Origin of the sequence: Ruegeria profundi, from assembly GCF_001507545.1 — a bacterium.
Taxonomy (GTDB): domain Bacteria; phylum Pseudomonadota; class Alphaproteobacteria; order Rhodobacterales; family Rhodobacteraceae; genus Ruegeria; species Ruegeria profundi.
The window spans coordinates 461,372-511,024 of record NZ_LQBP01000003.1; the positions used below are offsets into that span (position 1 = coordinate 461,372).

The 49,653-nt window shown below is 56.2% G+C and carries 50 protein-coding genes; 24 read left to right on the forward strand and 26 right to left on the reverse strand.

Going from position 1 to position 49,653, the window contains the following annotated elements:
- Window positions 1-35 precede the first annotated feature (35 nt).
- From ppk2 to guaA, 8 genes are all read right to left on the reverse strand, one after another.
- Window positions 36-905 (reverse strand): polyphosphate kinase 2, encoded by an 870-nt coding sequence (ppk2, locus tag AVO44_RS08065; RefSeq protein WP_068335099.1) that lies wholly within the window; start codon window positions 903-905, stop codon window positions 36-38.
- Window positions 906-954: 49 nt separating this feature from the next.
- A complete protein-coding gene (locus AVO44_RS08070) occupies window positions 955-1,905 on the reverse strand; it encodes an alpha/beta fold hydrolase (RefSeq protein WP_068335101.1) in 951 nt (316 codons plus the stop codon).
- A 4-nt stretch (window positions 1,906-1,909) separates the two neighbouring features.
- Window positions 1,910-2,848, reverse strand: coding sequence for a homoserine O-acetyltransferase MetA (gene metA / locus AVO44_RS08075; protein ID WP_068335104.1), 939 nt, complete (start codon window positions 2,846-2,848; stop codon window positions 1,910-1,912).
- Window positions 2,849-2,888: 40 nt separating this feature from the next.
- Window positions 2,889-3,761 (reverse strand): ATPase, encoded by an 873-nt coding sequence (locus AVO44_RS08080; RefSeq protein WP_068335107.1) that lies wholly within the window; start codon window positions 3,759-3,761, stop codon window positions 2,889-2,891.
- Window positions 3,762-3,810: 49 nt separating this feature from the next.
- The gene (locus AVO44_RS08085) at window positions 3,811-4,707 is read right to left on the reverse strand and encodes a DMT family transporter (protein ID WP_068335110.1); all 897 of its coding nucleotides are present in this window, start codon (window positions 4,705-4,707) and stop codon (window positions 3,811-3,813) included.
- Window positions 4,708-4,807: 100 nt separating this feature from the next.
- A complete protein-coding gene (locus tag AVO44_RS08090) occupies window positions 4,808-5,935 on the reverse strand; it encodes an OmpP1/FadL family transporter (RefSeq protein ID WP_068335113.1) in 1,128 nt (375 codons plus the stop codon).
- 125 nt (window positions 5,936-6,060) lie between these two features.
- The gene (locus tag AVO44_RS08095; protein ID WP_068335115.1) at window positions 6,061-6,963 is read right to left on the reverse strand and encodes a DMT family transporter; all 903 of its coding nucleotides are present in this window, start codon (window positions 6,961-6,963) and stop codon (window positions 6,061-6,063) included.
- Window positions 6,964-7,058: 95 nt separating this feature from the next.
- Window positions 7,059-8,618 (reverse strand): glutamine-hydrolyzing GMP synthase, encoded by a 1,560-nt coding sequence (gene guaA, locus AVO44_RS08100; RefSeq protein WP_068335118.1) that lies wholly within the window; start codon window positions 8,616-8,618, stop codon window positions 7,059-7,061.
- A gap of 80 nt (window positions 8,619-8,698) precedes the next feature.
- On the opposite strand from guaA, the gene AVO44_RS08105 reads away from it, so the two are divergent.
- Window positions 8,699-9,136: a GNAT family N-acetyltransferase gene (locus AVO44_RS08105; protein WP_068335121.1), complete on the forward strand. Its 438-nt coding sequence runs from the start codon at window positions 8,699-8,701 to the stop codon at window positions 9,134-9,136.
- A 6-nt stretch (window positions 9,137-9,142) separates the two neighbouring features.
- Here the strand turns inward: AVO44_RS08105 and AVO44_RS08110 are convergent, their stop codons facing one another.
- The gene (locus tag AVO44_RS08110) at window positions 9,143-9,844 is read right to left on the reverse strand and encodes a DUF2270 domain-containing protein (RefSeq protein ID WP_068335124.1); all 702 of its coding nucleotides are present in this window, start codon (window positions 9,842-9,844) and stop codon (window positions 9,143-9,145) included.
- A 155-nt stretch (window positions 9,845-9,999) separates the two neighbouring features.
- Between AVO44_RS08110 and AVO44_RS08115 the strand changes: the two genes are divergently transcribed.
- Complete coding sequence (locus AVO44_RS08115) at window positions 10,000-11,544, forward strand: trimethylamine methyltransferase family protein (protein WP_068335127.1); 1,545 nt, start codon at window positions 10,000-10,002, stop codon at window positions 11,542-11,544.
- Here the strand turns inward: AVO44_RS08115 and AVO44_RS08120 are convergent, their stop codons facing one another.
- A complete protein-coding gene (locus AVO44_RS08120) occupies window positions 11,545-11,844 on the reverse strand; it encodes a DUF6477 family protein (RefSeq protein WP_068335129.1) in 300 nt (99 codons plus the stop codon).
- A 241-nt stretch (window positions 11,845-12,085) separates the two neighbouring features.
- Between AVO44_RS08120 and AVO44_RS08125 the strand changes: the two genes are divergently transcribed.
- Window positions 12,086-13,195 (forward strand): DUF6456 domain-containing protein, encoded by a 1,110-nt coding sequence (locus tag AVO44_RS08125; protein ID WP_068335132.1) that lies wholly within the window; start codon window positions 12,086-12,088, stop codon window positions 13,193-13,195.
- A gap of 146 nt (window positions 13,196-13,341) precedes the next feature.
- Here the strand turns inward: AVO44_RS08125 and AVO44_RS08130 are convergent, their stop codons facing one another.
- Entirely contained in the window at window positions 13,342-13,890 is a 549-nt protein-coding gene (locus tag AVO44_RS08130; RefSeq protein WP_068335137.1) for a peroxiredoxin, read from the reverse strand.
- Between the two features lie 262 nt (window positions 13,891-14,152).
- Here AVO44_RS08130 and lipA point away from each other — a divergent pair, with 262 nt between their 5' ends.
- Window positions 14,153-15,103: a lipoyl synthase gene (gene lipA, locus AVO44_RS08135; RefSeq protein WP_068335147.1), complete on the forward strand. Its 951-nt coding sequence runs from the start codon at window positions 14,153-14,155 to the stop codon at window positions 15,101-15,103.
- Window positions 15,100-16,257 (forward strand): amidohydrolase, encoded by a 1,158-nt coding sequence (locus tag AVO44_RS08140; RefSeq protein WP_068335156.1) that lies wholly within the window; start codon window positions 15,100-15,102, stop codon window positions 16,255-16,257. The genes lipA and AVO44_RS08140 overlap by 4 nt, the downstream gene beginning before the upstream one ends.
- Here the strand turns inward: AVO44_RS08140 and hpt are convergent.
- On the reverse strand, window positions 16,244-16,786 hold the full coding sequence (hpt, locus tag AVO44_RS08145) for a hypoxanthine phosphoribosyltransferase (RefSeq protein WP_068335162.1): 543 nt from the start codon (window positions 16,784-16,786) through the stop codon (window positions 16,244-16,246). The genes AVO44_RS08140 and hpt overlap by 14 nt on opposite strands.
- Window positions 16,787-16,858: 72 nt before the next feature.
- Here hpt and AVO44_RS08150 point away from each other — a divergent pair, with 72 nt between their 5' ends.
- Both AVO44_RS08150 and AVO44_RS08155 read left to right on the forward strand, forming a co-directional pair.
- Complete coding sequence (locus AVO44_RS08150; RefSeq protein WP_068335328.1) at window positions 16,859-17,305, forward strand: type II toxin-antitoxin system RatA family toxin; 447 nt, start codon at window positions 16,859-16,861, stop codon at window positions 17,303-17,305.
- 37 nt (window positions 17,306-17,342) lie between these two features.
- Complete coding sequence (locus AVO44_RS08155; RefSeq protein WP_068335164.1) at window positions 17,343-18,638, forward strand: MmgE/PrpD family protein; 1,296 nt, start codon at window positions 17,343-17,345, stop codon at window positions 18,636-18,638.
- Here AVO44_RS08155 and pyrC read toward each other — a convergent pair.
- Window positions 18,635-19,672: a dihydroorotase gene (gene pyrC / locus AVO44_RS08160; RefSeq protein ID WP_068335167.1), complete on the reverse strand. Its 1,038-nt coding sequence runs from the start codon at window positions 19,670-19,672 to the stop codon at window positions 18,635-18,637. The genes AVO44_RS08155 and pyrC overlap by 4 nt on opposite strands.
- Before the next feature lie 135 nt (window positions 19,673-19,807).
- On the opposite strand from pyrC, the gene AVO44_RS08165 reads away from it, so the two are divergent.
- Both AVO44_RS08165 and AVO44_RS08170 read left to right on the forward strand, forming a co-directional pair.
- Entirely contained in the window at window positions 19,808-20,716 is a 909-nt protein-coding gene (locus AVO44_RS08165; protein ID WP_068335169.1) for an AAA family ATPase, read from the forward strand.
- A complete protein-coding gene (locus AVO44_RS08170) occupies window positions 20,716-21,984 on the forward strand; it encodes a vWA domain-containing protein (protein WP_068335172.1) in 1,269 nt (422 codons plus the stop codon). Before AVO44_RS08165 ends, AVO44_RS08170 begins: the two co-directional genes overlap by 1 nt.
- Here the strand turns inward: AVO44_RS08170 and AVO44_RS08175 are convergent.
- Complete coding sequence (locus AVO44_RS08175) at window positions 21,976-22,467, reverse strand: hypothetical protein (protein WP_233421953.1); 492 nt, start codon at window positions 22,465-22,467, stop codon at window positions 21,976-21,978. The two genes, AVO44_RS08170 and AVO44_RS08175, sit on opposite strands and share 9 nt — an antisense overlap.
- A gap of 243 nt (window positions 22,468-22,710) precedes the next feature.
- Here AVO44_RS08175 and AVO44_RS08180 point away from each other — a divergent pair, with 243 nt between their 5' ends.
- From AVO44_RS08180 to AVO44_RS08200, 5 genes are all read left to right on the forward strand, one after another.
- Window positions 22,711-23,679: an XdhC family protein gene (locus AVO44_RS08180; RefSeq protein WP_068335180.1), complete on the forward strand. Its 969-nt coding sequence runs from the start codon at window positions 22,711-22,713 to the stop codon at window positions 23,677-23,679.
- Entirely contained in the window at window positions 23,676-24,674 is a 999-nt protein-coding gene (locus AVO44_RS08185; RefSeq protein WP_068335183.1) for a molybdopterin-binding protein, read from the forward strand. Before AVO44_RS08180 ends, AVO44_RS08185 begins: the two co-directional genes overlap by 4 nt.
- Before the next feature lie 139 nt (window positions 24,675-24,813).
- Window positions 24,814-25,299, forward strand: a complete 486-nt coding sequence (locus AVO44_RS08190) for a (2Fe-2S)-binding protein (protein WP_068335186.1) — start codon at window positions 24,814-24,816, stop codon at window positions 25,297-25,299.
- An 80-nt stretch (window positions 25,300-25,379) separates the two neighbouring features.
- Window positions 25,380-27,740 carry a xanthine dehydrogenase family protein molybdopterin-binding subunit gene (locus tag AVO44_RS08195; RefSeq protein WP_068335189.1) on the forward strand — a complete coding sequence of 787 codons (2,361 nt, stop codon included), beginning with the start codon at window positions 25,380-25,382 and terminating at the stop codon, window positions 27,738-27,740.
- 96 nt (window positions 27,741-27,836) lie between these two features.
- Entirely contained in the window at window positions 27,837-28,628 is a 792-nt protein-coding gene (locus tag AVO44_RS08200) for an FAD binding domain-containing protein (protein ID WP_068335192.1), read from the forward strand.
- A 25-nt stretch (window positions 28,629-28,653) separates the two neighbouring features.
- Here AVO44_RS08200 and AVO44_RS08205 read toward each other — a convergent pair whose 3' ends face one another.
- Window positions 28,654-29,571 (reverse strand): MurR/RpiR family transcriptional regulator, encoded by a 918-nt coding sequence (locus tag AVO44_RS08205; RefSeq protein WP_068335195.1) that lies wholly within the window; start codon window positions 29,569-29,571, stop codon window positions 28,654-28,656.
- Between the two features lie 89 nt (window positions 29,572-29,660).
- Between AVO44_RS08205 and AVO44_RS08210 the strand changes: the two genes are divergently transcribed.
- Both AVO44_RS08210 and AVO44_RS08215 read left to right on the forward strand, forming a co-directional pair.
- On the forward strand, window positions 29,661-30,440 hold the full coding sequence (locus AVO44_RS08210; protein ID WP_068335197.1) for a beta-keto acid cleavage family enzyme: 780 nt from the start codon (window positions 29,661-29,663) through the stop codon (window positions 30,438-30,440).
- Window positions 30,437-31,753, forward strand: coding sequence for an aspartate aminotransferase family protein (locus AVO44_RS08215; RefSeq protein WP_068335330.1), 1,317 nt, complete (start codon window positions 30,437-30,439; stop codon window positions 31,751-31,753). Before AVO44_RS08210 ends, AVO44_RS08215 begins: the two co-directional genes overlap by 4 nt.
- 71 nt (window positions 31,754-31,824) lie before the next feature.
- Here the strand turns inward: AVO44_RS08215 and infC are convergent, their stop codons facing one another.
- From infC to cobA, 7 genes are all read right to left on the reverse strand, one after another.
- The gene (infC, locus tag AVO44_RS08220) at window positions 31,825-32,442 is read right to left on the reverse strand and encodes a translation initiation factor IF-3 (RefSeq protein ID WP_169794844.1); all 618 of its coding nucleotides are present in this window, start codon (window positions 32,440-32,442) and stop codon (window positions 31,825-31,827) included.
- A gap of 90 nt (window positions 32,443-32,532) precedes the next feature.
- Window positions 32,533-33,366: a ferredoxin--NADP reductase gene (locus tag AVO44_RS08225; protein WP_068335337.1), complete on the reverse strand. Its 834-nt coding sequence runs from the start codon at window positions 33,364-33,366 to the stop codon at window positions 32,533-32,535.
- 108 nt (window positions 33,367-33,474) lie between these two features.
- Window positions 33,475-33,882, reverse strand: coding sequence for a DUF934 domain-containing protein (locus AVO44_RS08230; protein WP_068335200.1), 408 nt, complete (start codon window positions 33,880-33,882; stop codon window positions 33,475-33,477).
- Window positions 33,879-34,640 carry a phosphoadenylyl-sulfate reductase gene (locus tag AVO44_RS08235; RefSeq protein ID WP_068335202.1) on the reverse strand — a complete coding sequence of 254 codons (762 nt, stop codon included), beginning with the start codon at window positions 34,638-34,640 and terminating at the stop codon, window positions 33,879-33,881. Before AVO44_RS08235 ends, AVO44_RS08230 begins: the two co-directional genes overlap by 4 nt.
- Window positions 34,630-36,294 carry a nitrite/sulfite reductase gene (locus AVO44_RS08240; protein ID WP_068335205.1) on the reverse strand — a complete coding sequence of 555 codons (1,665 nt, stop codon included), beginning with the start codon at window positions 36,292-36,294 and terminating at the stop codon, window positions 34,630-34,632. The genes AVO44_RS08235 and AVO44_RS08240 overlap by 11 nt, the downstream gene beginning before the upstream one ends.
- 65 nt (window positions 36,295-36,359) lie before the next feature.
- Entirely contained in the window at window positions 36,360-36,674 is a 315-nt protein-coding gene (locus tag AVO44_RS08245; protein ID WP_068335207.1) for a DUF2849 domain-containing protein, read from the reverse strand.
- Window positions 36,674-37,450: a uroporphyrinogen-III C-methyltransferase gene (cobA, locus tag AVO44_RS08250; protein WP_068335211.1), complete on the reverse strand. Its 777-nt coding sequence runs from the start codon at window positions 37,448-37,450 to the stop codon at window positions 36,674-36,676. Before cobA ends, AVO44_RS08245 begins: the two co-directional genes overlap by 1 nt.
- A gap of 141 nt (window positions 37,451-37,591) precedes the next feature.
- Here cobA and AVO44_RS08255 point away from each other — a divergent pair, with 141 nt between their 5' ends.
- Window positions 37,592-38,071, forward strand: a complete 480-nt coding sequence (locus tag AVO44_RS08255) for an Lrp/AsnC family transcriptional regulator (RefSeq protein ID WP_068335341.1) — start codon at window positions 37,592-37,594, stop codon at window positions 38,069-38,071.
- Between the two features lie 6 nt (window positions 38,072-38,077).
- Here AVO44_RS08255 and AVO44_RS08260 read toward each other — a convergent pair whose 3' ends face one another.
- Entirely contained in the window at window positions 38,078-39,250 is a 1,173-nt protein-coding gene (locus AVO44_RS08260; RefSeq protein WP_068335214.1) for a cytochrome P450, read from the reverse strand.
- A 47-nt stretch (window positions 39,251-39,297) separates the two neighbouring features.
- Here AVO44_RS08260 and AVO44_RS08265 point away from each other — a divergent pair, with 47 nt between their 5' ends.
- The 6 genes from AVO44_RS08265 to AVO44_RS08290 all read left to right on the forward strand — a co-directional run bounded on the left by AVO44_RS08265 (window position 39,298) and on the right by AVO44_RS08290 (window position 46,338).
- On the forward strand, window positions 39,298-41,031 hold the full coding sequence (locus AVO44_RS08265) for a sensor histidine kinase (protein WP_068335216.1): 1,734 nt from the start codon (window positions 39,298-39,300) through the stop codon (window positions 41,029-41,031).
- Window positions 41,028-42,257 (forward strand): sigma-54-dependent transcriptional regulator, encoded by a 1,230-nt coding sequence (locus tag AVO44_RS08270; protein WP_068335218.1) that lies wholly within the window; start codon window positions 41,028-41,030, stop codon window positions 42,255-42,257. The genes AVO44_RS08265 and AVO44_RS08270 overlap by 4 nt, the downstream gene beginning before the upstream one ends.
- Window positions 42,258-42,624: 367 nt before the next feature.
- On the forward strand, window positions 42,625-43,626 hold the full coding sequence (locus AVO44_RS08275; protein WP_068335220.1) for a DctP family TRAP transporter solute-binding subunit: 1,002 nt from the start codon (window positions 42,625-42,627) through the stop codon (window positions 43,624-43,626).
- Window positions 43,627-43,741: 115 nt separating this feature from the next.
- On the forward strand, window positions 43,742-44,419 hold the full coding sequence (locus tag AVO44_RS08280) for a TRAP transporter small permease (RefSeq protein WP_068335222.1): 678 nt from the start codon (window positions 43,742-43,744) through the stop codon (window positions 44,417-44,419).
- A complete protein-coding gene (locus AVO44_RS08285) occupies window positions 44,419-45,795 on the forward strand; it encodes a TRAP transporter large permease (protein WP_068335224.1) in 1,377 nt (458 codons plus the stop codon). The genes AVO44_RS08280 and AVO44_RS08285 overlap by 1 nt, the downstream gene beginning before the upstream one ends.
- A gap of 231 nt (window positions 45,796-46,026) precedes the next feature.
- The gene (locus AVO44_RS08290; RefSeq protein ID WP_068335227.1) at window positions 46,027-46,338 is read left to right on the forward strand and encodes a DMT family transporter; all 312 of its coding nucleotides are present in this window, start codon (window positions 46,027-46,029) and stop codon (window positions 46,336-46,338) included.
- Between the two features lie 88 nt (window positions 46,339-46,426).
- On the opposite strand, the gene tpiA is transcribed toward AVO44_RS08290, so the two are convergent.
- A complete protein-coding gene (gene tpiA / locus AVO44_RS08295) occupies window positions 46,427-47,176 on the reverse strand; it encodes a triose-phosphate isomerase (protein WP_068335229.1) in 750 nt (249 codons plus the stop codon).
- A 124-nt stretch (window positions 47,177-47,300) separates the two neighbouring features.
- Here tpiA and AVO44_RS08300 point away from each other — a divergent pair, with 124 nt between their 5' ends.
- Complete coding sequence (locus AVO44_RS08300) at window positions 47,301-48,206, forward strand: isopenicillin N synthase family dioxygenase (protein ID WP_068335231.1); 906 nt, start codon at window positions 47,301-47,303, stop codon at window positions 48,204-48,206.
- On the opposite strand, the gene AVO44_RS08305 is transcribed toward AVO44_RS08300, so the two are convergent.
- Entirely contained in the window at window positions 48,203-48,568 is a 366-nt protein-coding gene (locus tag AVO44_RS08305; RefSeq protein ID WP_068335233.1) for a HesB/IscA family protein, read from the reverse strand. The two genes, AVO44_RS08300 and AVO44_RS08305, sit on opposite strands and share 4 nt — an antisense overlap.
- Window positions 48,569-49,099: 531 nt before the next feature.
- Window positions 49,100-49,462: an SUF system Fe-S cluster assembly protein gene (locus AVO44_RS08315; RefSeq protein WP_068335235.1), complete on the reverse strand. Its 363-nt coding sequence runs from the start codon at window positions 49,460-49,462 to the stop codon at window positions 49,100-49,102.
- Window positions 49,463-49,653: the final 191 nt, after the last annotated feature.

The following is a 49,653-nucleotide window of genomic DNA, read 5'->3' on the forward strand; positions in this document are numbered from 1 at the left end:
ACATAATTCGTGCAGAGCTGATCGTCCACTCCCAGTCATGCATCCCAGATCTCTGGCCCGCCGCAGATTTTGGGGTCGACCGGGCCAATCGCGTGTTCGTCTTTTTCGTCATAATCCAAGGCATGCAAAACTGTGCGAATAGCCGCTAACCGCGCGCGTTTCTTGTCGTCAGAGCGAACAATAGTCCATGGGCAAAATGCCGAGTGGGAACGGGTAAGAGTTTCCGAAATCGACTGGCTGTACTCGTCCCATTTGTTCAATCCCTCAACATCAATTGGGCTTAGCTTCCATTGCTTCAGCGGGTCCGTTTCGCGTGCCAGAAAGCGGTTCAGCTGTTCCGCCCGACCAACATTCAGCCAGAATTTGAACAATTTTATCCCGTCATTGACGAAACCTGTTTCAAGCGGAAGGACCTGCCTGAAAAAACGCTCACGCTCTTTTTCAGTGCAAAAGCCGAATACGTTTTCAACAACACCTCGATTGTACCAACTGCGGTCGAAGAATACGATTTCGCCGGCAGCTGGCAGATGTGGGATGTATCTTTGGAAATACCATTGGCTTCGCTCAGTATCCGACGGTTTGCTAAGCGCCACGTCCGGCGCGCCACGTGGGTTAAGATTTTCACGAAAGCGTTTGATTGTGCCGCCTTTTCCGGCAGCATCCCGACCTTCGAATATTATGGCAACGCGCTGATCGGTCTCTTTGACCCAGGATTGCATCTTGACCAGTTCGATCTGAAGACGCTCCATCTGTTTTTCGTAGTCCTTGCGCTTCATTCTCTCTTTGTAAGGATATGTAGGATTCAGAATGTCGTCTTTTGACGACTTCTCAATGGCCAGGCGCACCTCTTTTGGCGCGTGTTTTTTGTAATATTTTTCGATGGAACCTTTTTCGGAACGGGCCATGTGTCACCTCGCCATAAAATCCAAGTCCTACTATGGATTAGGGGCGGGGTTAACGCAAACCCGCCCGTTGCGCGGCGCGCTCGATCGCGGCGGCAACCTCAGGTGCTGCAACGACTTGGGGCATGTGCCCGATACCTTGCAGCTCAATAAGCTCGGCGCCGGGTATCTCGTCAATCAGACGATGAGAGTGCCAGCCCAGCCCAACAGTGTCATCAGCTGTACCGTGGACGATCTCGGTCGGGACATCGATTTCTTTGTACCGAAGTTGCAAGGCGCGTACTTCTTCCAATAGATTGGCGCGCTGTTTGGCATTTGCATGCATCGAAGCGCGTCGTATGGATAGGCCCGGACCGAAATGGCTGGCATAGCCGTCAGGCGCGGTTTGTGGGGCAAATACCTGGTCCAAGGCTTTGGACACGTACCAATCGGGTACAAACGCGGTGATCAGGGGCAGGGCGGCTATACGCCCGGCCGTCGTTGATGCCAACGCGTTGAACCGATCCAGCGGTGTTTCCCACGGGATTGCTGCGGGTGCGATCAGGACAAGTCCAGAGATATTGTCCGGCCGTGTCACAGCCCACGCAAGCGCAACAGATCCGCCGTAGCTTTGCCCGGCGACGATGGGTTTTTCCGCACCTAGAAGAGCGGCAGCTTTTCGAAGAATTTCAGCTTGTTGAACAATGGTTTCCCCATCGGGGTTGAAGCTGGAGCTATAGCCCAATCCGGGTCGGTCAAATACGATCACGCGGAAGTTCTTGGCCAGTATAGGGGCCAGCGCAAACGTCATGTCGCGTGTGTTGCCGCTGGACCCGTGGATCAGCACGACATCCGGCCCTTTACCCATGACTACCGCGTGCACTGCGAGCCCGTCCACGTCAACGATCCGACCTTCGGGTGGAAAGGCCGACTCAGCGCGGGCTTCGTTCCGTGACGCGCGCCAGACTGCGACGACCCATAGCACCACTAAAAGCGTTAGTACTATGACGCCGGCGCGTATCACTGCGTCAGGCTCTCAGATCAGTTTTTTCGACGCCAATCCGGCTGATGTCATAAGGCGTGGTTTCGTAAATTTCACTGATCCAGTTACCATAGAGCAGATGGGCGTGGCTGCGCCACCGGTTCTGAGGTGTCTTGCTTGGATCATCGTCCGGGTAGTAGTTAATCGGCACGTTAATGGGCGTGCCATTTGCGATGTCGCGATCATACTCCTGTTTCAGCGTATCACTGTCATACTCGAAGTGATTGAAGATATACAGCGCACGGTGCGCCGGGTCTTCGACGAGGCAGGGCCCGACATCGTCGCTGCCCAGCAGTGTTGCCAAACCATCTGCGGCATCAATCTCGTCCTGTCGCATCTCGGTCCAGCGACTGACAGGGATTACGCAGTCATCCGAAAACCCACGCAGGAACGGTGAGGCTGGGTCCAGGTTCGCATGACGAAAGCATCCAAATGCCTTGGCATCCAGCTTGTGTTTCTTGACGCCGTGGAAGTGATTGATCATCGCCATGCCACCCCAACAGACGCCAAAGGTTGAATGGACATTGGTCTGCGTCCATTCGAACACTTCACGCATTTCGTCCCAATAGGTGACGTCGTTGAACTCCAAATGCTCAATCGGCGCGCCGGTTATAATCAGGCCGTCAAATTTCTCGGTCTTCACCTCCTGAAAGGGGCGATAGAATTCGGCCATATGCTCGGCCGCGGTGTTCTTGGTGCGGTGTTCGGTCATGCGGATCAGGGACAGATCGATCTGTAGCGGCGTCGCCCCAATCAGGCGCGCAAACTGGTTTTCAGTCTGAATTTTCTTGGGCATCAGATTCAGCAATCCGATCCGCAGCGGGCGAATATCCTGACGCATTGCCTGATCCTCAGCCATGACCATGACACCCTCTTTCGAGAGTACGTCAAATGCGGGTAGGTCGGATGGGATCTTGATTGGCATCAGGTAGCAAGCCTTTGATGTTACGATACAGAAGCGTTAGTTATGCGCGGTTATTCCGGGTCTCAAGGGTGCGTTCGATCAACTCATCGAAATCAGCGGCATCACGAACTTTGTGCATGTCATCCGCAGAAACCGTCACACCCCAATTGTCCGCCATCGCCCGATAGCGCGGCTGACGATGCGCCAGTGCTTGCGCATAGGTCCAGCGGATAAAAGCGTCAGGGTCAACATCTTCGGCCCGGCAGGCATTCTGCGTCAGGTAATCGTTCCATGCCTTGGTCAGGAACTCGGGCTGATAGGACATCGGTTTAGGTGCCTTGTCAAAGCGGCGGATTAATTCAGCCGTGTGCGCGTCATCACCCTGGATCCAGATCATCAGCGTCCGGCTGGACAGTTCAGACAAGACATGATCCGAGGGGTTTGTCGGCTCAACCCATTCGCAGATCGACCCACCCGTATCGCAGATGAAGTGCGGATACTGGTAAAGGCGTTTCGCCCGGTCAATAAAGTACTCGGTATCCAACAGGGCGTGAATTTCTGCCTGCCGGAACTGTTCTTGCCTGCGGCGATATTCCGAGATTTCAAGCCCACCCAGCGCCGGGTTTCCGGGCTTGCCCAGATAGGCTGCTACCGGTGTCAGGTTCTCGAACGAGATGTTCGAGCCGATAAAGATCGAATCCGTCAGCAAGAGGTCGCGCAGAAAGGGGACTTTCATCGCTTCGGCTTTGGCATTGTCGGCGATGTATTCACCCATGTAACGGGTGCCGATACGGTAGTCGATCGAGTAGTGAAACCAATCGCCCGAGTCGCGCAGCACGTTCGACACATAGGTTTTGCCCAGACCCGACATCCCAAAGAAAAGAACTTTCTTACGCGGCGCATCGCGCCAGTCTTTTGCCGAACTGTAGATCATCGTCCGCTATCCCTTTTTCCGACCTAGCTAAAACGGGCAGCGGGCGAGGTCAATCTCGGGCACCTGAACGGTTTAGGATCAGCAGACCAATCGCGAGGATGGCAAAACCCAGATAGGCTTGCAGGGGAAGGGTCTCATCCCTCAGAACTGCGCCCAGAACGATGGAAACGGGTGGAATAATCAGCGTGACGAGCAACAGATTGCCCGCTCCGGCCATTTTCAGAACGCGATAATACAACAGATATGCGCCAGCCGTTGCGATGAGGGCATAGTAGCCAATCGCCGACCATGTGATCAGAGGCAGGTCCAGACTGGGCACTCCATCAACAATCAGGGTGAGCGGCAGGATTAAAACAGTTGAACCGGTCAGCATTCCGGCTGCGGCCACCACAGGGGGCAGATCAGACAGGGTTACCCGCGCCCACGCTCCGGCCAGCGCATAGGATATGGTGCCAATAATTATGGCAAGCTGAGCCATGCTTTGCAGGTCGAACGAGACGAAATTGCGCAGCCCAATCGCAATCACGACCCCGAGAAACCCAAGCGCGACACCTATCGCTCGTGATCGGGTCAGTCGTTCATCCTTGAAAAAAATCGCTGCGGTCACGACTCCAAAAATAGCAGTCATCGCGTTGAGGATCGAGGTCAGGCCAACTTCGATGTAAAGCTGCCCCCATGCCATCAGGGAAAACGGAATCGCGTTATTCAGAAGCCCCATAACCAAAAAAGCCGCCCAAACGCGTGGGCTGCGTGGAATGACCAACCTTCTGGCAAATACAATCAGCCAAAGCACAAGCATGGCCCAGAAGACGCGGTGTAACACCGACGTCATCACCGGAATCGTATCCAGCGCGATCCGGATCGACACAAACGACGCGCCCCAGATCATACCCAGCAAAAGAAGTTCGACCCAAGCGTTTGGGGATAAGTGTTTTTGTGCAGCCATGCCCCGTCTTTACATTGTTGGCACAACTATTCGACCCGGAACTTGCTAAAAGAAAAACCCCGCCGGTTGGGCGGGGTCTGACGTTTATCTTGGGTTTGGTTCAGCCCAGAGAATAGGTGATCTGAAAACCAACGCTCCACGCGCTATTGCCGCTGAATTCGCCACCAGTAGTGGTGGTTGCGTCACCAACATCGGTGTAGCGTACACCGCCCGATATCTGGGCGTTTTCGATCGAGTATGTGCCGCCGACTCCAAGGCTCCAGAAACCATTGGTTGGGCCAAGGTTTGAAACAATCGAACCGGTATCTCTTTCATAGCCTACTGATACCGCACCAGAGAATTCTTCCGAGAACTGGTAACCCAAGCCCAAAGTGTAGGTGAAGGTTTCGTCTTCGTAGTCGACTAGGTTGTCACCCACAATACCCACGTAGGCATCCGGTGCCAGTACCGTTTGAGGCCAGTCCACCCAGCGGATTGAACCAAAAAGCAGTGTCTTTGGTGCGACTCCGGTTTGGAAATCAAGGTTAACTGACTGGGGTGTTTCGACCTCGGTTTCGTCATCTATTGTTACCAGGGCAGCCGGGACTGGAGGAGCCTGGTTGAAGGATTCCGTTGACGAAAACTTGTGTGTGATCTTTGAGTTATATGTCAGCGACACGCGTGCGGCGATCTCGGGCCGTTCCCAAGCGACCCCTACGACATAACCGAAATCGGTCTCAGCGTCCGCGTCAAACTCGTACCCTGCCACAATAGGTACAGTAACGTTTGCGGATGCACGTTGAGCACGAATGCCGCCGATAGCACTGAAGCCACCGTCGAATTTGTACCGCAGAAGTGCGGTAATCGCATCGACGTCTGCTGTCGCGGCCAAGACACCGGTACGACCGCCGATGGCAGGCGGAACTGGGTTGATGGACAGAGGATAGTCGGTAGGATACTCAATATCTGCGCCGAACGGTTGGTCGTAGATCAAAGCAAAGTCCACACGCTCACTGAACGAATGTTTATAAGCCAAGCCAGGTGTGAAAAAGTCGTTTGTCACATTCCCTGACGGTACGCCGTTTTGTTCACCGCTCACGTCGGGGTTTACGTAACCTAGACGCAATTGAACGACACTTCCCTCTTCAAACAGAATGTTGACGCCCTGACCACTGCGGTCCAGGCCGCCCGCATACGCTCCTGTTGCCCCAACGCTGAGCGCGCACGCCTGCAATAGCGCTTTTCTCATTATGTCCTCCCTAAACTTGTCCTGTAAGTAAGGCCCGATAATCCGAGTGGTGATGATCGACCTTGTCTTTCGTGCTCGATACTTTCTCAAGCTTTACCTTACCGTCAACTAGTGACGGTGCGTTATCAGCGGCGAGTGTGGCCCGAATCTGTTGCCAATCTGCTACGATTCTCGGCGTGGACGTTCAGAAAGATACCCGAAAAGATCACCGCGGCCCCCAAAAGCGTCCAGTGATCCAGCGGTTCTTGATACAGAATCATGCCGACAACCGCGATTGTGGGCAGGCGGGCAAAGTCGAAAGGGACAACCACGGTTGCCGGGGCGATGGCCAGAGCGTTCGCGATACAGTAATGCGCCAACAGGCCCGCGAGACCGACAAGTATAAGGAAGGGTGCTGTATTAAGTGTCGGCAGAGCAATCTGTCCGTCGATGCCCGAGGCGATCAGCCCAAGGACCGCTTGCATAACAGTTAACCAAAACATAATGCAGCCGATACTGGAAAATTGGGTCAATTTCTTCGTGGATATCGTTGTAAGGGCGAAGAAAACCGCCGAAAGTGCCGCAGCCAGAACGCCAGCATTCAAAGGAACAGCGCCGGGTCTTGCAACGATCAGAATACCGGCGAAACCGATCAGCGCGGACAGAGCCCGTACCGAGGTCAACCGTTCACCCAACAAAAGCGGCGACAGCAGAATAACCCAAATCGGCTGGGTAAACTCCAGCGCAAAAACCTGTGCCAGTGGAATCACGGACACGGCATAGAACCAGAGGTTTTGACCCGTGAAGTGAATCAGGTTTCGAATTCCGTGAAGCCCCAGCCTGTGCGTCGAGACCTGGCTCCATTTCCGTGTCAGCGTCAGAAACAAGGCCACAACGCATATGCCCACCAAGCTGCGGTAGAACATGATTTCGAACGTATCATGCGTCACGCTAAGCTCGCGACCAGCAACGGCCATCGAGGAAAAGGAGGCAATCGCCCCGGTCATCCAAAGCGCGGCCTTGCCAATCTGCGGTTTGCTACTGTCCATCTTCCTGCCTTGGGGACACTCGGGAATCCGAAGTGCAATCTATGGGTTTCTGGCGGGACTTAAACAAACAATGTCGCGACGAAGCCGCGCTAGAGTTATTCCCATTCGATCGTGCCCGGAGGTTTCGATGTGATGTCATATGTGCATCGGTTGATGCCCTTGACCTCATTGATGATGCGTGTGGCTGTTTCGCCAAGGAATTCATGGCTGAACGGGTAGTAGTCGGCGGTCATGCCATCGACGGACGTGACGGCACGTAATGCGCAGGCATAGTCATAAGTCCGCCCATCGCCCATCACACCGACGGTTCTAACCGGAAGGATCGCCACGAAAGCCTGCCAAATCTCATCATAGAGACCGTGTTTGCGAATTTGGTCGGTATAGATCGCGTCCGCCTCGCGCAGAATGTCCAGCTTTTCACGCGTGATCTCGCCTGGGCAGCGAATGGCCAGCCCCGGTCCGGGGAAGGGGTGGCGGCCGATAAAGCTGTCGGGAAGGCCAAGCTCGCGTCCCAAGGCACGCACTTCGTCCTTGAAAAGCTCGCGTAGGGGTTCGACAAGTTTCAGCCCCATCTTCTCGGGCAAGCCACCAACATTGTGGTGTGACTTGATGGTGACCGAAGGACCACCTGAGAACGACACGGACTCGATCACGTCGGGGTAGAGCGTGCCTTGAGCCAGAAACTCGGCCCCCTCGATCGTATCGGCATGTTTCTGGAACACGTCGATGAACAGCTTGCCGATGATCTTGCGCTTGGTTTCAGGGTCGGATTGGCCGTCCAGTTCGCCCAGAAACAACTCGCTTTCATCCGCGTGAATGAGCTGAATGTTGTAGTTGTCGCGGAACATGCCGACGACTTCCTGTGCTTCGTTCTTACGAAGCAGGCCGTGATCCACGAATACGCAGGTAAGCTGATCCCCGATCGCCTCGTGAATAAGGATCGCCGCGACCGAACTGTCGACGCCGCCGGACAGGCCGCAAATGACCTTTTTGTCACCGACCTGCTCGCGGATCTTGCGGATCATTTCGTCGCGATAGGCACCCATGGTCCAGTCACCGCTGAAACCGGCGAGTTTGACAAAGTTTTCGTACAGTTTTGCGCCTTTGGGTGTGTGATGCACCTCGGGGTGGAACTGGACAGCATAGAAATGGCGATCCGTATCGGCAGTGATTGCGAAGGGCGCATTTGGCGAGGTGCCGAACACCTCGAACCCCGGAGCGATTTGGCTGACATGATCACCGTGGCTCATCCAGACTTGTTCATTTCCGTCGGCGAACCAACCGTTCAGGATGTCCAGATCACCGGTGGGAGTGACAAATGCACGACCGAACTCAGCCGTGCCGTGGCCACTTACGACCTTGCCGCCCAATTGGTGCATCATCACCTGTTGGCCATAGCAGATACCAAGGATTGGCACGCCATATTCAAAAATCTCTTGCGGAGCACGCGGGGATCCTTCGCGCGTGACGCTGTCCGGTCCACCTGAGAAAATCACAGCCTTGGGCGCCATGTCGCGCACAAAGTCCATCGTGACATTCTGATAGGGATGGATTTCGCAATAGACGTTTAACTCGCGCAGGCGACGTGCAATCAACTGCGTCACCTGGCTGCCGAAGTCGATGATGAGAAGGCGGTCATGGGATGTCTGGCTCATGACTGGCTCTTAGGTCGCGTGGCGGGTATGTGCAAGCGTTATGAGGGCGTTTTCAGCGCAATGCTGAGGGAGAATGAAGAATGTCGGCCATTCGTTTCTTGGATGCAACGCAGAACGACGTCGAGGCGATAGTTGACTGTATATCTGCAGCTTATGCCAAGGCGCGGGAAACTATAGATGATCTGCCCGATGTAACGGCAGGCATTGCGCAGGACATTGCGGATCACCACGTGCTTTTGGCCCGCATAGATGAGCGATTGGTAGGCGTGGTAATATTCGCCAAAAAAAACACGGTGATGAAAGTCACTAATTTGGCCGTCTCGCCGAAGGCGCAGGGGCAGGGAATTGCCGCACAGCTTCTGGCGAAAGTTGAGGACATGGCAAAAGACTGTGATTGCAGCCACATGGAACTGCGCACTCATCGCCTGATGCAGGACACGCGTGCGATCTATGCGCATCTTGGTTGGGTTGAGACGGAGGTCGACGCAAACTCGGTCGCGATGCAAAAAGATCTTTGACCGGGTTCAACCCATAGAATCCGAGCTTGACGTTCCGCGCTCTGCGGCGCGGCGCAGGTCGACGCGATAGCTCCAGATGGCAAGGGCGCTCCACGATCCGACGTAAAGTATACCGATGCCTATGATGGCTTCGCCCGGAATTGGCCCGATATCCGCGCGATCAATGAAGTTGCGGAAACTCCCTACCGGAGTTGGATGAACGACCAGTTTGCCAATGTGCGCCAATGCCTGAATAACGAGAATCCACAGGTAATTTCGGCGAATGCGCCGTCCGGCGGCGACCCAGAACCCGACGTGATACTTTGGATGCAAATAGTCCTGGGCAAGCACCTTTTGCCAGTTTTCCTCCATGTGCAGATCGCCATCCATCAGCATGGGCGCATAGAAATGTGTCTCCATCCACCGGGTACGCGCACGCCAGACGTTGAAGTATCGATAGCGCCGCGCCTCAAGCATCAGAAACAGGATGATTAAAACGCCTACCAATACCAACGGCAGCGGCGAAGCCTCAGGGGACGAAAACGAGATCGACAGCGCGACACCCAGCGTAACAACGGCCCAATTCGTCGTTGTGTCCAGTCGAGTGCGCCACAATGTGCTTCGATACACCTCTCCGCGGTACAGATGGGCGACAGCTCCGATCTCGGCCGCGGTAAGGGTCGTGCGCACAGTTTCAGATGGCGGTGTGGCCTTATCCTGGGTCTTCATCGCGTTATCATGCCCGTAGTGGTCATGGCGGTCAAAGTTTTTGGAGATGCTGCGCCCATGTCGCTTTTCCCCCCAGAGCGCCGTAAATCATATGCTGGCGCGTGGCGCAGTCCTGTAACACAACCTCCAAACGAAGTATCAGATGGGATTTTCTCATGGCAGAGGCTAACACCCGGCGCAGGGCCAGAGGCGGCGGTGGCGCCGCCCGCCGCGCCGAGCGCACCGCAGTTCGCATCGAAACGGCAAAGTACATCGAGCGGAACATTCCAAATTTCGAAGTTCTGAACGAAGAAGCCTTGGAAATTATTGAAACCAACGCAGAGACCATTCTGGCCGAGGTGGGCGTTAACTTCGTCGACAATCCGGATGCCCTTAAGCGGTGGAAAGATGCCGGGGCCGATGTTGATGGTGAGCGTGTGCGTATTCCGCGCGGACTGGCGCGCGAGCTGATCAAAACCGCCCCCAGTCAGTTCACCCAGCACGCCCGCAACCCGGAGAAATCCGTTGTTATCGGTGGCCGAAACCTTGTTCTGGCACCGGTTTATGGTCCGCCCTTCGTGCGCGATATTCATGGCGGTCGTCGATATGCGACCATGGACGATTTCAACAAGTTCGTGAAACTGGCGTATATGTCCAAATGGCTGCACCATTCGGGCGGAACCGTTTGCGAGCCTACGGACATACCCGTGAACAAGCGTCACCTGGATATGCTGATGGCGCACATGACCTTGTCGGACAAGCCGTTCATGGGGTCGGTCACGGATCCCAGCCGGGCGCAGGACTCGGTTGAGATGTGTGAGATCCTGTTCGGCAAAGACTTCGTGCAGGAAAACACGGTGATGACCTCGCTGGTCAACATCAACTCACCGATGACCTTCGACGACGTGATGATGGGGGCGCTTGAGGTCTATGCGAAAAACAACCAGGCTTGCATCATTTCACCGTTTATTGTCGGTGGTGCAATGGCCCCGGTTTCGGTCGCTGGAACGCTGACGCAGGTTCTGGCCGAAGTGCTGGCGGGCATTTCCTATAGCCAGATCATCCGCCCGGGCGCGCCTGCGATCTTTGGTGCATTTGTGACCTCGATCGATATGAACTCCGGCGCGCCGACTTTCGGCACACCTGAGGCATCGCACATCACCTATGGCGCGGGTCAACTGGCGCGCCGCCTGAACCTGCCATACCGTTCGGCGGGTTCGTTCTGCGGATCAAAGCTGCCCGATGCGCAGGCCGCCTATGAAACGGCGAACTCTCTGAACATGGGGCTGATGGCAGGTGTCAACTTTATGCTGCACTCTTGTGGGTGGCTCGAAGGCGGTCTGGTTGCCGATTTCGAGAAGTTTGTCATGGATGCCGACCAGTTGGGCGTCTTGCATGGACTGGCAAAGGGTGTGACCTATGACGAAAATGCACAGGCAATGGAGGCGATCCGCGAGGTTGGCCCGGGCGGTCACTATCTTGGTTGCGCCCACACTCAGGCGAACTTCAAGGAAGCCTTCTGGAAGACAGACTTGCTGGACTACAAGCCCTATGAAACCTGGGAAGACGAAGGCGCGCGCGACACGCGGCAACTGGCCGCCGCGCGGGTCGAGCGTCTGCTGGCCAATTATCAGCAGCCGCAAATCGACCCGGCCATCAATGCCGCATTGAACGAATACGTGGCGGAAAAGAAAGCATCCATGCCGGATGCCTTCACCTGATCATTGATACTGCGCGGCGCGGCTGGCCTGAAACAGCTGCGCCTCGCCCAGCAACGCGATCAGCAGATCAAGATGACGGACCAGCGAATAGGCTGCATCCTCCTCAAGACGCTGTGCGTTGACCTCTCGTTCCATTTCCAACAGTCGTACCAGCGCCGCACCGGTAGAGGGCATGGACCCGTAGCCGAGAATGCGCTGTAGGTACCGATCCCGATCATAGTCCTGCGCCCCTATTTTTGCAGCCCGTGCCAACAGGCGGGGGCGGCGAAGGGTCGTAATCATTGTCATCAGGTCCTGCATTTCGGGGTTCCTTGGTCAGAGTGAATTTACCCCTATATGTTGCACAACCTAAGCGGGTGTTGCCTTGATCGGGATCGCGCCGCACTCTGGCTTCATGAGTGTTTATGAATTTGAGACAAATCTGGCCCTTGTCTCCGCGGGTTAACGAACAAGTAACGAAAGCGACTCTAGTTAGAATTGGTTAACAAATTTACCGGGGGCGATTGAGAACAGATTGTTGGGTCGACAAGGGCAAGTAATCATGCAAAACAACGAGGCTTTCACCATTCCGGCTTGGGTACCAGAGGGGGCGCAAAGATATCTTGCCCACACGGAAACCGGCCAATCGATCCGCGATATTGCGCGATCAGCAGGGTGCCATGCTTCGACCATACTCAGGCAGATCAGGCGCATAGAGACACGCCGTGACGATCCGTTGGTGGATGCCGCGCTGCAGTCCCTGGCCCAGGCACATTTTGCTGGAACCCCAGCCGCAGCAGACAGCATCTTTCATGTGACACAGGAAGAAACCGCCGCTGCAAAGGACGAAGAATTCAACCGCGAGGCGCTGCGGATTCTGCGCCGTTTGTGCGAAACCGGCGCGGTCCTGGCGGTCGCCGAAGAAATGGACAAGGCTGTGGTCGTACGCGACTTGGGCGACGGGGGTACAGCCAGAACAGCGGTAGTAGATTGCAGGATCGCGCAGGCTTTGGCCCTGAAGGACTGGATTTCCTGTGACAATCCCGGTCGTATCTCAAGGTATCGGATTTCGTCATCGGGGCGTTCCGCGCTCAGCCAATTGATCGCGGATGACGAAAACAAAGCGCGTGCACGCAATGAGTTCGGCATGTCCGAGGCACAAACACCGTTTCAGTCGCAATTTGTGCAAGGCAACAGCGTGACAGCAAAGTCACAGCGGTCAAGACGCATTCGCTACTATGCAGCGGAAAGCCCGTTGATCGCATTGGCACGCAGGCGCGACCGCGATGGCAAACCCTTTCTGGATGAAACTCTTGTTGCCGCAGGTGAACGGTTGCGCGAGGATTTTGAGCTGGCGCAGATCGGCCCTCAGGTCGCACAAAACTGGGATCACTTCCTGACAGCAGGTGGGCGCGGCAGTTTCGGGCCCGAGTCTCACGGCGGGCAAGGGGCCTCAGATGCACGTAAACGCGTTGAGCACGCTTTGTCGGATCTTGGTCCAGGGCTAAGCGACGTGGCGCTGCGGTGCTGTTGCTATCTTGAGGGGTTGGAGCTTGCTGAAAAGCGCATGGGCTGGTCAGCGCGTTCGGGCAAGATCGTGCTGCGGATCGCACTACAAAGGCTCAAGCGGCACTACGAAAGCCAGTCGGAACGAAACAGAATGATCGGGTGATCTGCTTGATCGTGTTCAGGGGCTTTGATCTTTTTTGATACCTGAGGTTCTGCGACAAGTTAGTGAAGGTTTTTTTGCTGCCGCACAGGCCTTAAAACAAAAAGACCCGCCAGGAGCGGGTCTTGAGCATCAGGTCGGCTACAAGCTTAGGCCAAAGCCGGCTCGTTGGCTTCGTCCAGGTGCTTTTTCAGATTGTCCGGTGAGGACACGCCATAGGGGTCCTCGGGGCAGTTGTCCATCAGACCCGGCTCTTCAAACCATGCTTCGACGACACCGTCATTCACAATGGCTGCATAGCGCCAAGAGCGCATGCCAAAACCCAGATTATCTTTGTCAACGAGCATGCCCATCTTGCGAGTGAATTCACCCGAACCGTCCGGGATGACCTTGACGTTTTCAAGGCCCTGATCCTTTGCCCATTTGTTCATGACGAAGCTGTCATTGACGGACATGCAGTAGATTTCGTCAATGCCTTTTTCCTTGAACTCGGCATAGCCGTTTTCAAACCCCGGAAGCTGATAGGTCGAGCATGTAGGAGTGAATGCGCCTGGCAGCGAAAACAGAATGACGCGTTTGCCGGCAAAGTAATCCGCGGTGGTCTTGTCTTCCCAACGGAACGGATTCGGGCCTTCGATGGCCTCATCACGGACACGGGTGTGAAAGGTTACGTCGGGCAGTTTGGTACCGGATTTCATATTCATGTTCCTGTGATTCACTAGTCTTCGCCCCGCCGTTTAAAAGAGTTCTAAACTGGCTTCAACGCGAATAATGCTGCAAGTGCGAATGAAATTAAGTATATATAAATATGATTATCTGCAAATATTTATGACCATTTTGATAGAGATATGCCGCAACTGCGAACTGCGCTGTTATGGCAGGTATGCACGGGTGGTGTAGCTAATGGCTGCGGATTATACTATGTCAAAGCGAAACGACCCTAAGTCAGGATAGCCAACCGTGCGTGATCTGAAGATCCCCGAACAACGTCATCCCGAAAAGGCGCATCGTCAGGACAATGCGCAGCCGAAAAAGCCGAAATGGATCCGTGTGAAGGCGCCCGGTGGGAAGGGTTATGCCGAAACGCACAAGATCATGCGGGAAAACAATTTGGTCACCGTCTGCGAAGAGGCCGGGTGCCCGAATGTAGGCGAATGTTGGAGTCAGGGTCACGCCACCATGATGATCATGGGCGAGATTTGTACTCGTGGCTGCACATTCTGCAATATCGCGACTGGCCGTCCGGATTCGTTGGATGTTTTTGAACCTGGCCGAGTTGCGCATGCTGTGCAAAAGCTTGGTCTAAATCATGTCGTCATTACGTCGGTTGACCGGGACGATCTGGATGATGGCGGCGCCGACCATTTCGCTCAGACCATTCGCGCGGTGCGACACCGTTCGCCCAAGACGACGATCGAGATTCTGACTCCGGACTTCTTGAAATGCGATCCTGCGGTCTTGGAGGTCGTCGTCGAAGCCAAGCCAGACGTTTTTAACCACAACCTTGAAACAGTTCCCGGCCTGTACCCCGAGGTACGCCCCGGCGCGCGCTATTTCCACTCGCTGCGGTTGCTACAACGGGTGAAAGAGTTGGACCCGTCAATATTCACCAAATCCGGCATCATGGTTGGCTTGGGTGAAGACGAACAACAGGTTCGGCAGGTAATGGATGATATGCGCGCAGCAGATATTGATTTTCTGACGATAGGTCAGTACTTGCAGCCAACCCCGAAGCACCATGGAGTTGACCGTTTTGTGACGCCCGAAGAGTTTGCTTCTTACGAAAAAGCGGCTTACGGCAAGGGCTTCCTGATGGTGTCCGCAACGCCTCTGACCCGTTCGTCCTATCACGCCGGAGATGACTTCGCGCGTTTACGTGAAGCGCGTCAGAAGAAATTGGACCAAGGGTGAACTCGGAAACAGCGGAGCGGTTGATACGACTGCGCCACGACATTCACCAATTTCCTGAGATTTCGGGACAAGAAAAAGAAACGGCCGCAAAGGTCGCGGCCGAACTGCGTGCGCGTCATGCCAATAAGGTGCTGACATCCATCGGCGGTCACGGTGTGGCAGGTGTTTATGACAGTGGGAAAGACGGACCAACCGTTGCCATCCGGTGCGAACTTGACGGCTTGCCGATTCAGGAACTGTCCAACTTGGCGTATCGCTCACGCGTTACGGGTAAGGGGCATTTGTGTGGGCACGACGGACATATGGCAATTGTTCTGGGCGTGGCCGAGCAGCTTGGTCGAAATCGCCCCACGAAAGGCCGAGTCGTTCTGATTTTTCAACCAGCCGAAGAAACCGGGCAGGGCGCTATTGCCTATCGCAAGGACCGGAAGTTCGCCCAGATCAAGCCGGACTATGTGTTTTCGCTCCATAACCTTCCGGGCTTGGCATTGGGCGAGGTCGAGCTGTGCGCGGGCCCGGCGAATTGCGCGTCGCGCGGGATGAAAGTGGTTCTGACTGGAAGAACGTCGCATGCCGCGGCACCGCAAGATGGTGTGTCTCCGGCAGCAGCCTTGGCGTTGTTGATGCCGAAATTGGCCGATTTGGGAAAAGGCGGGTCTTTGGACGCAGACTTTGCGCTTACCACCGTGACTCATGCGACCCTTGGTGAGCCAACTTTTGGCATAGCGCCGGGTCGGGCTGAACTATGGGTGACGCTTCGCACCGTTGCCGATGCGCGTATGCATAGCTTGATGGCAGAGGCCGAGGCGCTTGTTGCACATACCGCCTCGGATCAGGGTCTTGAGTATGAGATCACTTATGAAGACGTCTTTGAGGCTAGCGTAAACGCGCCCGAAGCTGGCGACATTCTACGACAGGCATGTACTGCAACGAACGTGCCATGTGTGCTTACGTCCAGCCCGCAAAAATTTTCCGAGGATTTCGCACAATTCGGGAAAGACGCAAAGGCAGCAATGTTCTGGTTGGGGGCAGGGGTGGACCACCCGCAACTGCACAACCCGGATTACGATTTTCCTGATACCCTGATCTCGATTGGAACCGGGATATTCCTTGCGGCCATTCAGCAGGTGCTGGGTCCGTTTAGTCCCCGGTAAAGCGCACCTTGCCGATAAACGGCAGATTGCGATTGCGCTGCGCGTAGTCGATGCCATAGCCCACAACGAACTCGTCCGGGATTTCGAACCCGATCCAGTCTGAGCGGAAATCAACCTCGCGCCGGCTGGGTTTGTCCAGCAGCGCGATGGATTTCAACCGAGCCGGTTTCCGGCTGCGCAGCAGCTTCGTCACGTGGGCCAGCGTGTGGCCGGTGTCGACAATATCTTCGACCACCAAAACGTCGCGCCCTTCAATTGCGCCACGTAAGTCCTTGAGTATACGAACCTCACGACTGCTTTCCATCGAATCGCCGTAGGAAGAGGCCTCAAGAAAATCGACCTCGATCGGCAGGTCCAGTTCGCGCACGAGGTCAGCAATGAAGACAAAGCTGCCACGAAGCAAACCAACCACGACCAGTTTATCCGTTTCGGCGAATTCGGCGCTGATCTCGCGGCAAAGCTCTTCTATCCGGGCGGCGATGGTCTTGGCCGAGATCATCTCATCTATCACATATGCGCGGTCCGTCATCGCAGCCCCCTTGATCTTTGGCGCGCAACATACGACATGACGCGCTATTGTCACCTGCAAATACCGGAAGCCATGCCAACTCATTCGGAAACGCGCCACCTGCCTTACACAGCTCAGCAGATGTACGATTTGATTGCGGACGTGGCGAAGTATCCCGAGTTTTTGCCCTGGTGCGCCGCTGCGCGTATCCGCAGGACATATGCGGCGGGTGAGGCGCACGTCCTTGAGGCGGACCTGATCATCTCATTCAAGGTATTTCGCGAAAGATTTGGCAGCCGGGTAACGCTTTATCCCGATCAAATGAAGATCGACACCGAATATCTTGACGGTCCATTTAAATACATGAAATCCGACTGGCAGTTCGAAGACGCGCCCGACGGTGGTTGCAACGTCTCATTCCATGTTGATTTCGAATTCAAGAACGCCATCCTTCAGGGAATTATCGGCGTCGTGTTCAACGAAGCCATGCACCGGATCGTGCATGCATTCGAGACCCGTGCCGCGGATTTGTACCGCTAGGGCTTTACCCGTGTTTGCCGGGCGCTAGACTGCGCTCATGACCGATTTTTCCCTATCTCTTGCCACCTTTGCCGCTGGTGCTGTTGAGACAACGCTACAAACGCGGGTCGTTACCTCGTTATCCGTTCTGGACTGGATCGCAGTGGGTCGTGCCGGCGTTAATGAGCCGGTTTCGAAAGCTGTGCGAGATCTTGTGCTGGCTGAGGAAGGTGCCGCGCAGGCGCATCTGTTCGGCGGTGGTGCGGCACCCCTTCGTGGGGCGGCTTTGGTCAACGGAACCGTGTCTCATGCGCTAGATTACGACGATACGCATTTTGCACATATCGGGCATCCATCGGTGGCCATTCTGCCTGCCGCATTGGCTCTGAGCGAATCGGATGACCGCATCCTTGTTGATTTCCTTGAGGCCGCGCTGGTGGGGATGGAGGTCTCAATTCGTATGGGTCTTTGGCTTGGGCGCAACCACTATCAAGCTGGCTTTCATCAGACCGCAACGGCAGGTGCTTTCGGGGCTGCCGTTGCTGCCGGACGCATTCTGCAGTTCGACGTGGATCAGATGCAAAAGGTTCTGGGCCTGACCGCAACCCGCGCTTCCGGCCTAAAGGTGCAATTTGGGACGATGGGCAAACCTTTTAATGCGGGACTTGCAGCCTCGAACGGGGTCGAAGCTGCTTTGCTGGTTGCCGGGGGATTTGAACCCCAAAAGGAGTCGCTCGAAGGGCAATACGGTTTCGGAGCGACGCATCAGGGTGAAGGTGACCCAAAATCGGCCCTGGATGGGTTGGGTGATGAATGGCTGTTCGAAAACGTCAGCCACAAATTCCACGCGTGCTGTCACGGCTTGCACGCGGCGCTTGAGGCCGCTCGCGATCTGGACATTGCTGAACCGGAAGTGGCTGAAATCAAGATAAAGACCCACCCAAGGTGGATGAGCGTATGCAACCAAATGGCGCCGACCACAGGATTGGGTGCCAAGTTTTCCTACCGGACCGTCATCGCGATGCAAGCGCTTGGTTACGATACGGGGGTGCCTGCCAGTTACTCGGAAAAGGTCTGCGCCGATCCCCGCCTGACGTCGTTGCGCGACCGGGTTTCGGTTGAGGCTGACGATACCCTGTCGGAAACACAGGCCCAAGTAACCCTGTTACGTCGCGATGGTGCCCGGCTTGAGGCGACGCATGATCTGCTGGCTCCGGTGGCGCTGTCAGATCGTGAGGATAGGGTTCGGTCAAAAGCGTCCAAATTGATCGGTGCTGAAGAGGCGGACGCGATCTGGTCGATGTTGCGCACCGGTGGCCGCGCCCGCGATCTGGCAAAAATGCTGGCGGATTAAACGACGCGCCAATGCAAGGGGAAGCCGGGCTCGAACACCGTGACCGGACCGTCGCCTGTTTCGATCTTGGTGGGGTATTCCACCGGTTCGCCTTTGGTCAGCGTGATCGTTTCCTCGTTGACCGGCAGGCCATAAAACGAGGGGCCGTTCAACGAAACGAACCCTTCCAGCTTATCCATTGCGCTTTCACGGTCAAACATCTCGGCCACCAGTGACATGGTGTTGGTCGCGGTGAAACAACCTGCGCACCCACAAGCCATTTCTTTGTTATCGTCCGTATGCGGCGCGCTGTCGGTGCCCAGGAAGTACCGTTTGTCACCCGAGGTCGCGGCAGCCACCAGCGCCAGGCGGTGATCCTCTCGCTTCGCAACAGGCAGGCAGTAGTAATGCGGTTTGATGCCGCCCACCAGAATGTGGTTGCGGTTGATGATCAGGTGATGCGCGGTAATGGTTGCGCCAAGATCCGCTTCGTGGGCTTTGACGTATTCGACGCCGTTGCTGGTTGTGATGTGCTCCATCACCACACGCAGACCCGGTGTGGCTTTGCGGATAGGGTCAAGCACGCGGTCGATGAACACAGCTTCACGGTCGAATATGTCGATTTCTGGGTCCGTGACTTCACCGTGGACGCACAGTGGCAGACCAATCTCCGCCATCTTGTCCAGCACCGAACGGACTTTGTCGAAATCACGCACACCCGACTGTGAATTGGTCGTTGCGCCGGCCGGGTAGAGCTTGACCGCTTTGACCAAACCGCTCGCATGGGCGGCGGCCACGTCTGCGGCGTCCGTGTCTTCGGTCAGATAGAGTGTCATCAGCGGCTCGAACGTCATGTCGGCGGGCAGGGCCGCCATGATTCGATCCCGGTAGGCCGCGGCCTGATCGCCACGCACAACGGGTGGCACGAGGTTCGGCATAATGATCGCGCGGGCAAAGTGGCGCGCGGTTTCGGGCAGAACGGCCTGCAACATCGCGCCATCGCGCAGGTGCAAGTGCCAGTCATCGGGGCGGCGGATCGTGATGCTATCGGTCATGCCGCATCCGCTAGCACAGTGGCCGTGTCCCGAAAACCCCTTGTCGTCGGGCTGGATCACCGTACGTCCCGAGAAGAGGGTGGTCTTGACGCACGCGTGCTGCCGTGACCTTTTGTGCCGAGGGAGAGACATGACATGACACATCCAGATTCTATTGACGCAGTTCAGGAAATGCTTGGGTCGCAGGGGTACGTATGTGGTCGCGCCTTGGCGACTGTCGTGTTCCTCTCGCTGAAATTGGGGCGTCCGCTGTTTCTGGAGGGTGAGGCTGGTGTCGGCAAAACCGAGATCGCCAAGGCGCTGGCTGCGGGGTTAAACCGGCGCCTTATCCGATTGCAGTGCTACGAAGGGCTTGATGCATCCTCGGCGGTGTACGAATGGAATTTTCCGGCGCAAATGGTGGCGATCCGAACGGCTGAGGCCGCAGGCGGGGCTGATCGCGGTGCGCTACAGTCCGAGCTGTTTTCCGACGAATACCTTGTCGAACGCCCGCTTTTGCAAGCCATGCGACCGGATGAAAATGGCGCACCTGTCCTCTTGATAGATGAGCTTGATCGAACCGATGAACCGTTCGAGGCTTTCCTGCTGGAAGCCCTCAGTGATTTTCAGGTCACCATTCCCGAACTGGGCACCGTCAAAGCGCCCGAACCGCCTATCGTGATCGTGACGTCGAACCGTACGCGTGAGGTGCACGATGCGCTGAAACGCCGTTGTCTTTATCATTGGGTCGACTACCCCGATTTTGACCGTGAGATCGAAATCCTCCACGCCCGCGCGCCGGAAGCTGCCGAGGCGCTTAGCCGAGAGGTGGTTGCATTTGTCCAACGCCTGCGGACTGAGGATCTGTTCAAAAAGCCCGGTGTCGCCGAAACGATCGACTGGGCGAAATGCCTGCTGGCGCTCGATGTGATCAACCTCAGCCCCGAAGTGATTGGCGATACGCTGGGTGCGATCCTGAAGTACCAGGATGATATTCAGAAACTGCAAGGGTCCGAGGCGAAACGGATTCTGGATCAGGCGAAAGCTGACTTGGAACCGGTTTGATGGCTGAGCAGCTTACGCTGGATATCCCTGACAACCCAAAGCTGGCGCAGAACATTACCCATTTTGCGCGCGCCTTGCGGAAGGCTGGCTTACCCATTGGAACCGGGCGGGTTGTTGACGCGATCCGTGCGGTCCAGGCGGCAGGTTTCACCAAGAAGACAGATTTCTACTGGACCCTGCACGCCTGTTTCGTGAATCGTCCGGAGCATCGCACTGTGTTTGCGCAGGTGTTCCGGCTTTATTGGCGCGACCCAAGGTATCTTGAGCATATGATGTCCATGATGCTTCCCGCCATCCGTGGTGTGCAGGAAGACCGAAAGGCTGACGCCGCAGAAAAACGCGCGGCCGAGGCGCTGCTTGATGGTGTGGAACGCGACCTGCCAGAGGCGTCCGAGCAAGAAGAGGAAACGGAGTTAGAGATTGATGCCTCGCAGACCGCCTCGTCCGAAGAACGCCTGCGTAGTCTGGATTTCGAACAGATGAGCACGGCTGAGACCGCGCAGGCCAAGCGGATGCTGGCGCGTCTTACGCTGCCGGTGAGTCCTATCGAGTCACGGCGCGGTCAGGCCAGCCATTTGGGTCATAGGATTGATCGTGCCCGAACCTTGCGCGCGGCGATGCGTCAGGGTGGTGAGCTTCGCGATATCGCGCGCCTCAAGCCGAAGCCGCGATGGCCAAACCTTGTGGTGCTCTGCGATATCTCTGGGTCGATGAGCCAATACAGTCGGATGATCCTGCATTTCCTTCATACCGTCTCAAACGCGAAAGGTGCAGGTTGGGCCAAGGTACATGCGTTCACCTTCGGCACCCGTCTGACTAATATCACCCGCCATTTGCAACAGCGCGACGTTGACGCAGCACTTGCCGCAGCCGGTGCCGAGGCGCAGGATTGGGAAGGGGGAACGCGGATCGGGGAGTGTCTGCACGCGTTCAACCGCGACTGGTCGCGCCGGGTCATGGGGCAAGGTGCAGTCGTGCTGCTGATCTCGGACGGTTTGGATCGGGGCGACCCCGATGCGCTTGGGAAAGAGATGGAGCGCTTGCACCTCTCCGCGCGGCGCCTGATCTGGCTTAACCCGCTCTTGCGTTGGGATGGGTTCGCGCCAAAGGCTCAGGGTGTTGCTGCGATGTTGCCGCATGTCGACAGTTTTCGCGCGGGGCACTCTATTGCTTCATTGGAAGGTCTGGCCGCCGTCATCTCAAAACCTGATGACATGGGTGAGAAAGCGCGGCTTATGACCGCGCTTTCAGGGGGAAGATCAGCTTAGTTGTTCTTCGTTGCACTTACGCGCCATTTCCATGGCTTTGAACGTGCCAGTGAGATCGACGGTGAACGCGAATTCCTTCTCGGGGAACACGACCATGACCTTCTGCTTGGCGATATCATCCGCGAATTGAGGATCGTCAGACAGAACATAACCGCCGGAGTATCCTTTGGTGATATTGCCCCTCATGCCGGTTGCTTCACCGACATAAACGTTATCACCTAAAAGAATCGCTACGGCCTCGGTCTCGCCACGTTTGATGTCGGTCTCGGCCTTGGTAAAGACGCCCACATATCCAACGCTTCGATCTTCGGTCAATCCCATCTGAACTACGTTTTCTGCGTCATCTACGGCCTCGATCAAGCAGGTTTTCTTGTCTTGGTCCACGAAGACCTTCCAGCCTTCGACTTCTCCGTAACGCAGGAACGTATCCGCGCTCGCCGCGCTTGAGGCCAGCAGGCCGATTGCCATTCCGAGAGTGAACACACGTTTCAAGTCTCTGTCTCCCTGTTGTGAAATTAGTATCTGAATACGAGAATTACTGATGATCGTATGAAGGCTAGAATCGCATGATCTGGCAATCAATACTTTGCGAGAACGAAGAAAATCTAAGCTGAAAAGCGCCTAGACTTTAGATTTTTTGAGCCCATGCAAACAGTTGAAAGCCAGGGTTCCTTTTCATCCGGCCAAACCTGCTTATGTTGGACCTGAACGCTTCGGGAGGGTGCAATGGACAGATTCGACAATGGCCCTGAAACCGCATTGAGTTGGCACCGCGACGGCAAGCCGGTTGCGCTGGCTACGGTTGTTGAGACCTGGGGCAGCGCGCCGCGCCGTGTTGGCGCACAGCTGGTGATCGGCGGGGATGGCCGTATGGAGGGCTCGGTCTCAGGGGGCTGCGTTGAAGGCGCTGTCGTGGTTGAAGCGCTTGAGGCGATCGATGAAGGCGAAGCACGTCTGCTGGAATTTGGTGTCAGCGATGAGGACGCCTTTGCCGTGGGGCTGGCCTGTGGGGGTACGATCCGTGTTCTGGTAGAACCGGTCGGCAAAGTACTGCCCGAGCCCATGCTGCGCGAATTGGTCGACGCCCGTGCCCGGCGTGAGCCTGTGGCTTATGAGGTGAACATCGAAACCGGCCACCGGGCTTTGCATCACAATGCCTATCCGGATCGCCTGCGCATGGATCGTTCGGGTTTCGAGGAAGATGGTCAAACTTTCGTTGCAATCCACAACCCTCCGCTCCGGTTAATTGTCGTCGGTGCAGTGCACATTGCGCAGGCGTTGGTGCCGATGGCACGTATCGCGGGCTATGATCCGTTCATCGTTGACCCGCGCGAAGCTTTCGCATCCAGCAGCCGTTTTCCCGGCGAGACGATTCTGACAGACTGGCCGGATGAAGCGGTCGCCAAACTTGGCATGGACGCGCGTACTGCCGTGGTGTTGTTGACGCATGATCCGAAACTGGATGACCCGGCGTTGCAATCCGCACTTGGGGCGGGCGTGTTCTATATCGGTGCCTTGGGATCGACGCGAACGCACGCAAAACGGGTCGCGCGGATGAAAGAGGCCGGTTTCACCGACACCCAGATCGCGCGTATCCATGGCCCCATCGGATTGGATATCGGAGCTGCAGATCCATCGGAAATCGCTGTTGCCATTCTGGCGCAGATGACTGCCGTATTACGAGGTAAAGCGTGAAGTTCGGCCCTGTTCCCATTGATCAGGCTGGCGGGGCCATTTTGGCCCACTCCGTCAAAGCCGGGGACACGAAGCTGCGCAAAGGGATTGTTCTTACGCCTGAACATCAGGCGCGTCTGACTGCAGCTGGATATGAAACTGTAATAGTTGCACAGCTTGACCCAGGAGATTGTCACGAAGACAAGGCGGCCGGAATGCTGGCTGACGCGTTGGTGCCAGACCCAAAGGGTGCTGCTTTGAAGGTGACGAAGCCGTTCACGGGCCGTGTTAACCTGCTGGCAGAGGGGCCGGGCGTCGCGGTTCTGGACGTTTCCGCGCTTGAAGCCTTCAACCTGGTCAACCCAATGATCACCGTTGCCACGGTGCCGCAGTACCAACAGATGACCACCGGCGGCATGGTCGCGACGATCAAGGTTATTTCTTACGCCGTCCCAGAAGGGGATGTGCTGAAAGCCGCTCGTCTCGCGCAGGACGCCATTCGCCTTGCTACGCCGGTCTACAAAAAGGCAGGGCTGATCGTAACCGATATTCCCGGCGGGCCGTCTAACGAAAAGGGCATCGCGGCGATCCGTGGCCGGGTCGAAGCCTTGGGAATGGAGATGAGCGATGTGCGCATCGTGCCCCATGTGACCGATGCACTTGCAAACGCGGTCACCGAAACTCAGGGCGACGTGGTGATGATCCTGACGGGCTCCGCAACCTCGGATGTATCGGATGTTGCGCCTCAGGCGGTGCGAGTCGCAGGTGGGCATGTGGACCGTTTTGGCATGCCGGTCGATCCGGGCAATCTGCTTTTTCTTGGGTCGCTCGGGCAGCGACCGGTGATTGGGTTGCCGGGCTGCGCGCGGTCCCCGGCGTTGAACGGGGCTGATTGGGTGCTGTCCCGTGTCGCCTGTGGGATCGAGACAACTGGTGCAGACATCGCCGCGATGGGGGTAGGCGGCCTTCTGAAAGAGATTCCGACCAGGCCACAACCGCGCGCGTCACGGCGATAATTTGCCTTTGTCTGCCTCCGCGTTACCTTTGAGTGTTAAGCACGCAAACAGTTAAACCAATCCCTAAATATTTTTGTTCTCAAACGAAAATTCCCGTGTTTAACTCGGGCAAGGGAGAATTTCATTTTAGGAGGAACGAATGACACAGGTCTCAATGACCGTGAACGGAAAATCCGTGAGCGGTGACGTCGAAGGCCGGACACTGCTGTCCAGCTTTCTGCGGGATCACTTGTCGCTGACGGGCACGCATGTGGGATGTGACACCGCGCAATGCGGCGCATGTGTGGTGCATGTGAATGGCGAGGCAGTAAAGTCATGCAATATGCTGGCGTTGGAGGCTGACGGGGCCGACGTGGGCACCATCGAAGGGCAGGCCAATCCAGACGGTTCGCTGAACGTCATACAACAGGCGTTTCAGGATCATCACGGTCTGCAATGCGGATTTTGCACACCGGGCATGGTGATGAGCGCCGCAGCCCTGCTGAAAGAAAATCCGCGCCCGACCGAAGCCGAAATTCGCAAGTACCTTGAAGGCAACCTGTGCCGCTGCACCGGGTATCACAATATCGTTAAGGCGATCATGGCCGCATCCGGTCAGGACGCAGGCAAAATCGCAGCCGAATGATGCCACTGCGGGCGTAGGAAAAAATGCCCGTGGAATGACTTAGGGTGCATGAGCATCCGTTTATCGGAGGAGAACAAGCAATGCCCAAAGACAGTGGCATCGGAGCCAGTTCCAAGCGCCGCGAGGACGTGCGCTTTCTGACCGGAGCAGGCAACTACACCGACGACATCAACGTACATGGCCAAGCCTATGTGCATTTCCTGCGGTCTGACATCGCGCATGGCCGGATCAAGTCAATCGATACGTCAGCAGCCGAAACCATGCCCGGCGTGGTCAAGGTATTCACCGGCAAAGACTTCGAAGGCGTAGGTGGAATGCCCTGCGGCTGGGAAGTGACTGACAAACACGGCGCGCCGATGCAGGAACCGCCGCACCCCATACTGGCGCAAGGAAAAGTACGCCACGTGGGCGATCCTATCGCTGCCGTTGTGGCCGATAGTCTTGAACAGGCCCGCGACGCGGCCGAAGCCATCGAGCTGGATATCGAAGAACTGCCAGCCGTGCTGGACATGAAGGCCGCGGCGCAGGAAGGCGCGACGCTGGTTCATGACGATCTGAAGAACAATATCTGTTATGATTGGCAGTTGGGCGAGGCTGACGACGCGAAGGTCAATGAGGTCTTTGCCAATGCTGCGCATGTAACCACGTTGGATTTGGTTAATAACCGCCTGGTCGCCAACCCAATGGAGCCGCGTGTGGCGGTGGCCGAGTACAATCGGGGAACCGAAGACTACACGCTTTACACGACATCCCAGAACCCGCACGTGATCCGGTTGTTGATGTGCGCATTTGTTCTGGGCCTACCTGAGCATAAGGTTCGTGTTGTCGCGCCTGATGTGGGCGGTGGTTTCGGTACGAAGATTTTCCACTACGCCGAAGAAGCGTTTTGCACTTTCGCGGCCAAAGCCTGTGGGCGTCCGGTGAAATGGACCGCCAGCCGGTCCGAGGCGTTCATGTCGGACGCACAAGGTCGCGACCATGTCAGCACAATCGAACTGGCGCTGGATGCGGACAACAACTTCATCGGTCTGCGCACCAATACCTATGCCAACCTTGGCGCGTATCTGTCGACCTTTTCCAGCTCGGTTCCGACCTGGCTGCATGGTACGCTTATGGCGGGTAACTATAAAACGCCGGTCATCCAGGTGAACGTAAAGGCGATGTTTACCAATACGGTCCCGGTTGATGCCTATCGCGGAGCCGGGCGGCCCGAGGCGACTTTCCAGCTTGAACGTGTGGTAGACAAAGCCGCGCGTGAGCTTGGGGTCGATCCGATTGCGCTGCGCCGTCAGAACTTCATAACTCAGTTCCCCTATGACACGCCGGTCGCGCTGACCTATGACACCGGGGACTATAATGGGACGATGGACAAGCTTGAAGTTGCCGCCGATCTGGCAGGCTTTGCTGCGCGTCGCACGGAAAGCGAGGCGAAGGGCAAGCTGCGTGGGCTTGGCATCAACTGCTATATTGAGGCTTGCGGTATCGCACCTTCGAACATTGTTGGAATGCTCGGTGCCCGTGCGGGTCTGTATGATGCTGCGACAGTGCGGGTGAACGCCACCGGCTCGATCAGCGTCATGGTCGGCGCGCATAGCCACGGGCAAGGGCACGAGACCGCCTTTCCTCAAGTGGTGGCGGACATGATCGGTATCGACGAATCAATGGTCGAGATCGTGCACGGCGACACCTCGAAAATCCCGTTTGGTATGGGTACCTACGGGTCGCGTAGCCTCGCAGTTTGCGGCTCGGCCATGGTCAAGGCGACCGAGAAGGTGATCGAAAAGGCCAAGAAGATCGCGGCTCATTTGCTGGAGGCGTCTGAGGCGGATATTGAGCTGAAGGATGGTCAGTTCAGCGTTGCGGGCACCGACAAATCGGTGGCTTGGGGTGACGTGACCCTTACCGCTTATGTCCCGCATAACTATCCTTTGGAAGTTGAACCGGGGCTTGAGGAAACCGCATTTTACGATCCGGCGAACTTTACCTTCCCTGCTGGTGCCTATGCCTGTGAGGTCGAGGTGGATCCGGAAACAGGACAGGTCACCATCGAAAAGTTCACTGCGGCGGATGATTTCGGCAACATCATCAATCCGATGATCGTTGACGGTCAGGTGCATGGCGGTATCGGTCAGGGGATCGGCCAGGCGCTGTTGGAGAATTGCGCCTATGACGAGAACGGACAATTGCTGAGCGCGTCCTTCATGGATTACGCGATGCCGCGCGCCGATGATGTTCCGTTCTACGAGGTCGACCATTCCAGCCAAACGCCGTGTACCCATAACCCGCTGGGCGTGAAAGGCTGTGGTGAGGCTGGCGCGATCGGCTCACCGCCTGCGGTGGTCAATGCGGTACTGGATGCGTTGAACTCGGGTGGCAAATCAGTGGATCACATTGATATGCCGGTTAGCCCGTCGCGCGTCTGGGCGGCAATGAACAGCTGAGTGGAGAGAGAGGACCGGGGGCCAGCCCCCCGGACCCCCGGGATATTTTTAGCCAGATGAAGGACGGACCCGCGTCTTTCGGGAAGGAAAAACGAAATGTACAGTTTCGAGTTTGAAAAGCCCTCGACCATTGCTGATGCGGTTGCCGCATTGGGGGCCGAGGATGCGCAGGCGTTAGGGGGTGGGCAGACCTTGATCCCGACGTTGAAACAAAGGTTGGCTGCACCCTCGGCCTTGATCTCGCTCAGCGGGATTGCAGAGATGAAGGGTGTTTGCGTGAATGACGATGGTTCGGTGTCAGTCGGCGGAGCGACGACCCATGCCACCGTCGCGTCAGAAGCAGCGGGCAGCTATCCGGCGCTTGCAGCCCTAGCAGGTCAGATCGGTGATCCGGCGGTTCGGAACCGCGGCACGATTGGCGGCTCAATAGCCAACAATGATCCGGCGGCTTGCTATCCGGCGGGCGTGTTGGGATCGGGTGCAACGATCATCACGAACACGCGCGAGATTGCGGCGGATGATTTCTTTGAGGGGATGTTTTCAACCGCGCTGGACGAGGGGGAGATCATTACGTCAGTAAGGTTCCCTGTTCCGCAAGCGGCAAGCTATCAGAAATTCCTGCAGCCCGCGTCACGGTTTGCGCTGGTCGGTGTGTACTTGGCACGGTTCGCGGACGGGGTTCGCGTTGCCGTGACAGGGGCGAGTGAAGATGGTGTTTTCCGTTGGACCGAGGCCGAGCAGGCACTGACGAAAGAATTCCGCCCGGATGCCTTGATGGACCTACGCATCAATCCGGCCAACATGATCGGTGATTTGCACGGCAGCAAAGACTATCGTGCGCATCTTGTTGGTGTGATGACAAAACGCGCGGTCCAAGCGTGCGTGTGAACCACTAAATGGTTCTAAGCCCCGGTCATGAACCGGGGCTTTTTTTTGTTTGGCGCAGCCTTGGGGGCTTGGAGGGTTGCCAATAAGCGCCGGTATCCTCTCGCGCTTTTTGATAGGCGTCGATCCGTTGTCGCGCCGCCTCGCCTCCGGCGTCGAAAAGATGCCCAAGCAAACACTCCAGAACGGCCATAGCGCCGGTAAAGCAAGAGAACGAATGCAGGGCGCGGGTGCTGACTGTAAAGGCAATGTCGGGCGCGACGCCGGGCGCGATAAGGTCGCTGTCTGAAATCAGAATCAGGTACAGTCCCCGTTGTTTCGCGAAACGCATCGACTGAATTGTGTCCGCAGAATAGGGGTGTACGGTGATGGCAATCAGGCAGTCCTGCTGATCCGCATCCAACAGATCGTCTGTTGCAGAGCCCATGTGACGCGGCACCAATTGGATACCAGGATGGGCCATGCGACCCGTGTAAGAAAAGTAATAGGCAAGCGCATAGCTGGCGCGCGTTGCCGTCACGAAACACCGTCTTGATGTCAGAATGTGCTCAATAGCCAATCGCACTTTTTCAGGCTTCATAAGGCGAAGGGATCGTGTGACCACGTTTTGTTCGTTTTGTACCAATTTGGCTTGTGCAGTACCAAAGGTGTCTTCGGACTGAAGAACGTTCAGCCAATCCTGACCCAAGCTGTTTTCCCGATCCGTCACCAGCGCATTGCGAAAGGGCGAACGGAAGGCTTCGAACCCGTCAAACCCCATACGCTGCGCAAGTCGGACCAGAACGTTTGAGCTGACCCCGATCCGGGTCGCAGTCGTGCGGATCGGGTTCAGGCCGAAATCGCCGGGATGGTCGATAACGTATTTTGCAGCCGCCTGCAGGGCTGTGGGCATGTCTTCGATGTTGCGCCGCAGACGATCAGTTAATTCATTCGGGGTGATATCCATACTCAAAGAAAAACATATGTTCTGTCATTGGCAAGTAAAAAACAACGTAAGGCGCGCTAGATGGGGCAAAGTTGACCAGAGGAATTTGAATGTCGGACTCGCGATCAGAAAAACAATCCGCCAAGCGCCCATATGTTATGGTCGCTCCGACAGGTGCGCGGCGCGGGCGGTCTGATCACCCGGCGCTTCCTGTTTCCATTGATCAGATTGTCGAAACTGGGCGCGCGTGTTTTCAGGCGGGCGCAAACGGGCTGCACCTGCACATTCGCGATGCAGAGGGGCGTCATTCCCTGGATCCCGGTCGGTACGTTGAAACTGTGGCCGCGTTGCGGCGGGCCGTTCCCGAACTCGACCTGCAAATCACGACTGAGGCTGCCGGAGTATACGACGTACCCGCCCAAATCGACTGTCTTGAGAAAGTATGCGCTGATTGGGCCTCGGTTTCGGTAAGAGAGATTGCGCGGTCACCGGAACTCGCCGATCGAGTATATGGCCTGTGTGCTGCGCAAGGAACGCGGGTCCAGCATATCCTGTACGATGCGGAAGATGCGGCCTTGCTGGCGGAATGGACAAAGGCCGGGATTGTGCGCGAAGAACAGACGGAGTGCATCTTTGTCTTGGGGCGCTACGCGGCTGGTCAACAATCGTCCCCGCAAGACCTGGATCAATTCCCCAAAGGTAAGTCGCCATGGATGGTGTGCGCTTTTGGCCCGCAAGAACATGCATGTTTGACATATGCTGCCAAGCAGGGCGGCGACGTTCGCGTCGGGTTCGAAAACAGCCTGACTGATGAGAACGGAAATTATTGGAAAGACAATGCTGCGTCGGTGTCGGCGCTTGTTGCCAAGTTGGAAAGGGCAGTCAACTGAGTCACGTATTTCCACGTCACACGAAATCAGAGCTACCGGTCGCAGCGGGCGGAGATGGGTGTTACCTGATCGATGCACAGGGTCGGCGTTATCTTGATTGCGGCGATGCAGCGGTTTCGTGTCTTGGTCACTCGAACCCATCGGTTATCCGCGCTGTGCAGGAGCAAGTCGAAAAGATCGCTTTTGCCCATACCGGCTTTATGACGTCTGAACCGGCTGAGGCACTGGCTGACTTGCTGATTGAACACGCCCCTGGTGATCTGGACCGGGTGTATTTCGTCTCAGGCGGGTCTGAGGCGACCGAGGCGGCGATAAAGCTGGCGCGGCAGTACTTTCTTGAGATCGGTCAGCCCGAGCGGCGACATGTGATCGCGCGGCGGCAGAGTTATCACGGCAACACTCTGGGCGCTTTGTCCGCCGGAGGCAACGCGTGGCGGCGGGCGCAATTCGCACCGATGTTGATAGAAATGACTCACATAGCGCCATGCTATGAATACGCAGAGAAGCCGAACGGTGAAAGTAGCTTTGACTATGGTCAGCGCGTAGCCAATGAACTTGAAACCGAAATCCTGCGGCTGGGTCCTGACACTGTGATGGCGTTTATGGCAGAACCCGTTGTTGGTGCGACTTTGGGCGCGGTCCCTGCGGTTGAAGGATACTATAAGCGAATTCGTGAAATCTGCGATCAATACGGTGTTCTTTTGATTTTGGATGAGGTGATGTGCGGCATGGGCCGAACCGGGCACCTGTTTGCTTGCGATCACGATCAGGTGGCACCGGATATACTTTGCATCGCCAAAGGCTTGGGGGCCGGGTATCAGCCCATCGGTGCGATGATGTGTACAAACCGGATTTTTGATGCGATCCGCGACGGCTCAGGATTTTTTCAGCACGGCCACACCTATATCGGGCATCCGGTTGCAACGGCGGCGGCCTTGGCCGTGGTTCGTGAGCTGACCGTGCATGATCTGCCGGCGCGCGCAGGTGTTATGGGTGAAAAGGTTCAATCTGCGTTAGAGGCGGCGTTGGGGCAGCATCCGAATGTCGGGGACATTCGGGGTCGGGGTTTGTTCCGCGGTATTGAACTGGTTGCGGATCGCGACACCAAACAACCGTTTGATCCTGCGCATGGTGTGGCGGGAAAGATCAAAAAGGCGGCATTGGCCGAAGGGCTGATTTGCTATCCGATGTCAGGTACGCGCGATGGACGGTTGGGCGATCACATCCTGCTGGCGCCACCATTCATCATCGAAGACGCAGAGGTAGATGAGATGGTTGGGAAGCTGAACAACGCAATAACAGCCGTTATCTAGTGGCCCCCGATACTGTCACGAAAAAAGCCCCCTCCAACAGGGGGCTTTGAACAAAACGGTCAGTCAGAACGTTACTTCTGAGGCAGCGGCCCAATCATCATGATCATCTGCCGGCCTTCCATCTTGGGCATGTTTTCAACCTTGCCCAGATCCTTGATGTCTTCGGCCACGCGTTCCAGCAGCTCACGACCCAGGTTCTGGTGCGCCATCTCACGGCCACGGAAACGCAAGGTGACTTTGACCTTGTCGCCCTTTTCCAGGAACTTGAAGACGTTCTTCATCTTGACGTCATAGTCATGCGTGTCGGTGTTGGGTCGAAATTTGACCTCTTTCACCTCGATGACTTTTTGCTTTTTGCGTGCTTCGCTTTCACGCTTTTGCTGTTCATACTTGAACTTGCCGAAATCCATGATCTTACAGACCGGAGGGTTCGCATTTGGCGAAATCTCAACCAGGTCAAGCCCCGCATCTGCGGCAAGTTGCATGGCTTTGGCGGGATGAACCACCCCGACATTTTCACCATCAGCGCCTATCAGGCGAATTTCGGGGGCACGGATTTTTTCATTGACGCGCGGTCCGGTTTCTCTCTGCGGCGGCGCGTTGTGGGGTCTGCGAGCTATGGGTTCATTCCTTTGATGATTGCAGAATTTTCGAGCCCGAAATTTAGACCGCCCCGCGTCCCGATTCAAGCGCCATCCGCGTCTAAACAGGGGAAATCTGTTGTTTTGCAGCGGGTTTATGCGCGGGCTACGATCAATTTAATGGCCCGCGCGAACGGATCAGCCAACAAAGGCCTTTTCGATCACGAATTCCTTGGGCTCAGAGTTTGCACCCTCACGCAGGCCGAACTCTTCTAGGATTTCCTTGATGTCCAGATTGAAGGCCAATGAACCACAGACCATTGCCCGGTCGGTTTCGGGCTTGATGCCGCCTTCGATACCCAGATCAGCGAACACTGTCCCGTCTTTCAACAGATTGGTGATGCGACCCATCTTGGGGCTTTGTTCCCGCGTGGTCGTCGGGTAGTAGCGGATCTTGTCGGCAAAGCCTTCACCGATCAACTCGGTCAGCAACTCGTCCTGACGGATGTTTTCGATCAGTTGCTTGCCATATTCCAGCTCGGCCACTTCCCGGCAGGTATGGGTAATGATGACCTCGTCGTAATCCTCATAGGTTTGAGGTTCACGCAACAACGAAGCGAAAGGCGCGAAGCCGGTGCCGGTTGCAAAGAACCACAGCCGTTTGCCGGGCAGCAGGGCGTCATGTACCAATGTTCCCACGGGCTTGGGGCGCAGGATAATCTGGTCACCCGGTTTTATGTGTTGCAGTTTCGACGTCAACGGACCGTCCTGCACCTTGATCGAATAGAACTCCAATTCTTCATCCCAGGACGGGGACGCGATCGAATAAGCGCGCAGCAGCGGTTTACCGTTGTCGCCAAGCAGACCGATCATAACGAACTCACCCGAGCGAAACCGAAGGCTTGCTGGGCGCGTTACACGGAACGAGAACAGGCTTTCAGTCCAGTGTTTCACGTCGGTAACGGTCTGAGCGTCCGGCAGGACGGGGGCCTTTACGGCGGTTGCTTCGGTCACGGGCTTCATCTCTGTCATCGTTTCACTGCCAGTTGGGTAAACCGACATCTCCGTTTAAACTTTGATCCAAGTCAGGAAAAGGGGGCATATGCCCCCAAGTTGCCTTGTAAGCTGGCAGGCGCGGCCTTAGCCGCGCAGGCGAGCCTGGTAGCTGTGGTCTTTCCAATTGGCACGCGCCAGCCATTGTTCTTCTGGCTGACGTGTGGCCAGTTCACTGTCGATTTCAACCTCGTCGAAACCACTACGACGGGCCATTGCGTACTGATCGGCCAGAATGTGGCCTTTGGCGCGCAGGCGGCCAGTATAACCTTTAAGGCGCAGGATACGGGCGATGGTAAAACCGCGCCCATCTGCCGATGACGGAAAATCCACGCGGACCATTTTCGCATTACCTAAACGATCAACCAGTTCATCTGGGTCGGTATCCGAGGTCACATCCAACGCCACTAGATCATTTGCGGCGTCATCCAGTGTTACAAAGCCATCGGTCCAGTCATCGGGTGCAAACCCGTCATCCGATACGATTACATTCATGTTCTCTCTCCGGCGCGCACCATCTTGCCATCGACAAAATGGATGCCGCACTCTTCCTTGTTCTGGTCGCGCCAGCGTCCGGCGCGGGGGTCTTCGCCTTCTTTGACCGGCGAGGTGCAGGGCGCACAGCCGATCGACGGGTATCCTTTGGCCACCAGCGGGTGCCTGGGCAGGTTGTTTTCATCCATATAGGCGCGCACGTCCTCGGGGGCCCAATGCGCCAGCGGATTAACCTTGATCCGGCCGGTGCCGTCCTCGACCTCAAAGAATTCCAGGGCGGCACGTGTGCCAGCCTGAAACCGTTTGCGACCGGTGATCCAGCCGTCGTATCCCGCCAATGCCCGCTGCAACGGGAACGTTTTACGCAGATTGCAGCACGCATCCGTGTCCCGAAGCCGCAAGGCACCATAAGGGTCATCGCGCTGAATGTCCTCATCCTCGGCACGGATGATATGAACGTTTTTCAGACCCAGACGTTCGCTGACCTCTTGCTGATATTCGAGCGTTTCGGTGAACAGCATCTGGGTGTCCACGAACAAAACCGGCGTCATCTTGTCGACCACCGCAGCCATGTGCAGCAAAACGACCGACTCAGCGCCAAAGCTTGAGACCAGCGCCAATTGCTCGATCTCGTCCAAGGCACCATGCATCACGTCATGGGCGCTGTGGTGACGGAACTGAGCGTTCAGCGCCTCGACCTTTTCGGTCAGTTCGCTTCGGTCTTTGCCCAGTTCCGTTTGAATCAGGTCAAGCGGCATTGGCCTGCGCCTCGGGGTAGAGGGCCGCTTTGAACGGCGCCATTCCTACACGGCGATAGGTTTGCAGGAATGTCTCCTCACTGCTTTCGCGTTGTTCCAGATAGGCGTCGACAATGCGCTCAACAGCTGGGACGATTTCGTCGTACGCAAATCCGGGACCTGTGCGGTCGCCAATAGCAGCCGTCTCGGTGCCGTCACCGCCCAGCGTGATCTGATAGTTCTCGACTCCAGCGCGATCCAGACCAAGAATTCCGATATGACCCACGTGGTGGTGACCACATGCGTTAATGCAGCCCGAGATCTTGATCTTCAGATGACCGATATCGTGTTCCAGCTTCAACTCGTCAAAACGGGTTGCGATCTGTTGTGCAACCGGAATTGAACGCGCCGTGGCCAGTGCGCAGTAATCCATGCCGGGGCAGGCGATGATGTCGCTGATCAGACCGATATTGGCGGTGGCCAACTCGTACTCTTTAAGCTTCGCGTGGATCGCAGGCAGGTCCGATTTGTGGACATGCGGCAGGATCACGTTCTGCTCATGGCTGATGCGCAATTCGTCATAGGCGAATTCTTCGGCCAAGTCTGCCATCACGCGCATCTGCTCAGCCGTCGCATCACCCGGCGTCGCGCCGTGCTTTTTGATTGAGATTGTGACGATCGCGTGGTCGGCATTTTTGTGCGGCGCGATATTGGTGTCGATCCACGAGCGGAACACCGGATCGGTGGTGTAAGCGCTTTCGAACGACGCAACCGAACCTTCGCGGAAGACAGGCGGGGCGAAGTGGCTCTTGATCTCTTCCAGCAGGGCCATGTCGGCACCTTTGAACTGCGGACGCACCTGAAGGAAACGCTCATTCACCTTGGCGCGGATGGTGTCGATGCCATTTTCGTGGACGGTGATCTTGATCCGCGCCTTGTATTTGTTGTCACGGCGACCAATCTGGTTCCAAACAGAAACGGTGGCTTCCAGGTAGGCTAGCAGGTCGTCAAAGGCGACAAACTCGGACAGCTCTTTGCCGATCATGGGTGTACGACCCAGACCGCCACCGACGATAACGCGGGCACCCAGAACGCCGTCGCGTTCGATCAGTTGCAGACCGATGTCATGGGCCTTGATCACGGCGCGATCATTTTCCGAGCCGGTGATGGCGATCTTGAACTTACGCGGCATGAACTGGAATTCCGGGTGATCGGTCGACCACTGACGCAGCAATTCGGCATAGGGGCGGGGGTCTGCGACTTCATCCGCAGCGGCACCGGCAAAGTGGTCCGCGGTCACGTTGCGGATCGTGTTGCCCGACGTCTGGATGGCGTGCATGCCAACCTCGGCCAGTGCGTCCAGCATATCCGGCACGTCTTTCAGCTTTGGCCAGTTGTACTGGATGTTCTGACGGGTGGTGAAATGGCCATAGCCCTTGTCCCACTTCTCGGCCAGCAGGGCCAGTTGACGCATCTGCGCGCTGGATAGCGTACCATAGGGGATTGCGACCCGCAGCATGTAAGCGTGCAGTTGCAGATACAGGCCGTTCATCAGGCGCAGGGGCTTGAATTCATCTTCCGTGAGCGAGCCGTCAATGCGGCGCTCGACCTGTGCGCGGAACTGTTTGTTGCGCTCTTCCAGAAAGGCTGTGTCGAACTCGGAGTAGCGATACATGTCTAGCTGTCCTTAGTTGCAGCCCCGTAACCTTGGGGCCTTGAAGAGGAGAATGGGGCCGTAGGTCAGGCCCGGGGCTGCGTTGCTTTTTCCTGCTTGCCGTGGGCATAGTTGGACGGGCCAGTGCGGCGGAAGTCCTCGCGGAAATGAGTGGGTTCGGGACCGTTTTCGCCGGCTACCGCGTCAGCGAGGTAGGCACCAACAATGATGTCGGTCTGGCGCTGCGCATCCAAAAGACGAACCTGCGCATGGGCCTCATCCGTGATCAGTTCGGCCTCAGAAAGGTCGCGTGTCCAGCGGTCTTCACTTGTCAGGTAAATTACGTCACCTTCCATCAGATCGTTGGCGGTGACCACCTTGGGGGTAAATGTGCGGGGCATCAGGCGTGCTCCTTCTTGAATTCAGTCAGGGCCTGGACCGCGTGGCGCGGTGCAAGGCCAAAAAACGTTAGGGTGGGGCCATCCATCTCGGCGGCGCTCAGGTCATTGGGCAACCTGTCCAGATCAGTGGCCAGGATGCGTTGATCAGGGCGAGAGGCGTTTTCAACCAGGGTTATGGGCGTGGCGCGATCCGCACCGTGCATGATAAGACGACCCTGGATGAACCGCGCGGATTTCTTGCCCATGTAAATCGCTGCAACCGCGCCGGGACGTGCCAAGGCGTTCCAATCGTGATCGGCGAAACCTTTCATGTCGTGACCGGTCAGAAAACGCACCGAAGAATTTCGGCCGCGCTGCGTCAGGCTTTGACCAATACTGGCAACAGCGGCAGAGGCCGCGGTGATACCGGGAACGATCTGCCAGGGGACGCCAGCGGCCTCAACCGCTTCGATCTCTTCGTCCAAGCGTCCGAACACAGTCGGATCGCCTGATTTCAAGCGCACGACGCGCTGACCTTTTGTGGCGTAATCAACCAGCAGGGCGTCGATGTCTGCCTGTTTCCAGGACGGTCCAAATCCTGCCTTGCCAACATCAACCAGAACAGCCGTTTTTCCAGCCAATTGCAGGATCTCGGCACTGATCAGACGATCATGCAGAACGATATCGGCGCTTTCAAACGCTTTTATAGCTTTGAGTGTCAGCAATTCCGGATCACCCGGTCCTGCGCCGACAAAGTCGACGTGCCCTGTGACATCATGTGATTGCGTGACCTGCATGTTTCGTTCCACGTTGTTTGACTTAACCCGCAATATAGGAAATATTCCCACCCAAGCGCCATATGAGCGCATAAATAAGAACAAATGTTCTATCATATCGTGTCTGAGGGACGCAGGTTTCGAAACGAAGGGAAATTTGGAATGTCGGTGCGGATTGATGACACAGACCGGAAAATTCTGGTCGAGCTTCAACGCGACGCCAGCCAATCGCTGGACGAGATAGCAGCCCGAGTTGGCAGTTCCAAGACCCCGGTCTGGAATCGAATTCGCAAGCTCAAAGGGGCTGGGGTGATTGGTCAGCACACGGTTCTGCTGGATGCCGAGGCACTGGGATTCGAAGCCACATTCTTCGTTCTGATCCGGACGTCAGAGCATGAGGCGGAATGGCAGCGCAAGTTTCTCAAGGCCTTGCAAGACAGACCCGAGGTGCAAGAGGCACACCGGCTGGCGGGGGACATTGATTACATCCTCAAAGTGCGGGTCAAGAATGCGAGGGCCTATGACGAGTTTTACCAAACTCTGATTTCTGAGGTGCGGGTTCATAACGTAACGGCCCTGTTGTCGATGGAAGAGATCAAATCCACCACCATGCTGCCGCTCAATGCGCTCAGCGATAACTGAAATCTGTCACGCCTTAACCGTCAGGCGCGTTAGCCCGCGAAAGTGATAGGTGTTAGAATAGTTCGGCTCAGCACTCAGGCGGATGCTCGGACACCGCTGGAAAAGAATTTTCAAAGCTAGGCGCATCTCTAGCCGTGCCAAAGGGGCACCGACGCAGAAATGCAAGCCGCCTCCAAAGCTGGTATTGGTGACGACCGGGCGCGTTGGTTCAAACACATCCGGTTCATTCCAAACTGACGGATCACGGTTGGCGGCCCCAAGCAACAAGGCGACCTCATCACCGCGTTTGAACCTGTGACCATAGATTTCGACGTCTTCATATGCGTAGCGGGTGAACATATGCAACGGGGGGTCATAACGCAGGATTTCCTCGACCAACTCATCAATGTCGTAGGTGCGGGGATCAAGTCCTAGCTGCAGGAGCGTTTTTACACCGTTACCTAAGGAGTGTACTGTCGCCTCATGCCCTGCATTCAAAAGCAGGATGCAGGTGGCCACCAATTCATCCCGCGATAGCTTTTCACCTTTTTCTTCAGCTTCGATCAGGCGGGTAATCAAGTCGTCCTGTGGGTCAGAGCGGCGTTTCTCGATGTAGTCGCTCAGAAAGGCTGTGAATTCCCGCGCGGCATTGGCAGCTTCGTCCTCGGTCTGGCGCGTGCGGCTGGCCTGATACATCGCCACCATCGCATGAGACCACCTGAGCAGGTCGGGTGATTGCTGTTCCGGAACCCCCAACAGCCGGCAAATCGTGATCACGGGGATTTGCGTGCAATATGCGTCCAGCAGATCAAAAGGGGTGCTTGGAAAGCGATCAATCAGTGTATTGCATAGGTCGAGAACAGACGGCTCTAACGCTGCAATTCCGCGTGATGTGAACGCGCGCATAACCAGCGCGCGTAGACGGGTGTGGCGGGGCGGCTCGGCTTCGAGCAGAGAATGTGCCTCGACGTTCAGCCAAGGGGCAAGGTGCGCGGCTGCGGGTCGCTGAAATTCAACAGGGACCTCTCGACCAAAGCGGCGATCCTTAAGCAGGGCCTGTACGGCTTTGTGGGAAACAGCGGCAACTTTCCGATAGTCCTCCCAATACACGAGATCCCCGTGCGCGCGAGCCGAATGGTAAAATGGATAGGGATCTTGGACGAAATCCGGATCGACCGGGGATTGAAGCACTGTCTTCATAAAAGGCAGACTTGCCATGCGGCGCGTCGAATGCAAGACCCTAGGGTATGCAGAGGGTTTTGGTGATCCTGGGTTTTCTGGTTGCTGTCGGACTGTTGTCCGCCGGTGTTTGGTCTTATGGGTATCGACAGGCCTTGTCTCAGCTAAGCGAAAAGGCCGAGGCAGACCTTGAACTGGCCGCGGACCGGTTGACGACACAAATGCAGGTTTATCAGGAACTGGCAGTGTTGATGGCAAGCCATCCGGTCTTGCAACAGCTTGCAACACCGCAACAACGAAGGCGGGCGCAGGCGGTCTTGTTGGATGTCGCCGACAAGACGGCTGCGGTCAACATGATCTACCTGGACCCTAAAGGGCAGGTCCTCGCGGCTGCGCAACCATTGGTTTCGCGAAATATGGCGGACGACCTGGCTTTTCGGCGCGCCATGCAGGGGGCATTAGGCAGCGCTCATGGTGTGGTACCGATCAGCGGTGACAGGATTTACTCTTACGCGGCACCGACCTTTGATGCGGCGGGGCGTGTGATTGGCGCGGTAATGGTGATTGCCGATGTGCAGGACGTCGAACAGACCTGGCGGGGCAGTACCGAGGCGGTGTTCTTTATTGATGGCGAAGGGGTTGTTTTCATCTCAAACCGGTCAGACCTTTTGTTCTGGCGGCGGGTCGAAAGCCAACAAGGTCTTGTGCCAACAGAGGGTGCCGATGTCGACTTCGCCTCGACCTGGGTGGGGCCGCACGAGTTGTGGAAGCTGAACTGGGGCCGGTACTTACCCAAACGCGCGCTGCACCTGATGCTGGAGCTACCCGTCATCGACATGACGGCCGAGGTGCTTGTGGATGTCGCGCCGGCACGTCGGCTGGCGGGCCTGCAAGCCGCCACTGTTGCCGCGATCTGTCTGGCTTTTGGTGCGCTGTTGTTTTTGGCGACCGAGAGGCGGCGGACACTGGCCGAAGCGAATGCTGTTTTAGAGAGCAGGGTTACTAAACGCACCCGCGCCTTGACCGCCGCAAACACCGCATTGCGCCGTGAGGTTCATGAGCGGCAAGAAGCTGAGGCAGCTCTGAAACACGCGCAAGAGGAACTCATCCAGGCAGGTAAATTGAGCGCCTTGGGTCAGATGTCTGCAGGGATCAGTCATGAACTGAATCAACCGTTGATGGCGATCCGGCAATTTGCTGACAACGGTGCCGCGTTTCTGGCGCGTGGCCGGGATGAAAAGGCTTCGGAAAACCTTAGGAGAATTTCCGATATGGCAGCCCGGATGGCCAGGATTATTAAAAACCTGCGTGCTTTCGCGCGCAATGAAAGCGAACCTATGGGCAAGGTCGACTTGGTGCAGGTCATTGATACGGCGGTCGAACTGACAGAGGCGCGGTTAAAGTCCGAAGGCGTAAAAATGGACTGGCAGCCCCCGAACAACCCTGTGTTTGCCTGGGGCGGAGAGGTGCGCCTTGTGCAGGTTTTTGTAAACCTGATCAACAATGCCGCAGACGCGATGAGCCAGCAGGACGAACGTCTTATCAGTATCGCGATAGTCAACGGTAGAAAACTGGCTGTCACTGTACGCGATATCGGTCCGGGTATTGAAAATACGCAAAAGCTGTTTGAGCCGTTTTACACCACCAAGGCCGTTGGATCGTCCGAGGGGATGGGGCTTGGCCTATCGATCTCTTATGGACTGGTGCAAAGTTTTGGTGGCAAGATCCGCGGTGCCAACACCCTGAAGGGGGCCGAGTTCACCGTGGAGCTTGAGAGCTATCAGGAAGATGAAGCGGCATGACGCGCAAGGTTCTTTTGGTCGATGACGACGCTGCTGTGCGCGAGGCTTTGGCGCAGACGCTGGAACTGGCCGACTACGCTCCGGTGACGGCTGGGTCTTTCGTGGCGGCCAAGGATCACATTCGTGCGGATTTCCCCGGTGTCATCGTATCGGATATTCGCATGCCCGGACGGGATGGATTTCACCTTTTGACTTATGCAAATGAGGTGGACCCTGAACTTCCGGTTATCTTGCTGACTGGCGAGGGCGATATCCCAATGGCCGTGCGCGCCATGGGGCAGGGGGCGTTTGATTTCCTTGAGAAACCATGCGCTGCGGCTGACCTGCTTGATGTTCTGGGCAAGGCCTTCTCGGCGCGGGCGCAGGTTCTTGAGCAACGCGCCCTGAAACATGAGCTTGAACGCGGAGACCCCGCCGCGCGCATGTTGTTCGGCCTGTCGCCGCAGGCAGAGGCGTTGCGGGACCGTGTCCGCACCGTTGCCCCCACCGGAGCCGAAGTTTTGGTCACTGGCCCTGCGGGGAGTGGGATTTCAAAAGTGGCTGAGGTCATTCATCTGATGTCCCCTCAGGGGTTGGGACCGTTTGTAAAGCGGCCCTCGTCCGGGCTGACGGCCAAGGAACTGGTGCAGATCTGTGAAGATGCTGCGGGGGGCTCACTCTTTCTGGACGAAATCTCGGCCATGCCCGAGGCAACGCAATATGCAGCGCTTGAGTTGGTCGAGCAGGGCGTGGGTTCGCGTTTTCTGGCAGGTACAACGGCGGACTTGTCCGCAATGTCCGCCGAAGGGCGGTTTCACGCGGACTTGTTCTATCGTTTGGACGTTATGCGCGTTCGCATTCCGTCTTTGGCTGAAAGGCCCGAGGATATACCGGTTCTTTTTCGTCACTATGTTGCGCAAGCGGCTGAACAAGCCGGTATTTCGGAGCCCGAGATAACCTCTGATCACCTTGCGTTGCTTATGGCCAGCGACTGGCCGGGCAATGCACGTTCGTTGATGTCTGCCGCGATGCGGTTTGTGTTGGGAATGCCGGAAGAGGTGGCGCAAGCGGCTGATCTGGGTTTGAACGAACAGATGGCACGGGTTGAGAGGTCTTTACTGATTGCGGCGTTGGGGCGTCATAATGGGAAAGCTTCGGATGCGGCCACGGCGCTCAAACTGCCGCGCAAGACATTCTATGATAAATTGGCGCGGTATCAGATCCGACCCGAAGACTATCGAAGGTGAGCAGAACCTCTCCCGCCACTTTTTGCCGCATTATAATGCGTCAAAACGTGTTGGGCTTGGCAGCCCGCTAACGCGGCCTGCGGTCGTGTATTAAAGAAAAAAGTGATTCTGTGCGAATGATTCGGGAAGAGTGCGAAAATCCGCACAAGTGTCTCATCACCTGTGCGGAATTTCGCACAACCTCTTTTGTAGGCTGTAGAACAACCAGAGAAAAAGCAAATAACGCATTATTTTTACGTGATAAAAGCAATAGCTTTCAACGGTGAAACAAATCGTTGAGCCGTGACGGTTGATTCGGTTCACTTCCCGGCATGCGGCGCAAGGATGCGTCGAATGACAGATTTGGAAGTCTGGGAGGAAAAGACAGATGAAATTCCTATCAACGGCTGCAACAGCAGTTGCTCTGACTGTAACGGCGACCGCAGGTATCGCGGCCTGTGACGATGGTGAAATTGTCGTAAAGTTCGCGCATGTGACGAACACCGACAAGCACCCCAAAGGCATTGCGGCCTCACTGCTGGAACAGCGTGTTAACGACGAAATGAACGGCGTGATGTGTATGGAGGTCTATCCGAACTCCACACTCTACAACGACGATAAGGTGCTTGAGGCGATGTTGCAGGGTGATGTGCAACTGGCTGCGCCTTCGCTGTCGAAATTCGAGAAGTTCACGAAGCAATTCCGCCTCTTCGACCTGCCGTTCATGTTCAAGAACATTGACGCTGTGGACGCGTTCCAGGCGTCAGCCGAAGGGCAGGCCATGAAAGACAGCATGCAACGCCGCGGCCTGCAAGGGTTGGCCTTCTGGCACAATGGGATGAAGCAGATGTCAGCCAACAAGCCGCTGGTTGATCCGTCTGATGCAAATGGCCTTAAATTCCGGGTTCAGTCCTCGGACGTGCTGGTGGCGCAGATGGAGGCCATCGGCGGCAGCCCGCAGAAGATGGCGTTCTCGGAAGTGTACGGCGCGCTGCAACAGGGCGTTGTGGACGGGCAGGAGAACACTTGGTCGAACATCTACGGCAAGAAGTTCTTCGAGGTGCAGGACGGCATCACCGAAACCAATCACGGCATCATCGACTATCTCGTCGTGACCTCGGTTGACTGGCTGGACAGCCTTGACCCAGAGGTTCGCGAACAATTCCTCACCATTCTTGGCGAAGTGACCGAGATGCGGAACAAAGAGTCCTTCTCAGTGAACGAAGCGGCCAAAGCCTCGATCACCGAAGCAGGCGGCGTCATTCGTGAACTGACCCCAGAGCAGCGTCAGGCTTGGGTGGATGCGATGAAGCCGGTCTGGGATAAGTTCGCCGACGACGTTGGTCAGGATAAGATCGACGCGGCACAAGCGATCAACGCCGGGTTCTAAACCCCCGGCTCAGGCCGCGCGTCCCACACTGGGGAGTTATCGACGCGCTGGCCGGGCGGGCCAGATAATGGTCCGCCCGCTATTATTCTCACAATAAAAATGCGGGGACAGAGGGATGTCTGGTGCGAAATCCGGCCAAGGCGGGCTGGTCGACCATATCGAAGAAACCCTGATTGCGTTGTTGTTGGGCCTTATGACGGCTGTAACATTTGCCAATGTGATCGCGCGGTTCGTATTCAACTCGAATATCCTGTGGGCGCTTGAGCTTACAGTGTTCACATTTGGCTGGCTGGTGTTGTTAGGGGCTTCCTACGCGGTAAAAAAACACGCCCATCTGGGGGTTGATGCAATCCTGAACATGCTGGCCCCAACGCCGAGGCGTATCTTGGCGCTGATCGCGGTTGGCTGTTGTCTCGTATTCTCACTGCTGATGTTGAAGGGCGCCTATGACTACTGGGCGGTGTTTGCCGACCTGCCGCCAACATCGGGCCGCTGGTTTCCGACGGGCTTTAATTTCGACGCACGTAGTCAGAGCTTTTACGAGGTTGATGACATCCCCATGGTCGCACCGCTGCGGTTTCTGGAGGACATGATCAACTACGGCGAAGCCTACGAAAAACTTCCAAAGGTTGTTCCCTACTTCATCCTGCCATTGTCGATGCTGCTGCTGGTGATCCGGTTTGCGCAGGTCGCCGTCCAGATATTGCGTGGCGAGACGGATCGTCTGGTCGCCAGCCACGAAGTCGAGGACGAGATCGAAGAAGTACGCGCGCAGCAAGGGGAGCATGACTGATGGACGTGATACTTCTTTTCTCGATGGTCATCGGCCTGTTGCTGATCGGTGTTCCGATTGCGGTGGCTTTGGGCCTCAGCTCAACCCTGTTCCTGCTGATCTATTCTGACAGCTCTCTCGCATCCGTCGCGGGTACGCTGTTCGAAGCTTTCGAAGGGCACTTCACCCTGTTGGCGATCCCGTTCTTCATTCTAGCCTCGTCGTTCATGACGACGGGCGGTGTGGCAAGGCGGATCATCCGGTTCTCGATTGCCTGCGTGGGGCACCTGCCGGGTGGTTTGGCGATTGCCGGTGTGTTTGCTTGTATGCTGTTTGCGGCGCTGTCCGGGTCTTCTCCGGCGACTGTTGTGGCCATTGGCTCCATCGTGATCGCAGGGATGCGGCAGGTGGGGTATTCCAAGGAATTCGCGGCGGGCGTGATCTGTAATGCAGGTACTTTGGGTATCCTGATCCCGCCCTCGATCGTGATGGTTGTTTACGCAGCCGCCGTTGAGGTCTCGGTCGGTCGCATGTTCCTGGCTGGTGTCATTCCGGGCCTGATGGCGGGCCTTATGCTAATGATCACCATTTACGTCATGGCCAAGGTCAAGAACCTGCCGAAAGGTGACTGGAAGGGCTGGAGTGAGATCTTTGTCTCAGCACGAGAAGCCGGCTGGGGGCTGTTCCTGATTGTGATCATACTGGGTGGTATCTATGGCGGGATTTTCACCCCGACTGAAGCCGCAGCCGTGGCTGCTGTTTACGCCTTTTTCATCGCAAGTTTTGTCTACAAGGACATGGGGCCGCTCAGCACCGAGGATGGCGCAGCCAACCTGTCCCTGATGAAAAAGCCCTACGCACTGATCACGGCCTTTTTCCACCCGGATACGAAACATACGCTGTTCGAGGCGGGTAAACTGACCGTCACGCTTCTGTTCGTCATTGCCAACGCGCTTATCCTGAAACACGTGCTGACCGATGAGCAGGTGCCCCAGCATATCGCCAGTGCCATGCTGTCCGCCGGATTGGGGCCGATTACCTTCCTGATCGTGGTGAACGTGATCCTTCTGATCGGCGGTCAGTTCATGGAGCCTTCGGGCCTGTTGGTCATCGTGGCGCCGCTGGTGTTCCCCATTGCGATCGAGTTGGGCATCGACCCGATCCATTTGGGTATCATCATGGTTGTGAACATGGAGATTGGAATGATCACACCGCCCGTTGGTCTGAACCTGTTCGTGACATCGGGCGTGGCGGGCATGCCGATGATGAGCGTCGTCAAGGCGGCGTTACCGTTCCTGGCCGTGCTCTTCGTTTTCCTGATCATGGTGACATACATACCGTGGATTTCGACCTTCTTGCCCAATACCTTCATGGGGCCGGAAATCGTAACGAATTAGCGGGCTTGACCTGCTGAAGACGAGGCCGGGTCCTGAAAAGGGCCCGGCCTTATTTATTTCTATGGCCTTTGAAACAACCGAGTGCGTAGCCTTTTTTGCAAGACAGTTTCTGAAGAGAATTGGCGACTCGCCCTTGAAGCCGGGCGATGAGTGCTTACCTCGAGCGCTGAGGACGACCTCCCCATAACGGGCAATCATTCGGGACGACCCGAAAGATAAACAGGTGTTCTCATGTCCTGGATTTTGTTGTTGTTTGCCGGCCTTCTGGAAATTGTTTGGGCAGTTGCCATGAAGCAATCTGCCGGTTTCACGCGAATTTGGCCGACCGCAGTCATGGGCGTGTCCATGATCGGATCGTTCGGACTGCTGGCGATGGCGATGCGCACACTTCCGCTTGGCACTGCGTATGTTATCTGGACCGGTATCGGAGCAGTCGGAGCGTTCCTGGTCGGGGCAATCTTTTTGGGTGAGGCTGTAACGCCGCAGCGCATCCTTGCCGCCGTGTTGATTGTATCTGGCCTGGTGGCCATGAAACTCGCATAGTCACAAAAACAAACCCAGCCGTCACTGCGACGACTGGGTTCAATGAAACAACAGTCTTGTTTTCCTGCATGGTGTCGGGACCAAAAAATCAGGCTACTTCCAGAGCTTTGACGATGACCGAAAAGTCCGAAGCTTTCAGGCTGGCCCCACCGACCAACGCACCGTCCACATTCGGTACGCCAAAAATATCCGAGGCGTTGTCAGGTTTGACTGATCCGCCATAAAGCAGAGGCACAGATTGGGCGGTTTCTTTGCCGAAACGTTGGTCCAGCAGGGTACGAATGAAATCGTGAACTTCTTGGATGTCGCTTAGTGATGGAACCTTGCCTGTGCCGATTGCCCAGATTGGTTCATACGCGACTACTAGGTTATCACCTGTTGATTGGTCCGGGACCGAGCCAGCTATTTGATCGGCGATAACATCCAGTGTCTTGGAGGTCTCACGTTGCTCTAGGCTTTCGCCGACGCAGACGATCGCCTTTATCCCGGCACCCATAGCCGCGCTGGCCTTGGCACGAACAGTTTCATTCTGTTCACCGTGATCCTCTCGCCTCTCAGAGTGGCCCACGATGACTGCGCTTGCCCCTGCGTCGACCAGCATGTCAGCGCTGATATCTCCGGTATGTGCGCCCGAAACCGCTGCTTGGCAATCCTGCCCGCCAACTGAAACGCTCGTTTCCCGAACAATACCTGCAGCGCGATGCAGCAGTGTGGCTGGCGGGCAGATCAATATGTCGATATCTGAGGAGGGGAAATTCCGGGCCAAAGCCTCCAGCTCACTCAGCGCCGCTGAGGTGCCATTCATCTTCCAGTTTCCAGCCGCAAGCTTGCGCCTCATATCCCGATCTCCGTGAATTTCGTATGTCGTGGAACCGGATAGCACCGCCAGTAACGCCTGACAATTGTGGTTGCACTGTGAGTGCCAAATCGGCAGTATCCGCGCGAAAGTTTGGCTGGAAAAAATGATCAACAACCTTGATCTGAGGAAATTGGATCAGCGCGATCCTGACGAGTTACAAAAGCTACTGCACGCCGTGGCTGAGGTAGGTTTCCTGACGGTCTCGAATACTGGATTGGATGGTGATCGCGTACGCCAAGTTCTTACGGCCTACAGTGATTTTTTCCATCTGCCCGAAGTGGAAAAGCAGAAGGTCGATATGTCGGTAACCGGGTCCAACCGTGGTTGGGGCGCGCCGCAGTCCGAACAGGTCGATCCGGACGCCAATCCGGACTTTAAGGAAGTGTTTGACTGTGGGTTTGAACTGCCTGCGGGTAGCCCTTATTGCGATCTGAGCGTTTATGCTCCCAATCTTTGGCCGCAATCGCCGCCCGGGTTCAAAGAGACGATACAGACCTATTTCAAGGACGCCAGCGCAGTGGCCATGCGGGTGTTACGGGCAATCGCCGTGGCACTGGGGCGCGAGGCTGACAGTTTTGACAACGCTTTCGAGCCACCGATGGCACTGCTGCGGGGAAACTACTATCCGAAACGTCCGATTTGGGCCGGAGCGCGCGATTTCGGGATCGGCGCGCATACGGATTATGGCTGCCTCACTTTGTTGGCCACGGATGGAACAGCAGGGTTAGAGGTTCGTATGCCCGACGGCAGATGGGAAGCGGTTGAAGCCGAGCCTGGGGTATTCGTCGTAAACTTCGGTGAAATGTTAGAGTTCTGGACGGGTGGCCAAGTCAAAGCCACCTTGCACCGCGTGGTTGGCGGGACCGAGGAGCGGCTATCCGTGCCGCTATTCTTCAACCCGTCCTACGACACCAATGTGGCACCGCCCGGATCGGATGAAAGAATTTTGGCAGGCGAACACCTTACACGCCGTTTCAAAGAAACGTACCTGCATCTGCAGGTGTCTTAAAGTTGGGAGGAGAGCCCTTCATCGAACTTGATCGACTCGCCACAGCCACAGGCGTCGACAACATTCGGGTTGCGGAACTTGAAACCCGATTCTAGCAGCGAGACCTCATAGTCGATTTCAGTCCCGAACAGGAACATCTGCGCCATTGGTGCAATGATGATTTTGGCTCCGTCCTGCTCGACAACCTCGTCATTGGGGTCGGGTTCGTCAACGTAGTCCATGGTGTATTCCATGCCAGCACAGCCGCCTTTCTTGACACCAATACGCAAGCCCGCATGGTTGCCTGACTTCATCAGCCGGGCAATCTGCTCTGCCGCCTTGGGCGTAATGGTTACGGCCTGTTTGCCGGGAATGCCGAACATTTCGATCTCCGTTGTCGCGCGTTGCCTTTAATCTAGTATCGACGCCGCGAAGGCTCAAGGCATAGCTGGGGTGCTCTGTTCTCTTTTGCTGTGCTTCCGGGAAAGCTGTTGCGTTTTTTACCGTGCTGACCTTCGCTGAATGCACAATAAATCTTACGAAATGGGTTGGTGCTCAGATATGAACATAATCAAAAAATACGTTTACAAACAATAACGTGCCACTAGTTTTGACGGTTGTTACACTGACTGCAAGTGATAGCAGGTGAAAAAAAGCATACCGAGGATCAGCAGGTTGAAAATGTGGTCGTAATCACGCCAGTGGGTGCGCTTTTGGGTTTGGTGATTGGAACTGAACAAAAGCGTCTGTCTATGCTATCAGGCGACTATGTTAAGGCTCTGGATGGGCGTGCGTCTGAAATAAAGATCAATTGCGGCACGCAATACACTGTATTCAAATTTTAATCGAACTTTATGAGTATTGGATTTTGTCCGAAATCCCAACTGATGCTGGAACCGATTGGCGCACTGAAGCTACATGAAACCCAATTCCAGACGCGCCTCATCAGACATCATGTCCATTCCCCAGGGCGGCTCCCACGTCAGTTCAACGTCAACCTCTTTGACACCCGCGACGGGCTCAATCGCTTCTACGATCCAGCCGGGCATTTCGCCTGCAACCGGACAGCCGGGCGCTGTCAGTGTCATGATGACTTTCACCGCGTTTTCCGAGGTGATGTCGATCGTGTAGATCAGACCCAAATCATAAATGTTCACCGGTATTTCAGGGTCGAAAACCGATCTGCAGGCTTCTACCACTGAGTCGTACAGGGGGTGCTCAACGCTAGACGGCGCGATCAGCGGCGTGCCTTCCAATTGTTCACTCGGATGAGTCATTCGTGCCTCGGATCTGTTTCCTGAGTTATATAGTAAAGGATTTTGGCAGCGTCCAGTGGTGCAATACCGCTATCGAACAGCATCAGATACGATTAGGCATTACACCCATTAATTTCTGTTCATTCCCATAGGCTTGTGATTGTGTTTCCTGAAAAGCAGTCGGGAGCAGGAAAATGGCGCGATCTGATATG

Coding starts and splice junctions, on each gene's coding strand:
- AVO44_RS08085 (WP_068335110.1), bottom strand. CDS start 4,707: ATGGCTGCACAAAAACACTTATCCCCAAACGCTTGGGTCGAACTTCTT.
- metA (WP_068335104.1), bottom strand. CDS start 2,848: ATGCCAATCAAGATCCCATCCGACCTACCCGCATTTGACGTACTCTCG.
- AVO44_RS08255 (WP_068335341.1), top strand. CDS start 37,592: ATGTCGGTGCGGATTGATGACACAGACCGGAAAATTCTGGTCGAGCTT.
- AVO44_RS08130 (WP_068335137.1), bottom strand. CDS start 13,890: ATGAAATCCGGTACCAAACTGCCCGACGTAACCTTTCACACCCGTGTC.
- AVO44_RS08110 (WP_068335124.1), bottom strand. CDS start 9,844: ATGAAGACCCAGGATAAGGCCACACCGCCATCTGAAACTGTGCGCACG.
- AVO44_RS08260 (WP_068335214.1), bottom strand. CDS start 39,250: ATGAAGACAGTGCTTCAATCCCCGGTCGATCCGGATTTCGTCCAAGAT.
- AVO44_RS08275 (WP_068335220.1), top strand. CDS start 42,625: ATGAAATTCCTATCAACGGCTGCAACAGCAGTTGCTCTGACTGTAACG.
- AVO44_RS08190 (WP_068335186.1), top strand. CDS start 24,814: ATGACACAGGTCTCAATGACCGTGAACGGAAAATCCGTGAGCGGTGAC.
- AVO44_RS08265 (WP_068335216.1), top strand. CDS start 39,298: ATGCAGAGGGTTTTGGTGATCCTGGGTTTTCTGGTTGCTGTCGGACTG.
- AVO44_RS08245 (WP_068335207.1), bottom strand. CDS start 36,674: ATGCCCCGCACATTTACCCCCAAGGTGGTCACCGCCAACGATCTGATG.
- AVO44_RS08240 (WP_068335205.1), bottom strand. CDS start 36,294: ATGTATCGCTACTCCGAGTTCGACACAGCCTTTCTGGAAGAGCGCAAC.
- AVO44_RS08155 (WP_068335164.1), top strand. CDS start 17,343: ATGACCGATTTTTCCCTATCTCTTGCCACCTTTGCCGCTGGTGCTGTT.
- AVO44_RS08300 (WP_068335231.1), top strand. CDS start 47,301: ATGATCAACAACCTTGATCTGAGGAAATTGGATCAGCGCGATCCTGAC.
- AVO44_RS08230 (WP_068335200.1), bottom strand. CDS start 33,882: ATGAATGTAATCGTATCGGATGACGGGTTTGCACCCGATGACTGGACC.
- AVO44_RS08165 (WP_068335169.1), top strand. CDS start 19,808: ATGACACATCCAGATTCTATTGACGCAGTTCAGGAAATGCTTGGGTCG.
- AVO44_RS08125 (WP_068335132.1), top strand. CDS start 12,086: ATGCAAAACAACGAGGCTTTCACCATTCCGGCTTGGGTACCAGAGGGG.
- AVO44_RS08290 (WP_068335227.1), top strand. CDS start 46,027: ATGTCCTGGATTTTGTTGTTGTTTGCCGGCCTTCTGGAAATTGTTTGG.
- AVO44_RS08170 (WP_068335172.1), top strand. CDS start 20,716: ATGGCTGAGCAGCTTACGCTGGATATCCCTGACAACCCAAAGCTGGCG.
- AVO44_RS08090 (WP_068335113.1), bottom strand. CDS start 5,935: ATGAGAAAAGCGCTATTGCAGGCGTGCGCGCTCAGCGTTGGGGCAACA.
- AVO44_RS08205 (WP_068335195.1), bottom strand. CDS start 29,571: ATGGATATCACCCCGAATGAATTAACTGATCGTCTGCGGCGCAACATC.
- AVO44_RS08305 (WP_068335233.1), bottom strand. CDS start 48,568: ATGTTCGGCATTCCCGGCAAACAGGCCGTAACCATTACGCCCAAGGCG.
- AVO44_RS08270 (WP_068335218.1), top strand. CDS start 41,028: ATGACGCGCAAGGTTCTTTTGGTCGATGACGACGCTGCTGTGCGCGAG.
- hpt (WP_068335162.1), bottom strand. CDS start 16,786: ATGACGGACCGCGCATATGTGATAGATGAGATGATCTCGGCCAAGACC.
- AVO44_RS08285 (WP_068335224.1), top strand. CDS start 44,419: ATGGACGTGATACTTCTTTTCTCGATGGTCATCGGCCTGTTGCTGATC.
- AVO44_RS08195 (WP_068335189.1), top strand. CDS start 25,380: ATGCCCAAAGACAGTGGCATCGGAGCCAGTTCCAAGCGCCGCGAGGAC.
- AVO44_RS08225 (WP_068335337.1), bottom strand. CDS start 33,366: ATGACAGAGATGAAGCCCGTGACCGAAGCAACCGCCGTAAAGGCCCCC.
- AVO44_RS08280 (WP_068335222.1), top strand. CDS start 43,742: ATGTCTGGTGCGAAATCCGGCCAAGGCGGGCTGGTCGACCATATCGAA.
- ppk2 (WP_068335099.1), bottom strand. CDS start 905: ATGGCCCGTTCCGAAAAAGGTTCCATCGAAAAATATTACAAAAAACAC.
- AVO44_RS08150 (WP_068335328.1), top strand. CDS start 16,859: ATGCCAACTCATTCGGAAACGCGCCACCTGCCTTACACAGCTCAGCAG.
- AVO44_RS08105 (WP_068335121.1), top strand. CDS start 8,699: ATGTCGGCCATTCGTTTCTTGGATGCAACGCAGAACGACGTCGAGGCG.
- tpiA (WP_068335229.1), bottom strand. CDS start 47,176: ATGAGGCGCAAGCTTGCGGCTGGAAACTGGAAGATGAATGGCACCTCA.
- AVO44_RS08200 (WP_068335192.1), top strand. CDS start 27,837: ATGTACAGTTTCGAGTTTGAAAAGCCCTCGACCATTGCTGATGCGGTT.
- AVO44_RS08315 (WP_068335235.1), bottom strand. CDS start 49,462: ATGACTCATCCGAGTGAACAATTGGAAGGCACGCCGCTGATCGCGCCG.
- AVO44_RS08120 (WP_068335129.1), bottom strand. CDS start 11,844: ATGCAGGACCTGATGACAATGATTACGACCCTTCGCCGCCCCCGCCTG.
- cobA (WP_068335211.1), bottom strand. CDS start 37,450: ATGCAGGTCACGCAATCACATGATGTCACAGGGCACGTCGACTTTGTC.
- AVO44_RS08235 (WP_068335202.1), bottom strand. CDS start 34,640: ATGCCGCTTGACCTGATTCAAACGGAACTGGGCAAAGACCGAAGCGAA.
- AVO44_RS08180 (WP_068335180.1), top strand. CDS start 22,711: ATGGACAGATTCGACAATGGCCCTGAAACCGCATTGAGTTGGCACCGC.
- AVO44_RS08080 (WP_068335107.1), bottom strand. CDS start 3,761: ATGATCTACAGTTCGGCAAAAGACTGGCGCGATGCGCCGCGTAAGAAA.
- AVO44_RS08115 (WP_068335127.1), top strand. CDS start 10,000: ATGGCAGAGGCTAACACCCGGCGCAGGGCCAGAGGCGGCGGTGGCGCC.
- AVO44_RS08210 (WP_068335197.1), top strand. CDS start 29,661: ATGTCGGACTCGCGATCAGAAAAACAATCCGCCAAGCGCCCATATGTT.
- pyrC (WP_068335167.1), bottom strand. CDS start 19,672: ATGACCGATAGCATCACGATCCGCCGCCCCGATGACTGGCACTTGCAC.
- AVO44_RS08095 (WP_068335115.1), bottom strand. CDS start 6,963: ATGGACAGTAGCAAACCGCAGATTGGCAAGGCCGCGCTTTGGATGACC.
- guaA (WP_068335118.1), bottom strand. CDS start 8,618: ATGAGCCAGACATCCCATGACCGCCTTCTCATCATCGACTTCGGCAGC.